Source organism: Mycobacterium sp. UNC410CL29Cvi84, from assembly GCF_000686745.1.
GTDB lineage: Bacteria > Actinomycetota > Actinomycetes > Mycobacteriales > Mycobacteriaceae > Mycobacterium > Mycobacterium mucogenicum_B.
This window is the reverse complement of sequence record NZ_JMLM01000010.1, coordinates 113,674-171,344: the sequence shown is the minus strand read 5'-3', so window position 1 is coordinate 171,344 and position 57,671 is coordinate 113,674. Positions and strand designations below refer to the sequence as shown.

The window sequence follows — 57,671 nt, the reverse complement described above, 5'->3', positions numbered from 1 at the left end:
GGGCGGCCCGGGGCCAGGTGATCTTCGTGAACTCCGGCGCCGGACGCAGCCCCTCCCCCGGCCTGGCGTCGTACACGGCCAGCAAGTTCGCGCTGCGGGGTTTCGCCGATGCCCTGCGCACCGACGAACCGGCGCTGCGGGTGACGACGGTGTACCCCGGCCGCATCGACACCGACATGCAGTGGAACCTCGTGGCCTACGAGGGCGGCGACTACGACCCGGCGCGGTTCTTGAAGCCCTCGACCGTCGCGCAGGTGATCGCGCAGATCGTGGCCACCCCGGACGACGCCCACCAGCACGAGGTGATCATTCGCCCCCGCTGAACGTGTCTTCTTTATCGGAGAGGATGGCCACATGGCCGTAGACCCACAAGTGCTCGCCGCGATCGACGGCGCGGTACGTGCCGACCCCGCCAACCGCGCGCTGCGTCTGCACCTCGTCGACCTGCTGCTCGATGACGGCCAACACGCCGCGGCGCTCGGCCACTGCGAAGTGCTGCTCCAGCAGTCTCCCGACGACGCCGATGCCGTTGGGCGAAAGGCCAAGGCGCTCAGTCAGTTCGGGCTGCCACCCGTCGACCCGCCCGCGACGCCGCCGGCGGCTCCACCAGCTCCACCGGCTCCACCGGCTCCGCCAGCTCCCCCGGCCAGTCCGTCGCACGAGCCGGTGTGGGCCACCACCGAGGACGACGACGACGTCATCTCCGCCAGCGACCTCATCGACATCGTGCGGCCCGAGCTGACACTCGCCGACGTGGCAGGGATGGAGGACGTCAAAGAGCGCCTCCGCATGGGTTTCCTCGAACCCATGCGCAACGAGGAACTGCGCCGATCATTCGGACACACGCTGCGGTCCAGCCTGCTCCTGTGGGGGCCTCCGGGCTGCGGCAAGACGTTCCTGGCCAAGTCGCTCGCCGGCGAACTGGGCCTGTACTTCATCCACGTCGGAATCGCCGACGTCCTGGACAAGTGGCTCGGCAACAGCGAGCGCAACATCAAGAACGTTTTCGACGAGGCCCGCCAGCTGCGGCCGACCGTGCTGTTCATCGACGAGCTGGACGCGCTGGGCCACAAGCGCGCACAGACGTCGAGCTACATCCGCAGCATCGTCAACCAGTTGCTCCTCGAGCTGGACGGGGCCGCCAGCGACAACGAAGGGCTCCTGGTACTCGGCGCGACCAACCAGGTCTGGGACATCGACCCGGCCCTGCTGCGCCCGGGACGCTTCGACCGCAAGGTGCTGGTGCTGCCACCCGACCAACCGGCCCGCCAGGCCATCCTCGCCCACCACCTGCGGCGCAGCCCGACCGGCCCACTCGACCTGGCCCGGATCGCCGCCCGCACCGACGGCTATTCCGGGGCCGATCTTGCCGGCTTGTGCCGCCGTGCAGTCGAATTCGCGCTGCACGAGTCGGTGCGGCGGGGTACCACCCAACCGGTGACCCAGAGTCACCTCGAAGCCGCGCTGCGGGATACCCCACCCAGCACCGGGGCGTGGTTCAGCCTGGCCCAGAACTACGTCGCATTCGCCGAGAACCGGGAAGAGTTCGGCGAACTCGAGCAATACCTCCACGGCCGAAAGCGGCGCCGATGACGTCGTCCAACGCTGAAGCCGCCGAGAAGGTGCGGATACTTCTCGAGCTCGACCGCAACAGCGAAGCAGAGCAAGCGGCCATCGAAGCACTGCGCCACGACCCCAACAATCCAACCCTGTTGGGAATGCTGGCCATTGCGATGGAGGCACAGGGCTTTTCCACCGATGCCCGGGGTTGGGCCGAACGGTCGCTGAGCATCGACCCGCGCCAGCCCTGGGTCCTGTCGGTCCATGCGCGCGCCATCCTCAGCGGCGCGGGAAACCCACAGGAGGCTGTTCAATCAGCTTATGCGGCAGCGCAATTGGACCCCAATGACGTCAACTACCGGTACACGCTGACCCGCGCCTATCTGAGGTCGAATCAACGGGCATACGCACAATCAACGGCGGAGTCCATCCGCGCCGTCGCACCCGCTTCGCCGCTGGGACCGCTGGCACAGGCACTCGTCGAGATCGACCGCGTGCGGTTCTACCGCCCGAATCCGGTGTGGGCAGTGCTGATCGTGCTGCTGTCCCGAGGCCTCGCGCTGTTCGTGATGGCCATCATCTGGCTGTTCCACTTCGTGCGACGGCGCGGACCGCTACGTCGCGCGGATGCTCATCTTCTCGAGGGGCTGCGCCTGGACCCCGGCAACCCGCACACCCACGCCGTCGCCGCCGAGGTCGCCCGGATGCGCTTCCGCTATGTGCAATCGGTCGACGCCACACTGGCGCTGGCCGCGATCGACTCCGGCATGGTCGACGCCAACGAACTCGCCCGCGGCATCGCGCGCCGGACATCGATGGTTACGGTTGCCGCGTTCGCGTTCTGGGCAGTGTGGCTGCCATTCCTCAACGCGGCAGGCCACAACATCGCCGCTGTCGTCGGAACAGTGCTGGCGATCGTCGGTGGCGCGGGGGTCATGTGGCTCGACCGTGAGCAGACGAAGCGGCTGCCACCCGGCGTGCTGCGCCTCGTCCGCCGACGCTGGATCCTGCCCGTGACGCTGCTCGCCATCGCGGCGTTGAGCGGCCTGGTGGGCTTCGCCTCGCTCGGCTTTCCCGGTATCGCGGTTCCCACCCTGGTGACCATGACGCTGGCCCTCATCGGCGCGGTCCTGGTGATTTGTGCACGATTTTCCGCGGTCAGCGCGAAAAATCGTGCACAAATCCCTGGTTAGGCGACGATGTTGACCAGCCGGCCGGGCACCACGATGACCTTCTTGGGCGTGGCACCGGCCAGGAAGGCCTGCACCTTCTCGTCGGCGAGGGCCGCGGCTTCCAGCGTGGCCTTGTCGGCATCGGCGGCGACGACGATCTTGCCGCGCACCTTGCCGTTGACCTGGACCGGGTACTCGACGGTGTCGTCGACCAGGTAGCGCTCGTCGGCGACCGGGAACGGGCCGTGCGCCAGCGACTTCTCGCTGCCCAGGCGGCGCCACAACTCCTCGGCCAGGTGCGGCGCGAGTGGCGCGACCATCAGCACCAGCGGTTCGACCGCAGCGCGAGCGGTGACGCCCTCCTTGGTCAGGTGGTTGGTGTACTCGATGAGCTTGGCGGCGGCGGTGTTGTTGCGCAGCGCGGCGTAGTCCTCGTTCACACCGGCGATGGTCTTGTGCAGCTGCTTGAGCGTCTCCTCGGAGACCACGTCGTCGGAAACCCTTGCCTCACCGGTGGTTTCGTCGACGACGACGCGCCACACGCGCTGCAGGAACCGGTGCGCGCCGACGACATCCTTGGTCGCCCAGGGCCGGGATGCCTCCAGCGGGCCCATCGACATCTCGTAGACGCGCAGGGTGTCCGCGCCGTACTCCTCGCAGATCTCGTCGGGCGAGACGGAGTTCTTCAGGCTCTTGCCGATCTTGCCGAACTCCTGGTTGACCTCGATCTCACCGTCCGGGCCCGTCCAGAAGAATTTGCCTTCGCGCTCAACGACTTCCGCCGCCGGCACGTAGGTGCCGCGGGAGTCGGTGTAGGCGAACGCCTGGATGTAGCCCTGGTTGACGAGGCGCCGGTACGGTTCGCGCGACGACACGTGGCCGAGGTCGAACAGCACCTTGTGCCAGAACCGCGAGTACAGCAGGTGCAGGACCGCGTGCTCGACGCCACCGACGTAGAGGTCGACGCCACCGGGATCGCCGGCGCCGTGGATCTCGGGCCGCGGGCCCATCCAGTAGGCCTCGTTCTCCTTGGCGCAGAACGTTTCCGAGTTGTGCGGGTCGGCGTAGCGCAGCTCGTACCAGGAGCTGCCGGCCCACTGCGGCATGACGTTGGTGTCGCGGGTGTAGGACTGCAGGCCGTCGCCCAGATCGAGCTCGACGTGCACCCATTCGGTGGCCTTGTTCAGCGGCGGCGACGGCTCACTGTCGGCATTGTCCGGGTCGAACAGCACCGGCGAGTAGTCGGGTACGTCCGGAAGTTCCACGGGCAGTGCCGAATCCGGCAGCGGGTGGGCACGGCCGTCGGCGTCGTAGACGATCGGGAACGGCTCGCCCCAGTACCGCTGGCGCGCGAAAAGCCAGTCCCGCAACTTGAATTCGACGCGAGCCTGTCCGCGGCCGTCCGCGATCAGCTTCTCGGTGACGGCGGCCTTGGCGTCGGCGACGTTCAGGCCGTCGAGGTAGTCGGAGTTGACCACTGCGCCGTCGCCCGTGTAGGCGGACTCCGAAAGATCGCCGCCGGCAATGACTTCCACGATGGGCAGACCGAACGCCGTCGCGAACTCCCAGTCGCGCTGGTCGTGGCCGGGCACCGCCATGATGGCGCCGGTGCCGTAGCCGGCCAGCACGTAGTCGGCGATGAAGATCGGAACCTGTTGTCCGTTCACCGGATTCGTGGCGTAGGCGCCGGTGAAGACACCGGTCTTGGTCTTGTTCTCCTGGCGCTCCAGGTCGGACTTCGCGGCGATGGCGGCGCGGTATGCGGCGACCGCCTCGGCCGGCGTGGCCTCTCCGTAGGTCCACCGGTCGTCGATGTCGGCGGGCCAGGAACCGGCCAGCAGCGAATCCACCAGATCATGCTCGGGGGCCAACACCAGATAGGTGGCACCGAACAGGGTGTCCGGGCGGGTGGTGAAGACCTCGATGTCGGCGTCCCCCACGGAGAACAGCACCTCCGCACCGACAGAGCGGCCGATCCAGTTGCGCTGCATGGCCTTGACCTTGTCGGGCCAGTCCAGCACGTCCAGGTCCTCGAGCAGGCGGTCGGAGTACGCGGTGATGCGCATCATCCACTGCCGCAACCGCTTCCGGAACACCGGGAAGTTGCCGCGCTCGCTGCGCCCGTCGGAGGTCACCTCTTCGTTGGCCAGCACGGTGCCCAGACCCGGGCACCAGTTGACCATCGAGTCGGAGCGGTACACCAGGCGATAGGAGTCGACGACCTCGGCACGTTCGGCGGCCGTCAGCGCCGACCAGTTCCGGCCGTCATCGAGAGTCCGTGCGCCCGAATCGAATTCGGCGATGAGCTCGGCGACCGGCCGGGCCTTCTGCTGCGCCACGTCGAACCAGGCGTTGTAGATCTGCAGGAAGATCCACTGCGTCCACTTGTAGAAGTCGGTGTCGGTGGTGGCGAAGCTGCGGCGCGAGTCGTGGCCCAGGCCCAACCGTCCCAGCTGCCGCCGGAAGTTGACGATGTTGGCCTCGGTCCGGGTGCGCGGGTGGGTTCCCGTCTGGACCGCGTACTGCTCGGCGGGCAGGCCGAAGGCGTCGAAGCCCAGGGCGTGCAGGACGTTGCGGCCCGTCATGCGGAAGTAGCGCGCGTACACGTCGGTGGCGATGTAGCCGAGCGGGTGCCCGACGTGCAGGCCGTCGCCCGAGGGGTACGGGAACATGTCCTGCACGAACATCTTGTCCGCCGGCACCGGCGCGCCGTCGGAGGGTGCGAGCGAGCCGACGGGATTCGGCACGTTGAAAGTGCCGCGGTCCGTCCACACCTGCTGCCAGTCGGCCTCGATGCGGCCGGCCAGTTCGGCCGTGTAACGGTGCTGCGGGCTGTCGGCGTCGACGGCCACGGCCGCCTCGGGACGCACGCCTGCCAGCGCATTCGGGGAATCGCTCACGTGCACAGGGTAGTCAACACCCCCGGCGCGACCTGCATCACGCCAGCCGATCGGCGTTGGTCTCGGTTCCGTTGCAGTGCGGTCAGAGCACGGTTGCAGGTGCGCGCCGGATCTGGTGGGCACCGCACATACCTACCTACAGTCGGCTCCAGTGCAACGCGTGAGACAGAAGTGAAGCGGAAGGACCGACGCCACATGTTCGAGAACGCCCGCCACTGGCGGCTTCTGGCAGGAGGTGTCGCCGCGGGCCTGGCGGGCGTCGTCGGCTTCGCAGGCAACACCGCATCCGCCGACCCCCTGCCGCCCCAGCCCGTCGTCCCGGCACCCGCGACGGTGACCCAGACGGTCACGGTGCAGGCCGCCCCGGCGCCGGTGGCTGCGGCCCAGCCGGCCGGACCCGCGTTCATCCCCGCAGGTCAGCCCGCCGCCGTACCCCAGCCGGCCACACTTCCCCAGCCCGCGGTGGCGCAGCCGGTCATCGCCCCGGCGCCGCCGCCCACACCCGCCATCGCCCCGGCCGCCTCGGGCACCATCGCCGAGTTCTTCCGCGCCCACAACGTCGCCATGCAGCGGCAGACAGCCGCCGGCTTCACCGCGCTGAACATCGTCCTGCCGGTGCCGCCGGGCTGGGCCGCGGTGCCCGACCCGAACGTGCCCGACGCCTTCGCCGTGATCGCCGACCGCGTCGGCGGCGACGGCCTCTACACCTCGAACGCCGCGCTGCAGGTCTACAAGCTCGTCGGCGACTTCGACCCGCGCGAAGCCATCAGCCACGGCTTCATCGACAGCCAGCAGCAGGTCGCGTGGCGGTCCACCGACGGTTCGATGGCTGATTTCTATGGCATGCCGTCGTCGATCATCGAAGGCACGTACCGCGAGAACAACCTGACGCTGAACACCTCGCGGCGGCACGTAATCGCGACGTCAGGTGCCGACCGCTACCTGGTGACGCTGTCGGTGACCACGAGTGCCCAGGTGACCGTCGCGTCCGGCAACGCCACCGACGCCATCGTCAACGGCTTCAAGATCAGCGCACCGGGTGCACCGGCTGCTGTGCCCGCGCCCGTCGCACCGGCTCCGGCCGCGCCGATGGTCCCGGCACCGGCCGCCGTCGCGCCGCACGCCGCCGGGGCCGTACCGCTCACCGCGTCGATCCCCGGCCTCGGCCGCTGACCGGTCACCGGTTTGGAGCGGCCGCCCGGCCGCCCCTATTCTGAGACGCATGCTGATCGCCGCGGTGCTGTGCCTGTGCGCGGCCGTGGTGACCGCGGGCGTCGGCGCCTGGTCGCTGAGCCGCCCCCCATCGACCGACACCGTGCCGCGCGTGCTGCGCTCGGTGGCACCGATCCAACTCGCGACGGCCGCGATGCTCGCCGCCGGTGGTGCCGTCGCGCTCGTCGCACCGCGCAGCACCGGGGTGATGGTGTTGATGGTCTGCGTCATCGGCGCCGTCGGCACCTTCGCCGCCGGCTGCTACCAGGGCGCCAAGGCCGGGGCCGCCATGATGGCCCGGGAGAACGCGCCCGCCGGTGACGGCTGCGCCGGCAGCTGCGCCAGCTGCACGCTGTCCTGCAGCTGATTTCGCCGGTTAGTTCCGGCTCACATCGATCGGGTGCGTCGCCAGCATCGCCATGGGCATCGGCTGACGGCGTAGCACCCGCGACCACAGATCCACCCGCGGTTCCACGAGGACGTCCGACGGCAGCGCCGACAGGACGATCCAGTCGTCGCGCTCGATCTCACCGTCGAGCTGACCCACCGACCATCCCGAGTAGCCGGCGTAAATCCGCACGCCCTCGACGGCGCCTTCGATGTCCTCGGGGTCGGCGTCCAGGTCGACCATCGCGATGCGGCCCTGCACATGTCGCAGCCCCGGCACCGACGACGCGTCGACGCCGACCTTCATGGTCGCCAGGCACAGCGCGGAATCGCGTTTCACCGGACCGCCGATGAACATCGACTTGGGTTTCTTCGCGAGCTTCGCCCACTGCGGCAGCACGTTGTAGACGGCCGTCTCGCTGGGCCGGTTCAGGACGACGCCGAGCGTGCCACCGGAGTTGTGCTCGACGATGTAGATGACGCTGCGCCGAAACGTCGGCTCCAGCAGGTCGGTGTTGGCGAGCAGCAGTGTCCCCGCCCGAATCCCATGCGAGGCGGGTGCGAAATCGCGGTAATCCTCCGGTTCCTCTGACTGCGCCACGCCCTCCATAATGGCACTTGAGAGCCGTCGCCGTGACCAACGCACACGGCCCGCCGGGATATTTGTACTGTGGAGCGGGTCGCTTCAACCACGCCCGGCACTCTCAAATCAGGACACGAATATCCCAGTGACCGCCCGCCGTCCCCATCACGTCGTCCTGCATGCGGTGCAGGCCCTGCCGGACTTCCGTCGGCTGCTGGAACTGCGTGCGGTCAGCCAGTTCGGCGACGGACTCTTCCAGGCCGGCCTGGTGGGCGGCCTGCTGTTCAGCCCGGAACGCCAGGCCACCCCGCTGGCCATCGCCGGTGCCTTCGCCGCGCTGTACCTGCCGTACTCGCTGCTGGGTCCGTTTGCCGGCGCGTTGCTCGACCGCTGGGACCGCCGGCAGGTGCTCATCGTCGCCAACCTCGGCCGGCTGCTGGTGATGATCTGCGTCGGCGCGCTGCTGGCCAACGCCGCGTCCGATCAGTGGATCCTGTTCGGCGCCTTGATCGTCAACGGCTTCACCCGGTTCGTCTCGTCGGGACTGTCGGCCGCACTGCCGCACGTCGTGCCCACCCAACACGTCGTGTCGATGAACTCGGTGGCCACCGCGTGCGGAGCCGTGTCGGCGTTCGTGGGCGCCAACGTGATGCTCCTGCCCCGCTGGCTGCTGGGCGCGGGCGACACCAGCTCGGCCGTGGTGATCTGGCTGGCGGCGCTGGCCGTCGCGGTGGCGCTGTGGCTGTCGGTGCGGTTCCACCGCCACCTCCTGGGCCCTGACGACAGCGCCCGCGCCGTCCACGGTTCGGTCGCCTACGCCGTCATCACCGGCTGGGTCTACGGACTCCGGTCGGTGGCGAACGTGCCGACCGTGACGGCCACCCTCACCGGTCTGGCGGCCCACCGGATGGTGTTCGGCATCAACACCCTGATGGTGCTGGTGATCGTCCGGCACGGCGGCGGCGAACACGTCGCCGGGTTCGCGGTGACCGTCGTGTTCGTCGCCGCCGCGGGCCTCGGTTCGTTCCTGGGCAACGTCGTCATGCCGGCCGCGGTACGCCGCTGGGGTCGCTACGCAACCGCCAACGGCGCGCTCGCCATCGCGGCGGTGGTTCAGCTCGCCGGCGTCGGCCTGCAGATACCGGTCCTGATCGCCTGCAGTCTGGTGCTGGGCACGGCCGGGCAGGTGGTCAAGTTGTGCGCCGACTCGGCGATGCAGCTCGACGTCGACGACGCCCTGCGTGGGCACGTGTTCGCCGTCCAGGACGCGCTGTTCTGGATGGCGTTCATCGTCGCGATCACGGTATCGGCGGCCGTAATCCCGGACGACGGCAAGTCGTCGGCACTGATGGCCGCCGGCTCCGTCGTCTACCTCGTGGGCATGGCCCTGCACGCGACGCTGGGCAAGCGCAGCAGAACCAGCGGTACCGTCTAGGGTGCTGCCATGGCCCCCAATGCTGCTGCCGGTGTCATCGCCGATCTGCGTGCCGAAAGTGACGACCTGGACCGTCTGGTCGCCGACCTGCCACCCGCCGAGTGGGCCACTGCGACCCCGGCCGAAGGCTGGACCATCGCTCACCAGATCGCGCATCTGTGGTGGACCGACCAGGTGTCGGTGCTGGCGGTGACCGACGAGGAAGCCTTCGCCGCGACGCTCACCGAGGCCTGGAAGAACCCGCTCGGCTTCGTCGACGTGGCGGCCGAAGAACTCGCGCAGACGCCGCCGGCAGAGATGCTGGCGCAGTGGCGCGCCACCCGGACCACGCTGCACGACGCATTGGAAGGTGTTGCCGACGGCCGCAAGCTGCCGTGGTTCGGCCCGCCGATGAGCGCCGCGTCCATGGCGAGCGCGCGGCTGATGGAGACCTGGGCGCACGGCGCTGACGTCGCCGACACGCTCGGGGTCCGGCGTGAGCCGACGGCCCGGCTCAAGTCGATCGCGCACATCGGCGTTCGGACAAGGGATTTCGCGTTCACGCTCCACGAGCTGACCCCGCCGGCCGACGTGTTTCACGTGGAACTTTCCGCCCCCGACGGCTCGGTGTGGACCTGGGGTCCGGACGACTCCGCACAGCGGGTCACCGGCTCGGCCGAGGACTTCTGCCTCCTGGTCACGCAGCGGCGGCCGCTGCGGGAACTCAACGTCAAGGCCGTCGGCGACGACGCGCAGAAGTGGCTGACCATCGCCCAGGCCTTCGCCGGGCCGCCCGGAGCCGGCCGCGACTGAGCTCGCGCCGGCTCACCGAAAGGGACCAAATGGTCGTCACGCGAGGCGACGCACAGCCATTTGGTCCTTCTCGGGGAGTGGACTAACCGCGCGCCACCACGCCCGCCGCGTCGGCCGTACCGTCTCCGTCGGCGTCTGACAGCTGCACATCCCATCGCCCGTCACCGTCGGTGTCCGCGTAGGCCACCGGCCCGGCCAGCACCCGGTCCGCGAGCCCGTTGCCATCGGCATCGATCAGCCGGTCGTCGGCCGCGCCGTCACCGTCGAAGTCGACGACCGCTCCCCCGCTCTGCTCGGTGCCGTCCAGACCGAACCACCGCAGCCCCGAGCCCACCGCCCAGGTACCCGACCCGTCGTCGGTGAACGACCGGCGCGCACCGTCGACATCGATCACGGCATGGTCGGCCCGGCCGTCCCCGTCGAAGTCGGCCAGCGCATCGTCGAACAATCCGTCGCCGTCCACATCGAGCCGCACGCCGTCCAGCGTGCCGTCGCCGTCGGCGTCCACCGCCGGCTCCCCCGGCCACCACGACGCCGACCCGTCCCCGTCACTCAGGCAATAGTCCATACCTGAATGGACGGCTGATCAGCCTCTGGCGTTCCACCATTTCTGCAATTCGGCGACGGCCTCGTCGTGGCTCAGCGGGCCGCGGTCCAGCCGCAGCTCCTTGAGGAACCGCCACGCCTCGCCGACCTGCGGGCCGGCCGGGATGCCGAGCAGCGTCATGATCTCGTTGCCGTCCAGGTCCGGCCGCACCCGGGCCAGATCCTCTTTCGCGGCCAGCTCCTCGATGCGTCGCTCGAGACCGTCGTAGTTGGCCTGCAACCGCGCCGCCCGACGACGGTTGCGGGTCGTGCAGTCCGCGCGCACCAGCTTGTGCAACCGGCTCAGCAGCGGCCCGGCGTCGGTGACGTACCGCCGCACCGCCGAGTCCGTCCACTGGCCGGTGCCCTTGTCGTCGGCGTAGCCGTGGAACCGCAGGTGCAGATACACCAGCTGCGAGACGTCGTCGACCATCTGCTTGGAGTACTTCAGCGCACGCATGCGCTTGCGCGTCATCTTGGCGCCGACCACCTCGTGGTGGTGGAAGCTGACGCCGCCGTCGGGCTCGTGGCGGCGGGTGTCGGGCTTGCCGATGTCGTGCAGCAGCGCGGCCCAGCGCAGCACCAGATCCGGGCCCTCGTCCTCGAGGTCGATCGCCTGCCGCAGCACCGTCAGCGAGTGGTGGTATACGTCCTTGTGCTGGTGGTGTTCGTCGATCGCCATCCGCATCGCACCGACCTCGGGCAGCACGACATCGCCCAGTCCGGTCTGCACCATCAAATCCACGCCGGCCATGGGATCGGCGCCGAGCATCAGCTTGTCGAGCTCGGCGGCCACGCGCTCGGCGGTGATCCGGCCCAGCTGCGGCGCCATCTCGAGCAGGGCCTCGAGCACGCGCGGCGCCACCGAGAACCCCAGCTGTGAGACGAAGCGGGCCGCCCGCAACATCCGCAGCGGATCGTCACCGAACGACACCTGCGGCGCCGACGGGGTGTCGAGCACCTTGTCGGCGAGTGCGGCGAGCCCACCGAGTGGATCGTGGAACTCACCGATGCCGCCGGGCAGGTCCGGGTTGATCCGGACTGCCATGGCGTTCACGGTGAAGTCCCGGCGCACCAGGTCGTCCTCGAGCCGGTCGCCGAACACCACCTCGGGGTTGCGGGACACCTGGTCGTAGCTGTCGGCGCGGAAGGTGGTGATCTCGATGCGCTGCCCATACTTGGCCGCCCCGATGGTCCCGAATTCGATCCCGGTGTCCCACAACGCTTCTGCCCAGCCGCGCAGCATCTTCTGCAACTCGGCCGGACGGGCGTCGGTGGTGAAGTCCAGGTCGTTCAGCTCACGGCCCAGCAGCGCGTCGCGCACACTGCCGCCCACCAGGTACAGGTCGTGACCCGCGGCGGCGAATACCCGCCCCAGGTCTACGAGCAAACCCGCATGCTTGTTCAGTGCGACCGCGGCAGCGGTCAGCAACGCGGCATCGGTACTTGCTTCGTTCGGCACGTCCGATGAGCCTAATGCGCCCACCCCGCGGTTTGGTACCGACCATCGCGGCACGGTCACAACTGGGCCACTGACCGGCGAGTGGGGACAGGGCGCCCAACCTGAGCAGCTACTATCGCTTGGGTGTCGGAAGGCGAGCGTGCCAAACCACGACGACGCCGCGGGCGACGTCGCGGTCGACGCTCGGCAGGTCCGCCCAGCGACAACACCCAGGCCACCGACACCGATTCGGCAGCCGCGCCCCGCAACGGCACCGCACAAGCAGTCCCGGCGGCGGCTCCCGCCACCCCGGCTGCCCGCAAGTCGAACAACGACCGGCTGCGCACCGTCCACGAAACATCGGCCGGCGGGCTGGTGATCGACGGCCTCGACGGCCCCAAGGACACCCAGAAGGCGGCCCTCATCGGCCGCATCGACCGTCGTGGCCGCATGCTGTGGTCACTGCCCAAGGGGCACATCGAACTCGGCGAGACGGCCGAACAGACCGCCATCCGTGAGGTCGCCGAGGAGACCGGGCTGCAGGGCAGCGTGCTGGCCGCGCTCGGCAGCATCGACTACTGGTTCGTGACCGAGGGTCGGCGCGTGCACAAGACAGTGCACCATTACCTGATGCGATTCCTGGGCGGTGAACTCTCCGACGACGACGTCGAGGTCACCGAAGTGGCGTGGGTGCCGCTTCGGGAGCTGCCGTCCCGCCTGGCCTACGCCGACGAGCGCAAGCTCGCCGAGGTGGCCGGCGAACTGATCGACAAACTGCACACCGATGGACCGGGCGCCCTGCCGCCGCTGCCGCGCACCGCGCCGCGCCGCCGCCCACAGACCCATTCCCGCACGCGGAACCATCGCACCGACGACTCCGCCCATACCCAACCCGGCCGCCGCGCGAACGGCTGCGGACCCGGGTCGTGAAGGTCAGGTTGGCGGCCTCGACAGTTCTCCTGCGCGTCCTGGCAGTCACCGCCCTGTTGCTGTTGCTCACCGCCCCGATCACGCCGCAATCGTCGGCAGGCGAACCGGGCGGGGCGACGTTCCTGCAGCTGCGCATCGACCACGTCACTCCCGACGTCGTCACCACCACCAGTGAGCCGGTGGTGACGGTCAGCGGCACCGTCACCAATGTCGGTGACCGCCCGGTGCACGACGTCATGGTGCGCCTCGAGCACGCGGCCGCGGTGACGTCGTCGTCCGGGCTGCGGACGACGCTGGCCGGGGAGCCGACGGACTTCTCCGCCGTCGGCGACTTCACCACGGTGTCGCAGGATCTGGCGCGGGGACAGAGTGTGCCGTTCCGACTGGCGTATCCGGTGCGGTCGGCCGAGCATCCCGCCCTGGGCATCGACCATCCCGGTGTGTACCCGCTGCTCGTCAACGTCAACGGCACCCCCGACTACGGGTCGGCCGCCCGGCTCGACGACGCCCGCTTCCTCCTGCCGGTGCTCGGTGTGCCGGCCACCCCGGCCGCTGCGGGCAGCGGCAGTGGCCAGCAGCCGATCGACGCCGTCGTACCACCCGACACGGCACGCCCTGTCGCGCTGACCCTGCTGTGGCCGCTCGCCGACCGTCCGCACCTGGCGGCCGGCATCCCCGGACGCACCGAACCGGCGCGCCTCGCCGACGACGACCTCGCCACGTCCCTGGCCAACGGCGGCCGCCTCGACACCCTGCTGGCCGCGGCGGACTTCGCCACCAACGACCAGGTGGATCCCGGCGGCCTCATGCGGGGAGCCATGTGCCTGGCCGTCGACCCCGACCTGCTGATCACCGTCAACGCGATGAGCGGCGGCTACGTCGTGACCGACGACCCGGAGGCTGGCCTCAACTCGCCCACCCACCCGGGCACCGGCCAGCAGGCCGCGACCGAGTGGCTCAACAGGCTGCGGCAGCTCGCCCAACGGGTGTGTGTCACCCCGACGGTGTACGCCCAGGCCGACCTGCGCGCGCTGCAGCGCGTGGGCGACGCCGCCCTGAACACCACCGCCACCACCGATGCCGGGCCCATCGTCAACCAGCTGCTCGGCATCCAGTCCCTGCGCGGCGCGACGGTCGTCGGTGACGGCCCGCTCACGGGCCCGGCGGTACGGCTGCTGTCGGCGCAGCCCGAACCGACCGTCGCGATCGCCGCGGCGCCCATCACCGCCGACGACGCCGCGAATCCCGCCGACACCGCGCCCGTCCGCTACAGCGACAAAGTGACCGTGGCGCCGTTCGACCCGTGCGTCGCCGCGGCCCTGGCCGGCGCGGGCCGCACCCCGATCTCACCCGGGTACCTGGACACCTCGCTGCGGGTACCGCTCAACCACGACTCGCAGGTGGCGCGGCGCCAGGACGCCATCGCCTCGGTGCTGTGGCGTGGCCTGCAGCCCGACGCGCAACCGCGAAACCAGATCCTGATGCCGCCGCTGGCGTGGGACGTGACGCCCGACGACGCCCAGGCGATCCTGACGTCGGTCGCCACGGCGATCCACTCCGGCCTGGCCGTCGCCCGCCCGATGCCCGCGGTGATCGCCGACGCGCAGGCACTGCCGCCGACGCAGTCGGCCACCCCGCCGGACAACGGCACCGGCAACCCCAAGGCCCGCTACGGAGACGGCATCACCAGCCAGATCTCGACCACCATGGAACGGATCTGGGGCCTGACCGCCGCGCTCACCGTCAACACCCAGACGGGGCTGACGGGCGACCAGTACACGGCGCCGCTGCGGGAGGACATGCTGCGGGCGCTGACGCAGTCGGTACCGCCGACCGTCCGCGAAGCCCTGGCCCAGGAGCGCGTCAGCACCACGCAGCGCACGATGGACGACCTGTTCCACGGCGTCACCGTCGTCAACCCCGGCGGCTCGTACACGCTGGCCACCGAACGCAGTCCCCTCCCCCTGGCCCTGCGCAACGACCTGCCGGTGCCGATCCGGGTACGGCTGGTCATCGACGCGCCACCGGGCATGACCGTCACCGACATGGGTGAGATCGAACTGCCGCCGGGCTACCTGCCGCTGCGGGTACCGATCGAGGTGCATTTCACCCAGCGCGTCGCGGTCGATGTCTCCCTGCGCACGGTCAACGGTCTGACGCTCGGCGAGCCGGTCCGGCTGTCGGTGCATTCCAACGCCTACGGCAAGGTGCTGTTCTTCATCACGCTGTCCGCCGGCGCGGTGCTGTTCCTGCTGGCCGGCCGGCGGCTGTGGCACCGGTTCCGCGGGCAGCCCGACCGCGCCGATCTGGACCGCCCGCACCACAGCCGGCCCATCCGGCCCGATCCACTCGACACCGCCATCGCCCACGCCCCGGAGGACTCATGAGCGCGCCGCGCAGTCCCCGGCCTCAGGCACCCCGGGCACCCCAGGCACCGCCCCGGCGGGCCGAGCTGTCCGACGCCGCCGTCGTCTCCCGGTCCTGGGGCATGGCCTTCGCCACGCTGGTCAGCCGTATCACCGGGTTCCTGCGGATCGTGCTGCTCGCCGCGATTCTCGGTGCGGCCCTGTCGAGTTCGTTCACCGTCGCCAACCAGCTGCCGAACATGGTGGCGGCCCTGGTGCTGGAGGCGACGTTCACCGCGATCTTCGTGCCGGTGCTGGCGCGGGCCGAACGGGACGACGCCGACGGTGGTGCCGCGTTCGTGCGGCGGCTGGTCACGTTGGCCACCGCGCTACTGCTGCTGACGACGGTGCTGTCGGTCGCGGCGGCACCGCTGCTGGTGCGGCTGATGCTGGGCAGTGACCCGCAGGTCAACGAGCCACTCACCACCGCCTTCGCGTATCTGCTGCTGCCCCAGATCATCTTCTACGGGTTGACCGCGGTCTACATGGCAATCCTGAACAACCGCAACGTGTTCGGGCCGCCCGCGTGGGCGCCGGTGCTCAACAACGTGGTCGCGATCATCACGCTCGGCGTGTATGTGCTTGTCCCGGGCGAACTCTCGATCGATCCCGTCGAGATGGGCAACGCCAAGCTGCTGGTGCTCGGCATCGGCACCACACTCGGCGTCGTGGCCCAGGCCGGGATCCTGCTGTACTCCCTGCGCCAACACCGCGTCGACCTGCGGCCGCTGTGGGGCATCGACGACCGGCTCAAGAAGTTCGGCACCATGGCCGTCGCCATGATGCTGTACGTCCTGATCAGCCAGATCGGACTGATCGTCGGCAACGAGATCGCCAGCCACGCAGCCGCTTCCGGCCCGGCGATCTACAACTACGCCTGGCTGCTGCTGCAGTTGCCGTTCGGCATGATCGGCGTGACGGTGCTGACCGTCGTGATGCCCCGCCTGTCCCGCAACGCCGCCGCGAACGACAACCCCGCGGTGCTCGCCGACTTCTCGCTGGCCACCCGGCTGACCATGGTGACGCTCATCCCGATCGTCGCCTTCATGACCGTCGGCGGTCCCGCCATCGGCAGCGCCCTGTTCGCGTACGGCAACTTCGGGGCCACCGACGCCGGCTATCTCGGCATGGCCATCACGCTGTCGGCGTTCACCCTGATCCCATATTCCATGCTGCTGCTGGAACTCCGGGTGTTCTACGCCCGCGAACAGCCCTGGATCCCGATCGTCCTGATCGTCGTGATCACCGTGGTGAAAATCGCCGGCTCGCTCATCGCGCCCCACCTGACCGACGATCGGGAACTCGTGGCCGGCTATCTCGGCATGGCCAACGGCCTGGGCTTCCTGGCCGGTGCGACCGTCGGCTACGTGTTGCTGCGGTCGGCGCTACGGCCGCCGCGCGGCCGGATGATCGAGCTGCCGGTGATCCGGACCATCCTGGTGACCGTCTGCGCCTCACTGGGATCGGGGCTGCTCGCCTATCTCGCCGACAAACTGCTGGGGTTCGACCGGCTGACCGAGCACGGCGGCGCCGCCGGATCGTTGCTGCGCCTGGTTCTGCTCGGCGTGATCATGCTCCCGGTGATCGTGACGGTGCTGGTGGCCGCCAAGGTGCCCGACGCGCTGGCCGCAGTGGCTTTCGTGAAGCGCCGGCTGGGCCGCGGCGGCCCCGCACCGACCCCCGCAGTCCAGGTCAGGTCGGCTGTACCGGACTCCGGACGAACCTCGGTCCCGTACCCTGGACACGGCATTTCATCACCGGTACCACCGCGGCCCGGCGCGTCCGCCACTGGCGGGGCATACCGGGGAAGTGGTACCACGGGCGGGCTTCGGAAAGGATTTGCGGTGACCGACGCACCCGCGGACCAGGGATCCGCCCCCATCTCGGATACGTCGGGCGGCAGCGACGATGTCGCCTTGCGGGCCGGCGCGGTCGTCGCCGACGGCCGCTACCGTCTGCTCGTCTTCCACGGCGGTCCCCCGGATCTGCAGTTCTGGCACGCCCTCGACATCGCGCTCGACCGCCAGGTCGCGCTCACGTTCATCGACCATGACGGCGAGCTGCCGCAGTCGATGGTCCAGGAAATCCTCACCCGGACAAGCAAACTGAGCCACATCGAGGGACCCGGCCTGGCCCGGATCCTGGATGTCACCCGGCTCGGCCACGGCGGCCTGGTGGTCAGCGAATGGATCCGCGGCGGTTCGCTCGCCGAGGTCGCCGCGACGGAACCGTCCCCGATGGGCGGCGCCCGTGCCATCCAGTCCCTGGCGTCGACGGCCGAATCCGCGCACCGGGCCGGCGTCGCGTTGTCGATCGATCACCCCGGCCGAATCCGGGTCAGCATCGAGGGCGACGTAGTGCTCGCCTTCCCCGGCACGCTGCCGTCGGCCACCCCTGAGGACGACATCCGCGGCGTCGGCGCGACGCTGTACGCGCTGCTGGTCAACCGGTGGCCGCTGCCCGAGTCCGGCGCGCTCAGCGGCATGCTGCCCGCGACGCAGAACAGCGCGGGCCAGCCCGTCGAACCCCGCGCGGTCGACGGGACCATCCCCTTCCAGATCTCCGCCGCAGCCGCCCGCGCCGTGCAGGAAGGTGGCGGAATCCGTTCGGCCCCAACGCTGTTGAACCTGCTGCAGCAGGCCACCACGGTCGCGGACACCACGGAACTGCTCGAGCCCGTCGACAGCTCGCAGGGCCCGGACTCCGAGGACGCGGCGGAACTCGAAGCGGCCGCCAAGCGGCGCAAGGCATTGCTCATCGGGGTGGGTGTCGGTGGTGCCATCCTGCTTGTGGCGCTGCTGGTGCTGGCGTCGGTGCTCAAGGGCATCTTCGGCGACGTCGGCGGCGGCCTGGACAAGCAGCAGCTCGGCCTCAACAGCCAGCGCCCGACCACGAGCGGTGCGCCGACGCCCGGCAGTGTGGTGAAACCCGTTGGTGTGACCGTGTTTTCGCCCGGCGGTGGCGCGGACTCCCCGGAGACCGCGGGCAAGGCCATCACCGGCGCCTCGGGTGATGCCTGGTCGACCGATGTCTACACCGACCCCACACCGTTCCCCGGGTTCAAGAGCGGCGTCGGCCTCATGCTGAACCTGCCCCAGGCGACCACGGTCGCGTCGGTGAGCCTGAACCTGACCAGTACCGGTACCGCGATCCAGATTCGGTCGGCGCAATCCGCCAACCCGTCCTCGCTGGATGCCACGACGGTGCTGACGCAGCCGGCGACCATGAAGACGGGCTCGAACACCATCACGATCAGCAACGCGCAGCCGACGCAGCATCTGCTGATCTGGATCTCCACGCTGGGGACCGTCGACGGCAAGAGCAAGACCGACATCTCCAACGTCGTCGTGAAGGCCGCCGCGTAAGTTATCCACAGGCCTGGACAGGCTATCTGTGCAGATCAGGACAATGACGGCCAATTCGCGTCGGGTGCGTTCCCGGACCCGATTTATGGTTCGGAAGTGGGGAGTTTCGGGGGGCCACAGTCGGACGCGTCAGACGCAGAATTGCTCGCGGCACACATCGCCGGTGAGCGGTACGCGTTCGAGGAGCTGTTCCATCGACACCGCCACCAGCTGTACCGGCTCGCCCGCCTGACGAGCCACGACCCGCAGGATGCTCTGGACGCCCTGCAGGACGCGCTGTTCAAAGCCCACCGGCACGCCCCGCGGTTCCGCCACGACAGTTCGGTGCGCAGCTGGCTGTGCCGCATCGTGGTCAACTCGTGCCTGGACCGGTTGCGTCACAACAAGTTTCGACGTGCCGAAGAGCTCAGCGACGCCACCTGCCAGACCGCGGACCCCGCACACCGGATCGAGACCACCATCGTCATCGAGCGGGCGCTGCTGCGACTGCCGGTCGAACAGCGGGCGGCGGTGGTCGCCGTCGACATGCAGGGCTATTCGGTCGCCGAGACCGCGGCGATGCTGGGTATCGCCGAGGGCACTGTGAAGAGCCGCTGCGCGCGGGCGCGCGCGAAACTCGCCCAGTCGCTCGCCCATCTCGTCGACTGACGGGGACCGGTCACGTGACGTTTTCGCGCCGTGCACCCGGGACGGCGTACCGCGGGTCTGTGCGGCGACCGGATTAGGCTTCGGCAGGTGGACGACGACCAGGCCGACGAGTCCGTCTCCCTCGAGCTACTGGCCGACCTACAGGCCGGGCTGCTCGACGACGCCACAGCGGCCGAACTGCGCCGGCGCATCCGCGACGATCCGGCGCTCGCACGTCGGTACGCCGCGCTCGAACAGGTCCGCCGCGACGTCCACGACCTGGCGGAGGACACCACCGCGAGCGACCTTCCCGCCGAAGCCACCGCCCGCATCGGGTCCGCCCTGCGCGCTGCCGGCCCCGGGCCGCGCCACACCGTCGTCCCCGGCCGCTCGGCCGGCCACGGCGCACGTACGGTGCGGCCCGCCGTCGTCGCGGGTGCCGTCGCCGGGCTCGTCGCGGTCGGCATCGGCGCTGTCGTGGTGTTCACCGGGTCCGACGAACCAGCCCGGACCTCCGCCGGCCCCAAGGCCGCGTCACTGACCGTCCAGCGCCAGGCCGGGATGCCCTGGCCGGACCGGCAGATTCTGAGTCTGCGGAACCGGCCGCCCGAGCTGGGGGCCCTCGCCGCACCGGATCGCCTGCGGTCCTGTCTGGCGGGGCTCGGTTACTCCCCCACCACGTCGGTGCTCGGCGCCGCCACCCTGACCATGCGCGACCGCGCCCAGGTGCTCCTGCTGCTCCCCAAGGCCGACGACGGCGCTGTGATGGCCCTGGTGGTGTCTCCCGGCTGCAATTCGAGCGACGCCGGCCTGGCCGCCGACGCCGTCATCTCCGATGCTCCGGACCCGCCGACGCAATCGCGCCGCTGACCGCCCCGGAGCCCGCCCAACGGCCGGGAACACCGGCACTTACCCTGGTGTTATAGGCGTACCGACTCTGGCAGCAGGCCGACCAGGTATGAGCCTGACCAGAGCCAGATGAAAGGCGGCCATGACCACCCAAGACACCGTGCACGACGTGATCATCATCGGCTCCGGGCCGGCCGGCTACACCGCTGCGGTGTACACGGCTCGCGCCCAGCTCAAGCCGCTGGTTTTCGAGGGTGTCCAGTTCGGTGGTGCGTTGATGACCACCACTGAGGTGGAGAACTACCCGGGCTTCAAGGAAGGCATCACCGGCCCCGAGCTCATGGAGGAGATGCGCGAGCAGGCGCTGCGGTTCGGCGCCGACCTGCGCATGGAGGACGTCGAGGCGGTATCCCTCGACGGACCCGTCAAGACCGTCACGGTCGACGGCGAGACCTACCAGGCCCGCGCCGTCATCCTCGCGATGGGTGCCGCTGCCCGCCACCTCGGTGTGCCGGGCGAGCAGGAGCTGATCGGCCAGGGCGTGAGCACCTGCGCCACCTGTGACGGTTTCTTCTTCCGCGACCAGGACATCGCGGTCATCGGCGGCGGCGACTCCGCCATGGAGGAGGCGACGTTCCTGACGCGCTTCGCCCGCTCGGTGACGCTGATCCACCGCCGGGACGAGTTCCGCGCCTCGCGGATCATGCTGGAGCGCGCCCAGGCCAACGAGAAGATCACGTTCGTCACCAACACCGAAGTTGTTGCGGTGGAAGGTGATTCGAAGGTCAGCGGGCTGCTGCTGCGCAGCACCGTCACCGGCGAGGAGAGCAAGCTCCCGGTCACCGGCGTGTTCGTCGCCATCGGCCATGACCCGCGGTCTGGGCTGGTGCGCGGTCTCGTCGATCTCGACGACGAGGGCTACGTGCAGGTGCAGGGCCGCACCACCAACACGTCGCTCGACGGCGTGTTCGCCGCCGGCGATCTGGTCGACCACACCTACCGGCAGGCCATCACCGCGGCCGGCAGCGGCTGTGCGGCGGCCATCGACGCCGAGCGCTGGCTCGCCGAGCACCACGGCTGATCGTCCTTCCCCCACAGAGTTCACCCGAGAGGAGCAGTACATGAGCGAGGGCAGCGCAACGCTGACCGTCACCGACGGTTCGTTCGACAGCGACGTCATCAAGAGCGGCACCCCGGTGCTGGTCGACTTCTGGGCGACCTGGTGCGGACCGTGCAAGATGATCGCCCCGGTGCTCGAGGAACTGGCCGGCGAGAAGGCCGGCGAGCTGACGATCGCCAAGCTCGACGTCGACGCCAACCCCGAGACCGCCCGCAGCTTCAACGTCGTCTCGATCCCGACGCTGATCCTGTTCAAGGACGGCGAGCCGGTGAAGCGCATCGTCGGCGCCAAGGGCAAGGCCGCCCTGCTGCGCGAAATCGCAGACGAACTCTGATCGCATCAGTGGCTGCGACCCGCCGGATTCGGCGGGTCGCACCGCTGCTGCCTGTGAAGTTGCGGAATCCTGAGGAGCGTCTGCGACAATGGGTCCAGGCGTCCCGCCAGTGCGCAGCTGTCCGCCCGCCTGGCGTCCGTGATTGAAAGGCCAGGAATGTCGATACTGCGTCGCGGTGACCGGGGAGGTTCGGTCACCGAGATTCGGGCCGCACTGGCCGCCCTGGGACTGCTGGACAGTCCCGACGCGGATCTCACCACCGGCAAGCACGTCGCGCTCGACCTCTTCGACGAGGATCTCGACCAGGCCGTGCGTGCCTTCCAGCAGCAGCGTGGACTGCTCGTCGACGGCATGGTCGGCGAGGCGACGTACCGCGCGCTGAAAGAGGCCTCGTACCGACTGGGAGCGCGCACGCTGTCGCACCAGTTCGGCGCCCCGATGTATGGCGACGACGTCGCCACCCTGCAGGCCCGGCTGCAGGATCTCGGTTTCTACACCGGTCTCGTCGATGGTCATTTCGGCTTGCAGACCCACAACGGCCTGATGTCGTACCAGCGTGAGTACGGCATGTTCCCCGACGGCATCTGCGGTCCGGAAACGTTGCGCTCCCTGTACTTCCTGGGTTCGCGGGTCACCGGCGGTTCGCCGCACGCCATCCGCGAAGAGGAACTCGTCCGGCGCAGCGGCCCCCGCCTGACCGGAAAGCGGATCATCATCGATCCGGGCCGCGGCGGCGACGATCGCGGGCTCATCATGACCAGCCGATCCGGCCCGGTCAGTGAAGCCGACGTCCTGTGGGATCTCGCCAGCCGGTTGGAAGGCCGCATGACGGCCATCGGCATGGACACGTTCCTGTCGCGCCCCGTCAGCGGTAGCCCGGCCGATGCCGAGCGGGCCGCGACGGCCAACGCGGTCGGCGCCGATCTGATGATCAGCCTGCGGTGCGCCAGTCTGCCCAGCCCCGCGGCCAACGGCGTCGCCTCGTTCTACTTCGGCAACTCGCACGGTTCGGTGTCCACCATCGGCCGCAACCTCGCCGACTTCATTCAGCGGGAAGTCGTGGCGCGCAGCGGTTTACGCGACTGCCGGACCCACGGCCGCACCTGGGACCTGCTGCGGCTCACCCGGATGCCCACGGTGCAGGTCGACATCGGCTACGTGAGCAGCCCGCACGACCGTGAACTGCTGACCTCTCCCGGTCACCGCGACTCGATCGCCGAAGGCATCCTCGCGGCGGTGAAGCGGCTGTACCTGTTGGGCAAGAACGACCGTCCCACAGGCACTTTCACGTTCGCCGAGCTGCTGGCCCACGAGATGTCGGTCGAGCAAGCCGGCCAGGCCGGCGCCTAGCCCTTCTCCCCTCAGCGTTTTCGTCATGCACGCCACCGTATTTCGGTGCGCGGGCTGGTTGAATCAGTCGGTATGAGTGGCGACGCCGCAATTCTCGTGACGGGCATGTCCGGGGTCGGTAAGTCGACGGCACTGTGCGGCCTTGCTGAACGGGGTTATGTCACCGTCGATACCGACGACGGTGACTGGATCGAAGTCGTCGACGGCGAGCCACTCTGGCGCGAACCTCTGATCGACGCGCTGCTGAACCAACGGCGCGATGCGCCCTTGTTCGTTCAGGGCACCGTGGCCAATCAGTGGCGCTTCTACGACCGGTTCGACGCGGTTGTACTCCTCACCGCCCCAACCGAAGTCGTGTTGGACAGGTTGCGGCGGCGCACGAACAACCCCTTCGGCAAGAGCGCCGATGAGCGCGCCCGGATCCTGGCCGACATCGCAGAGGTCGAACCGCTACTGCGGCAGTCGGCCACGCACGAGATCGACACGACCCGACCGCTGCCGGAAGTCATCGCAGTTCTGGTCGGCATCGCCGAGACGGCGGTCTAGCGGGCTCCGCTCACTCGTGCCGGCCCGAACTCCGTCTCCCCCAGCGTCGTCCCGCATGGGCCGCCACTGACGCCTCATGGCCCGCGTGGTGGACCAGGAAGCGCCGGTCGCCCAGACGTCCCCGGAACGCCGGCCGCGGCCCAATTTCGACCGCAAGGGCGACTGCGGCACGAGCGTCACGTGACGCTTGTTCCGGTTGGTCCTGGGGTCATCGTGATTCGGGCCCCAGTGGCGGGTGTTCCGACTTGGAGCTCCGTTCATGTCGCTCGTTTCTCCGGCGCTCACAACCACCGTCGGGCCAACACGGCCACCGGTGACGCGCACCCGATACCGATCAGCGCAAGCATCGTCAGCGATGCCGCCGCGTCTGAGGCCACGAGCTGCGATCCCGCCCAGGCGCCGGAGAAGATCCCGACTTGAAATGCGAGCACGTACAGATAGGACGCGAAAGCGGCGTTGGGGCAACGCTTGATGAGGATCGTCTGCATCGCCGGCGCCCAACACGCAAAGGCGGCTCCCCACAACAGAACCGCCGCGACGAACAACCCACGCGAGCCGGTCAGGCTCAGCGTCGCGAATGCAATCAGCAGACCCGTCAGGGCCGCGACCACGACCGCGTAGCGGTGTCGATCGAGCAACCGTCCGGCGATGACGACCGCAGTCAGCGCGGCGCCGCCATAGCCCAGGAGCAGAACCGGGAGGCCGGTGGCCGAGATCCCGATGTCGCCGGCCAACACCGTGATGAACGAATACGGCGCATAGGCGGCGGTCACCACTAGCAGCGTCAGGACACAGACCGCTGCGACAGTGTGCGGCTCACCGGATCGGCCGGCGGTCGGCGCCCCCACGGTACGACCGCTATGGCGGGGAACCAGCACCGCAATGGCCACCGCCAAGGTCAAGGCAAGCGCCGCCAGCACCAGAGACGCGGCTCTCCACCCGATGAGTAGGGAAAGCTGCGTAGTGAGCGGGGATCCCGCAGCCAACCCCAGCGCTGCCCCGACGAACACCAGCGCGGTCGCCTGCCCCGCACGGCCGGCCGGTGCGAGGGCACTGGCAAGCACCGGAGCCAGGGACCACACCGAACCATGCAATATCGCGCCGACGACCCGGGCGAAGACTGCCCACCCGGGCGTCGGAGCGACGGCCAGCAGCAGTTGCGACAACGACAGCGAAGCCAAGGCGGCCGTGAGCATGACGCGATGCTCGACGCGACGGGTGGCCAAAGCCACCGGGATGATTGCCACGCCAGCAGCCACCGCGTACACGCCCACCAATAGCCCCGCAGCGGGCACTGTCGTGTGCAGTCCGTCGGCGATCTGCGGGACGACGCCGACCGGAAACATCTCTGCGGCGAGGTAGACGAAGGCGGCGGCAGACAGCACGGCCACCCGCCAGTGCCACCTGTCTGTCACAGCTTGTGCGCCAGCAGAAACTTCCGGATATCGGAGATCCATGTCCGCCCCTCGTCCGGTGTGAAGATGTGACCGGCGTCTGGATATTCCATCAGGACCGAGCCAGGAATGCCCGCTGCGAGAGCGCGAGTCGAGGACGGCTGCACGATGCGGTCCATGCCCGCCGCCACGACCAACGTCGGGATCGCGACCTCCGCGAGGCGGTCGCGGAGGTCGACCTCGGCGGCCAGCGCAGCCTGCTGCGGACTGCCGACCGGAATGCTCGCGCGGACGTTGGCCACAATCTCGTCGAGATTGCCGGCCTCGTTGAACGCCGACGGCGACGACACTGCTGTCAGGAACCGCGCCAGGATGTCGCGGTCGTGCGCGGCCAGATAGCGCCAGACATCGACAACCAACCGCAACTGCGGATCGGCGTGCGCGAAGCCCACCGTCAGAACCAAGGCGCTGACGGTCTCGGGATGACGCAGTGCCGCGGTGATGGCTACCGCCGAGCCCAGCGAAAGCCCGAGGATGGGGAACCGGTCGAAGCCGGCCGCGCGCCCGGCGTCAACGATCGCGTCAGCCAGATCGTCAATGCGGTAGGAATCCGCCGTCAAGGGACTGCCTCCCGAACCCGGATAGTCCACGCCGATCAGCGTTCGCTCGCCAACCATCTCGTCGATGAGTTGGCCGAAATTCAGCGCGACTCCTCCCCCTGCTCCGTGCGCGAGAAGCAGAGCCGGACCGGAGCCGACGCGCGTGACCGTCAGCGTGGAAAGCAGGGAATCGTTGGGCATGCGGCGAAGTTAAACCCTGACATCAGCGTCAAGGTCAACCCAAGAGGAGCTCGCGTGCGGATCGGTGAAGTAGCGGCGGCAACCGGCAGTTCGGTCAGGTCGCTGCGCTACTACGAGGCTCAGGGTCTGATCGCACCGCAGCGCCGGTCCAACGGCTACCGCGACTACCACGCCGACACCGTGGAAGATGTGCGCCGGATCCGGATGTTGATCGACACCGGTTTCGGCGTACGCACCATTCGCCAATTGCTGCCCTGCATCGACGGCAGCGCGGTCGACATGTGCCCGGCCATCGCCGCCGCCATCAGACAGACACTGGCCGAGATGGACACCCGCATCGGGGACCTCAACATCCGCCGCGCACGCATCGTCCAACTGCTGGACGGTCAGTAGGCCGCGGCCGAGCCGACTCGCTCGCGTGTGTTAGCGTCGGGGTGCTGCATTCGGCTTCCCCTCCTCCCCTGCCCGCGCTGCGCGCAGCTTCGATCTCAAGCCGGGCTGCGCCAGTCAACGGTGCTCTCGGCAACACCGCTTCGCCGCGCACGCCAACGGCGCCCGATCCCGCACCGCGCAATTGCAGCGCCGAAGTCACTCGCATCGAGGACGTGCGGGCTGCCTTCGCGGACCACGACAAGACGCTTGCCTCGTGTCTCGGATCAATCGCAGCCATGTGTCGGTTAGGGAACGGCGTAGTTGTCGGGCAGTCCGGCCCGGCGTGCGGCAATACAGCGGCGGCGTGGGTGGCCGGTGTGCGGCCGACATACCTGACTCCCACCCGCCGACCATCGCGACAGCTACATAGACCGCCGGCCGGGGTCTGCCCCGCGGCACCGCCTCCGGACAGGCGAGGGCCGGCTGGGCGTCAGGACGCCGCGCACCTCCGGCGCCTCAGTCGGGCGCACGATGATGCTCGCCGGCCGGACACGGGAGCCGCGCGATGCGGCTCGATGGTCGGGCCGACGCTCTCCTCCGTGAGCATCCGTCTTGCGCCGGTGTGAGTCCAGCACGCAACCCGCGACCGAGGCGCATCCGAGTGCGATGACGAAGCTCCCCCGTGTCACCGCACGATTCCGGTGTGGAGTGCCGAGGGCGCGGCCGCTGCCAGTGTCGCGGGCCCAGCTGACTCCCGACGGCTTGGCCGATGTTTCACGTGGAACCGCCGCGTCAGCTCCGCGGCGGAGTGAACCGTTCGACGGCGTCTGCGATCGCCGCCGCCATGGCCGGGCTGCCCGTGTGGCCCGAGTCTTCGATGATCCGGAGCTCGGCGTCGGGCCATGCCTGAGCGAGTTCCCACGCCGTCCGGACGGGCGCGGAGAGGTCGAGGCGGCCGTGGATCAGCACGCCGGGAATGCCGTCCAATCGATGCGCATCCCGCAGCAGTTGGCCGTCCTCCAGCCACGCAGTGTGCGCGAAGTAGTGCGTGCAGATCCGAACGAAGGCCAGCCGGCCGGCGTCGATCTTCGCCGAGTACTGCCCCGGCTTCCCCAACGCCTCGTGCGCGATCGCGGCGTCTTCCCAGGCACACCAGTCCCGCGCCGCCCGCTCTCGCACGGCGGCGTCCGGCTGCTCCATCAGCCGGCGGTAGGCCTCGACGAGATTCCCGTCCCGGTCCCCCTCCGGTACGCCGTCGCGGAAGCGCTGCCACTCCGCGGGGCGGACGAGCCGCAGCCCGTGGTACAGCCAGTCGACCTCCTGCGGCCGCGTCATCGTCACGCCGATCAGCACGATGCCGAGCACCCGATCCGGATGCCGTTGGGCGTACGCGAGGATCAACGTGGACGCCCAGGAGCCGCCGTACAGCAGCCAGCGATCGATCCCGAGATGATGGCGCAGCGCCTCCATATCGGCGAGCAGATGCTCAGTCTTATTGCACGACATGTCGGTCGACGGGTCCGCGGCGCTCGGCACACTGTCACCGCATCCACGTTGATCGAACGCCACGATGCGGAAGCGCTCCGGGTTGAACTGCTTGTGGGCGTTGCGGGACCTGCCGGCGCCCGGGCCGCCGTGGACGATCAGAACCGGCTCGCCGACGGGATTGCCGCGGGTCTCCCAGTACATCCGGTTGCCGTCGCCGACATCGAGCAGTCCGCAGTCGTCGGGCTTCGACGGAGCGTCAGCCACGTGTGTTCACCGTGGAGGCCCACTCCCCTATCGACCGGTGAGCGGCGTCCACAGCGCGGGGCTGGCAACCGCCCCGACGGGCTGCTGCAAAGCACTGCTCTCCAGCAGTCGCTCCAGCGCCGCTTCGACATCAGCTTTCCAGCCGAGCCCCTGCTCAAGTTCCAGCCGCAGCCGCGGGAAGTAGGGATGCGGCGCGACGATCTCGAAGCCGTTGTCCTGAAGGAAGTCGGCCTCGATCACGCACTGATCGACCGCGCACTCGCCGAATGCCTCGACCGTCGCCGCCAACTCCTCCGGGCAGGCCTGCGTGCCACTCAGCTGGGCCACTTCGCTGGTGCGGCCAAACGCCTCCAGCGCGCGCACACCACGACGAACCAGATCGGCAACGACGGCGGCGATCAAGTGACGCGACAGCCCGTCACCGTCGTCAGGACAGTCGACACCGATCGACGTGAGCAGAACCGCGTCGGGGCTGACCGGTCCGGTCGGAAAGCGCCCCGCCCGGGGCACGGCACGCGGCGGTGCATAGAACGCGTAGCCCAGACAGGGCGCGTCGTCGTTGGGGTCCTCGGCGCGGTCCGGGTCGCAGGCGACCGCCAGCTGTCCGCACGATCCCCACTCGAGCATGACCATCGACAGCCACGCTTCCTTCTCGAACTCGGGGTCGCTGAGGTGGTCGCTGTCGCCGAGTGCCGACGGATCGACTTCCCAGAAGACACAGCGCCGCGCATGCTTCGGCAGTCGCTCGAACGATTCGAGGCGCAGCGGCGTGATTCGTGAACTCACCAGACTCCCGTCGTCCACCCGATCGGATCAGGCTGCTCTTCCAGGATAAGAGACGCCGGCGCCGTCGACTCGATTTGTTCAGTCGGGATCGAGGGCGACCGAACGCTCAACTGTTCCACGTGAAACATCGCGGTTCCCCTCCCCGTCCCGCACGCCCCACAAACGTCACCGTCACAGTGACGTAACGGGGCCTTGTCCCTGGTCGGGTTGTCGCAAACCCAAAATCGGGTCGGTTAGCCCTGTTCCGTCTTCATCAGTTCGACGATGCGCTGAAGGTCGTCAACCGAGCCGAACTCGACGACGATCTTGCCCTTGCGCTTGCCGAGGCTCACGGTGACCTTCGTGTCGAACGCGGTCGAGAGCTGCTCGGCCACATCTTGCAAGCCGGGCATCTGGATCGGCTTGCGCTTGGGTGCCGGCGCCGGCTTGTCACCGTCGCGGTTGGCCAGAGTGACCGCTTCCTCGGTGGCACGGACGGACAGTCCCTCCGCCACGATGCGGGCGGCGAGCTCCTCCTGCTTCTCCGGTCCGCCTTCGAGCGCCAGCAGAGCACGCGCGTGGCCGGCCGACAGCACGCCGGCGGCCACGCGACGCTGCACCGCGATGGGCAGCTTCAGGAGACGGATCATGTTCGTGATCACCGGACGCGACCGACCGATGCGGGTCGCCAGTTCCTCGTGGGTGACGTCGAACTCTTCCAGCAGCTGCTGGTAGGCCGACGCCTCTTCGAGCGGGTTCAGCTGGACCCGGTGGATGTTCTCGAGCAGGGCATCGCGCAGCATGTTGTCGTCGGCGGTCTCGCGGACGATCGCCGGAATGGCCGTCAGGCCGGCTTCCTGCGAGGCGCGCCACCGACGCTCACCCATGATCAGCTGGTAGCGGTGCGGCCCGGACGGCTGGCTCAGCTCCCGCACCACGATGGGCTGCATGAGCCCGAACTCGCGGATGGAGTGCACCAGTTCCGCGAGCGCGTCGGCATCGAAGACGCTGCGCGGCTGGCGCGGGTTCGGCTGAATCGCCGACGGCTCGATCTCGCGGTACACCGCGCCGATCGCCTCGGCTTCGGCCCTGGCCGCCGCGGCCGAATCAGCAGCCACTGCTCCATTGACCGGACCAGTCGGACCGCCACCGATCAACACGTCGGCAGCCGCAGACCCCATCCGCAGCGACGTGTCCTGCTGCCCGTCCTCGGGGGCACCGGTCGGGATGAGTGCCGCCAGCCCCCGTCCGAGTCCGCTGCGCTTCTTCGGCTGCGACATCGTTACTTCCTCACTCCCGACTCGCCACGTTGGGCGAGTTCACGGCTGGCGTCCAGATAGCTCATTGCTCCACGTGATCCCGGGTCGTAATCCAGGATCGTCATGCCGTACCCCGGTGCCTCGGAAACCTTGACGCTGCGTGGGATGACGGTCCGCAAAACCTTATCGCCAAAGTGGTCCCGGACGTCCATCGCGACCTGGTCGGCGAGTTTGGTGCGGCCGTCGTACATCGTGAGGACGACGGTCGTGACGTCCAGCTGGGGATTGAGGTGCGCCTTGACCATCTCGATGTTGCGCAAGAGCTGGCCCACACCCTCCAGCGCGTAGTACTCGCACTGAATCGGGATCAGCACTTCCGGCGCCGCCACGAGCGCGTTGATGGTCAGCAGACCCAACGACGGCGGGCAGTCGATGAAGACGTAGTCGAAGTTGTGGTCTTTGAGCGTCGCGAGCGCGTTCCGCAGCCGGGTTTCACGTGCCACCATGCTGACCAATTCGATCTCGGCGCCGGCCAGGTCGATGGTCGCCGGGACGCAGTAGAGGCGCTCGTTGTGCGGGCTGCGCTGCAGCGCGCTCTCGAGGGTGATCTCCCCGATCAACACCTCGTACGACGAGGCGGTGCCCGGCCGGTGTTCGATGCCGAGCGCGGTGCTGGCGTTGCCCTGAGGGTCCAGATCGATGATCAGAACATTGAGCCCCTGCAGGGCCAGGGCCGCCGCCATGTTGACCGCAGTGGTGGTCTTGCCGACGCCGCCCTTCTGGTTGGCGATGGTGAACACCCGCTGGTGCGTCGGGCGTGGCAGCTGCTGTCCCTTGGCGCCGTGAAGGATCTGAACCGCGCGTTCGGCTTCCGCCCCGATCGGCGTATCCATCGTCACGCTTGGCCACGTTTCACGTGAAACATCAGTGTTCCCGTCGCTTCGCTCGCCTCTGGCATCGCTCACTGCCTTTCCTGATGTCGCGGCCGGGTCGGCCACTTCCGAAACTTCGGCCGGCTTGTCGTTCCCCCGGGCCGACGATGTCATCGTCGATTCTTGGCCGGTCGACCGGTAGCCGCGCGCTTGGCTCCGCGCTTCGCCACGACCACGGTTGCGGGCGGAGTCAAATAGTTCACGCCACATTTCACCACCCTTACGTCCACAGCACCGAGTGAGTTGAGTGCCCGACGGTGTTCGACGATCTCGTCGGCCGCCCGCTCCCCCTTGAGAGCCAGCATTCGGCCGTCGACCTTGAGGAGGGGCAGGCTCCACTTGGCCAGCTTGTCGAGGGCAGCCACCGCGCGGGAGGTGACGACATCCAGCTCCCCGGCTTCGGCCCGGACCGTACGCTCCTCGGCGCGACCCCGAATCACCGTCACGTCGATCCCGAGTTCGGTGACGACTTCGCGAAGGAAGTCCGCCCGGCGCAGCAGCGGCTCGATCAGGACCACGTGAACATCGGGCCGCGCCAACGCCAACGGGATGCCCGGAAGGCCGGCCCCACTGCCGATATCGCCGATTCGTTCACCGCTGGAGACCAACTCGCCTATAGCGGCGCAATTCATCACGTGACGGTCCCACAACCGGCCCACTTCCGACGGGCCGATGAGTCCGCGCTCGATTCCATCGCCGGCGAGGATCTCCGCATAGCGGTGCGCCAGCTCGGCCCGATCACCAAAAACGTCGACGGCGGCGGCCGGTGGGGATGGGGCTTCACCATGTTTCACGTGAAACAGCCTCCACTTTCCCCGCCAGCTCGCCGCCGACGAACAACATCGATGTAATTAGAGTGCTCAATCGAGCAGAACAACCACCCGGCGCGACGGCTCGACGCCCTCGCTCTCGCTGTGGACGCCGTCCACGGCTGCCACGGCGTCGTGCACGATCTTGCGCTCGAACGGCGTCATCGGCGACAGCTCTTCACGCTCACCCGACGCCAGCACCCGCTCGGCGACCTTCTTGCCCAGCGCGGCCAGTTCATCACGCCGCTGCCGACGCCACCGGGCGATGTCCAGCATCAGCCGGCTGCGTTCGCCGGTCTTCTGGTGCACAGCCAACCGGGTCAGCTCCTGGAGCGCGTCCAGCACCTCGCCCTTGCGCCCCACCAGCTTGCTCAGATCGTTGCCGCCGTCGATGCTGACGACCGCGCGGTCGCCTTCGACATCCAGGTCGATGTCGCCATCGAAGTCCAGCAGATCGAGGAGCTCCTCGAGGTAGTCACCGGCGATCTCGCCCTCGGCGACCAGGCGCTCCTCGAGATCGTCGTTCTTGCTTGCAGGAGCGGCCTCGGCCGTCGTCGGGGCCGGGGCCTCCGCCTGCGTTTCTGTGTCTGTCATATCCCTGCCTTCTCCCTCTTGCACCGGCCGTCGCTCAGGGTCTTTACCCTCTGACCGGTCAACGCTTCTTCTTGTTGGGCTTGGCGCCCGGGGCCGGCTTCGAGCCGGCGGAATCGGATTCAGTGCCGTCGAGCTCCGTACCGGTCTGTTCGACGTCGGTACCGGCGCTGGCCGGGGCGGCCGGCGGATTGCCCTTCTTGTTCCGGTTCGGTTTCACACCGGGTGCCGGAGCATTGGCCGACCGGCGTGCGATCGCCTGCTCCTTCTCCTCCGCCTCACGCTTCTCGATCCGGTTGAACACCACGTGCTGCTGACCGTAGGTCCAGATGTTGTTGGCCACCCAGTACATGAGGATGGCGATCGGCAGGAACGGGCCGGACACCACGACGCCCAACGGGAACACGTACAGCGCCAGCTTGTTCATCAGCTGGGTCTGCGGGTTCTGCTGGGCTTCCAGACTCTGCCGGGCCACCGAGGCACGGCTGTTCATGTGGGTCGCGATACCCGAGATGATCATCAGCGGAATGCCGACGAGGATGACCGACATGCGGTCGAAGTGCGCGAACGCCTTGAGGCTCTCACCGGTCTGAATCATGGTGGCGCCCAACGGCGCACCGAACAGATCCGTGTTCAGGAAGTGCGCGACGTCGGTGGCGCTGAAGAAGTAGTTGCCGGTCGTCCGGTTCTCCTCGAGGGACAGCGCCTGCGCACCGATCCCCATGCCGGCGCCCTCAGTCCGGTTGAACGAGCGCAGCACGTGGAACAGACCCAGGAACACCGGAATCTGCGCCAGCATCGGCAGACAGCCAAGGAGCGGGTTGAAACCGTGCTCGCTCTGCAGCTTCTGCATCTCGAGTGCGAGCCGCTGGCGATCCTTGCCGTACTTCTTCTGCAGTTCCTTGATCTGGGGCTGCAGTTCCTGCATCTGCCGGGTGGTCTCGATCTGGCGGACGAACGGCCGGTACAGGATGGCACGCAGGGTGAACACCAGGAACATCACCGACAGGCCCCAGGCGAAGAAATTCTCCGCACCCAGGATCGCGCCGAAAAGCTTGTACCAGAGCCACATGATCCCCGATACCGGGTAATAGATGTAGTCCAGACTGAACCAGTTAAAAGACAAGCGAATCGCTCCTTGACTGCGCGGCGGTTGCCGCGGACCGTCTTTCGGGGATGGGGTCCCATCCCCCGTGATGCCACGGGCCACACTTGGCCAGCCGAACTGTCGTCAGCCAACAACCGCGGAACAATCCGTGTTCGGTGAGTGCCTCGACGGCGTACTGGCTACAGGTGGGGCTGAACCGGCAGCTGGGCAGACGCATCGGCGACACCATGTTGCGGTACAGCTCGATGAGAAAGATCAGCCCGCGGGCCAGCCGCTGACTCATGGCCGGGATCCGGACTTCGCATGAGCGCGCTGCACTGCGACTCGCAATTCGTCCTGCAGCGTGGCGGTGGCGGCCTCGCGACTGCCGGGCAGGGCCCGGATCACCAGCAGCTCACCGGACTGCAACTCGGGCAGCAGATCCCGGCTGGCATGACGAAGCTGACGGGACACGCGGTGTCGCTGGACGGCGTTGCCGACCGATTTACCTACGACGAGACCGACTTTCGGCGCATCCGCGGTGTTTGAATCGGCATCGCCAAAATCTCGTGGTGCCAGTGAATGCACCACGAGATCCCGTTGCGCCGAACGCACACCGCGGCTCACGGTGACTCGAAAGTCTGTCGAGCGCGTCATCCGGTTACGAGCCGGAAGCACGGTGCTTCGATCCTGCGTCAGGTCACGCAGTGAGAGAGCGACGGCCCTTGCCGCGACGTGCCGACACGATGGCGCGGCCGGCACGGGTCCGCATGCGCAGACGGAAGCCGTGCACACGAGCCCGACGGCGGTTGTTCGGCTGGAAAGTCCGCTTGCCCTTGGCCACGGCTGTATCTCCTCAACTATGTGACGCCCGCACTCGCCACCGACATGAACGAGTCATGCCGGTGGGCACGGTCGTCGCTGGTAAGCGCACGCATCTTGCTTGCTAGCCGGCGCGGTACCGATCGAAGTTCGTGGCAGAACTTCCCCGGTCGCAGCCGTATCACCACGTGTGGGCGACTGTTCGAGGGTACTGATCTGAATTCTCCGGGTCAAACCTCGCTGTCGCACGTCAGGAACCGTTACCGCTTCGTAGCGAGAAGTGAGGTGGATCCCACATGAGTTCGTCACAGTTGTCCCACTCGCAACGTGGCAAGCCGACACGCCCAAGAACCTCGAACCAATGTTGCCGAACGGTTGGCGGACGAACAGAAAACTTGTTAGCTTCTGCCAATGCCGTTGCACGACGGCGCCAGACAACAAGCCAGAGAGGTCCCGACGCTACGAGCCCACAGACGTTCCTGTGACGAGCCTCAGCGCGCGGGCTTCCTGCATGCAAAACACGAGCACGACGGCACTCTCCTACTTTGTCCACAGTCTGTGGATAACTATGTGGACAGATTGTCGTCGTTTTATTGAGCCGCCGGTCAGGCGGTTCCGAGGGGGTAGTAGTCGTTGACCGCTAACCCCAGTGCATCGTTCACCGACATCTGGAAAAGCGTGGTCGCCGAACTCAACGGTGACCTCGGCGGCACCACGACGCTGACCGCCCAGCAGCGGGCCTGGTTGCGCATGGTTCAGCCGCTGGTGCTGACCGAAGGCTTCGCGTTGCTGTCGGTCCCCACCCAGTTCGTGCAGAACGAGATCGAACGGCACCTGCGTGAACCGATCATCGCCGCGCTGAGCCGACACCTCGGACAGCGCGTCGACCTGGGTGTTCGCATCGCGGTCCCGGAGACCGACGACCGGCCGGTGGCCGCCGAAACCCCCGACGCCGAGACGCCGGAACCTGAACCCGTCACCGCCGCCGACGACCTGGACGACGACGCCGAAGAACTGTCCAGTGCCGAAGAGACCTGGCCCCGGTACTTCAACCGGCCGCCCGCGGACGAATCGGCCGATCTGAGCCTCAACCGGCGCTACACCTTCGACACCTTTGTCATCGGCGCCTCGAACCGGTTCGCGCACGCCGCGACACTGGCCATCGCCGAAGCGCCGGCCCGGGCCTACAACCCGCTGTTCATCTGGGGTGAATCAGGTCTGGGCAAGACGCACCTGCTGCACGCGGCCGGTAACTACGCGCAGAAGCTGTTCCCCGGCATGCGGGTCAAGTACGTCTCGACCGAGCAGTTCACCAACGACTTCATCAACTCGTTGCGTGACGACCGGACCGCATCGTTCAAGCGCAGCTTCCGCGACATCGACGTCCTGCTGGTCGACGACATCCAGTTCATCGAAGGCAAGGAAAGCACTCAGGAAGAGTTCTTCCACACCTTCAATACGCTGCACAACGCCAACAAGCAGATCGTCATCTCGTCGGACCGGCCGCCGAAACAGCTTGCGACGCTGGAAGACCGGCTGCGGACCCGGTTCGAATGGGGTCTGATCACCGATGTTCAGCCGCCCGAGCTGGAGACCCGCATCGCGATCCTGCGCAAGAAGGCGCAGATGGACCGCCTGGATGTGCCGGACGACGTGCTCGAGCTCATCGCCAGCCGCATCGATCGCAACATCCGCGAGCTCGAGGGTGCGTTGATCCGTGTGACGGCGTTCGCGTCGCTGAACAAGACGATGATCGACAAGTCTCTGGCCGAGATCGTGCTGCGAGATCTCATCGCCGACGCCGGCACCACCCAGATCAGTATCGCCACGATCATGGCGGCCACGGCCGAGTACTTCGAGACCACCGTGGAGGAGCTCCGCGGCCCCGGTAAGACCCGCGCCGTCGCCCTCTCCCGGCAGATCGCCATGTACCTGTGCCGGGAGCTCACGGACCTGTCCTTGCCGCGGATCGGGCAGGCCTTCGGCCGCGACCACACCACGGTGATGTACGCCGAGCGCAAGATCAAGAAGGAAATGGCCTCGCGGCGTGAGGTTTTCGATCACGTCAAGGAACTCACCACCCGGATCCGGCAGCGTTCCAAGCACTGAATCTGTCCTTGTGACATCGGCCCGCAGGCACTCACGCCTGCGGGCCGATGTTGTTTTGTCGGGCCATGAGTGGGGTACTCGAGCCACGGATCCCCCGGATCCAGCGCGTTTTGTGCCCCGACGACCCGAATCTCAAAAAGATTTTTTGGCATCACGAGCACCTCCAGTCACACAACGGGGTGTGCACAGCACTGTGTACTACATGGGATAAACCCTGGGATTTAGCTCAGAACAATCCACATGGCCGGATCGCTCCACAAATACACGGATTGGATTAACGGCGCGTGCACAGTCTGCGCACAGCCCCGGATCCCGCCGGTGAGGCCCGGACCAGCAAGTCCGTGGATCCATCCACAGCGTGCACAGCCCCTATTACTAATACCTTTAGATCTCTCTAGATCTTCTTCTAAAAGCAGTCCGTTGGGGAAACTCCCGGTGGACAACCGGATCCCGACGGCCTTCCGGGGGTCGTCACGAGCTCTCCCGGCTGATCGTTTAGCTTTCAACTTCACGCGGAACGCTCTACGGTGTTCTTCGATAGCCGGAACCAACGCCGATGCGTGTTGTTCACGCCTCACGGCGGGATCCGGCAGGCAAGCGTGGTGGGGTAACAGCGAAGGGACGCTATGGACGTGGCGACAACAGCCGGTCTGACCGATTTGAAGTTCCGTCTCGTTCGGGAAGACTTCGCCGACGCCGTGGCCTGGGTGGCGCGGATCCTGCCGTCCCGGCCGCTGAACCCGGTCCTGGCCGGTGTGCTGCTGACCGGCTCCGATGACGGTCTGACCATCTCCGGATACGACTACGAGGTGTCGGCCGAAGTTCGCGTCGCGGCGGAAATCTCTTCTCCCGGAAGCGTTTTGGTGTCGGGCAAGCTGCTCTCGGACATCACCCGCGCGCTGCCGGCCAAGCCGGTGGAACTCAGCGTCGAAGGCACCCGCGTGGCGCTGAGCTGCGGTAGCGCCCGTTTCTCCCTGCCGACCATGGCGGTCGAGGATTACCCGGCGCTGCCGGCACTCCCGGATGAGACTGGCATCGTGCCCGCCAACGTCTTCGCCGAGGCGATCGGTCAGGTGGCCGTCGCCGCCGGCCGCGACGACACCCTGCCGATGCTCACCGGTGTGCGTGTCGAGATCTCGGGCGAGAAGGTCGTGCTGGCTGCCACCGATCGATTCCGGCTCGCGGTCCGTGAACTCACCTGGAACTCGGCGGTGCCGGATCTCGAAGCGGCCGTGCTGGTTCCGGCGAAGACGCTGGCCGAGTCCGCCAAGTCGGGATCCGACGGCACCGAGGTGCACCTGTCGCTGGGTGCCGGTCAGGCCGTCGGTAAGGACGGCATGCTGGGTATTCGCAGCAATGGCAAGCGCACCACCACGCGCCTGCTCGACGCCGAGTTCCCGAAATTCCGTCAGCTGCTGCCGGCTGAGCACACCGCGGTCGCCACCATCGGTGTCGCCGAGCTGGCCGAGGCCATCAAGCGTGTCGCACTGGTCGCCGATCGTGGCGCCCAGGTCCGCATGGAGTTCGCCGACGACATCCTGCGCCTGTCGGCCGGTGCCGACGACGTCGGTCGCGCCGAAGAAGACCTGCCGGTCGAGTTCTACGGTGAGCCACTGACGATCGCCTTCAACCCGACCTACCTGACCGACGGGCTGGGTTCTTTACATGCCGATCGTGTGACGTTCGGGTTCACGACGCCCAGCAAGCCTGCAGTGTTGCGGCCCGCCGGGGAGAATCAGTACTCGGGATCCGGTCCGTTCCCCGCCGGGGACACCGACTACGTGTACTTGCTGATGCCGGTGCGCCTGCCGGGCTGACCGGAACACGACAGCGGAGGAAGCACTGATGCAGCTGGGGTTGATCGGCCTCGGAAAAATGGGCTTCAACATGCGCGAGCGTCTGCGCGGTGGCGGCCACGAAGTCATCGGGTACGACCCGCGGCCGGAAGTCAGCGACGTGCCGTCGCTCGCTGCGCTCGCCGAGCAGCTCACGGCGCCGCGCGTGGTGTGGGTCATGGTGCCCTCGGGCGAGATCACCCGCGAGACCATCGAGGATCTCGCCGAGGTGCTCAGCTCCGGTGACCTGGTGATCGACGGCGGCAACTCGCGCTACACCGAGGATGCCGTGCACGCAAAGTTGTTGGCGGACAAGGGAATAGGCTTCATCGATGCCGGGGTTTCCGGTGGCGTCTGGGGCCTGACCGAAGGCTATGGCCTGATGGTCGGCGGCAGTGACGACGACGTCGCGCGCGTCATGCCGATCTTCGAGACGCTGCGGCCCGAGGGAGATCTCGCCGACGGCTTCGTCCACGCCGGCCCGGTCGGCGCCGGCCACTTCGCCAAGATGGTGCACAACGGCGTGGAGTACGCGCTGATGACGGCCTACGGCGAGGGTTACGAGATGCTGGCCGCGTCGGACCTGATCAAGGACCCGCAGGCGGTGTACCAGGCCTGGACCAACGGCACCGTCGTGCGGTCCTGGCTGCAGCAGCTGCTGGCCAAGGCGCTCAAGGAAGACCCCCAGCTGGCCGACATCAGCGGCTACACTGAGGATTCCGGTGAAGGCCGCTGGACGGTCGAGGAGGCCATCCGGCTGCGGGTGCCGGTGCCGAGCATCGCAGCGTCGCTGTTCGCCCGGTTCCTGTCCCGCCAGGATGACTCGCCGACCATGAAAGCCGTTGCGGCACTTCGTAATCAATTCGGTGGCCACGCCGTCCAGAGGGTCAGTAAGTCCGGCTAGGTGTTCGTTCGACAGCTCAGTCTGACCGACTTCCGGTCGTGGCCGCGGCTCGACCTGGAATTGACACCGGGTCGGACCGTGTTCGTCGGCCAGAACGGTTTCGGCAAGACCAATATCGTTGAGGCCCTGTGGTATACCGCCACGCTCGGGTCCCACCGGGTGGCCTCGGACGCCCCCCTCATCCGGTCCGGGTGTGACCGCGCCGTCGTCTCCACCATCGTGGTCAACGACGGCCGGGAGCTGGCGGTGGATCTCGACATCACCGCCGGCCGGGCCAACAAGGCGCGGCTGAACCGCTCCCCAGTCCGGTCCGCGCGCGAAATTCTCGGCGCCCTGCGGGCGGTGTTGTTCGCGCCGGAAGATCTGTCGTTGGTCCGCGGCGATCCGGGGGAACGCCGGCGGTACCTCGACGAACTCGCCAGCACCCGGCGACCGCGGCTCGGTGGGGTACGGGCGGATTACGAGAAAGTGGTGCGCCAGCGCACCGCGCTGCTGAAATCCGCGGGCGCCAGCCGTTTTCGCGGTGCGGATGCCGGCGCGCTCGAGACCCTCGATGTCTGGGACGGTCACCTGGCCGCCCACGGCGCCGAGCTGATCGCCGCCCGCGTGAACCTGATCAACGAATTGCACCCGGAGATCACCAAGGCGTACCACCTGCTGGCACCGGCGTCGCGGCCCGCATCGGTCCGCTACCGCAGTTCGGTCGAGGCCGTCGAAGAACAGGCCGGCACCGGGTCGGTCGATGTTGCGGCCTACCAGAGCGCCCTGCTCGATGAACTCGCCCGCCGCCGGTCCGCCGAACTCGAGCGCGGCGTCTGCCTGGTCGGTCCCCACCGCGACGACCTCGAACTGCGCCTCGGCGACCAGCTCGCGAAAGGTTTTGCCAGCCACGGGGAATCGTGGTCGATGGCGTTGGCGCTGCGCCTGGGCGCATACGAACTGCTGCGGACCGACGGCACCGACCCGGTGTTGCTCCTCGACGACGTGTTCGCCGAACTCGATTCGGCACGCCGGCGGGCGCTCGCCGACGTGGCACAATCGGCGGAGCAGGTTTTGGTCACCGCGGCGGTGCCCGACGACATTCCCCAGGACTGGGACGGCACCCGAGTCAATGTGGTGATGCGTGACGACGACGGCGGGCGGATTTCGGTGGTGGACGCATGAGCGACGCTTGCGGAGCGAATCAACGACCGAGCAGCGAGGAGCCTCAGAATCCCGACGTGCCCGAAAGTGCTTTCCCGCCACCGCATCTGGCCCATCTCAAGGGTATGGATCTGGTGCGCCGCACGCTGGAGGAAGCCCGCGGCGCGGCCCGCAGTCAAGGAAAAGATGTCGGTCGCGGCCGTAATGCGCCGGTCTCGAAGGCCCGCCGCGGCGGTGGTCGCCGCACGTGGTCCGGTCCCGGGCCCGATCGCCGGGACCCGCAGTTGCTGGGTTCGGCGACCATGGACCTGGCCCGCAGCCGGGGCTGGTCGGGCCGAATGGCCGAAGGATCGGTGTTCGGCCAGTGGTCGACGGTCGTCGGCGACCAGATCGCCGAGCACGCCTCCCCCACGTCGCTGCGCGACGGCGTGCTGACGGTGACGGCCGAATCGACGGCCTGGGCGACGCAGCTGCGGATGGTGCAGTCGCAGATCTTGGCCAAGATCGCCGCGTCCGTCGGCGACGGTGTCGTCACGTCGCTGAAGATCCTGGGCCCGTCGGGTCCGACGTGGCAGAAGGGCCCGCGGAATTTCGGCGCCCGCGGACCGCGCGACACCTTCGGCTGAGGCCAAAACCGGGCGTCGCTCAGCGCGCCGATGAGTCTCAGATGACGCCCCTGGAGCGTCCGGACGCGACATCACCCGAGAAATTCCCCGCACGGCGCGAACAGACGTGTCAAAACGCTGTCAGAAAGTCAGTGCCGTCCGTACCTACCGGTAGACTGTCGACAGATCTGAGAGCGGTGTCCTCACCGCCCCCTCGAACCCCAAGGAGACGCGTCCGACGTGGCTGCCCAAAAGAAGGATGCGCCGGCTGAGTACGGTGCCGATTCGATCAAGGTCCTCGAAGGTCTGGAAGCGGTCCGCAAGCGTCCCGGTATGTACATCGGCTCCACCGGCGAGCGCGGTCTGCACCACCTGATCTGGGAAGTTGTGGACAACGCGGTCGACGAGGCGATGGCCGGTTTCGCGACCAAGGTCGACGTCCGCATCCTCGAGGACGGCGGCGTCCAGGTCACCGACGACGGCCGCGGTATCCCCGTCGCGATGCACGCCACCGGTATCCCGACCGTTGACGTCGTCATGACGGTGCTGCACGCCGGAGGCAAGTTCGAAGAGGGCGCCTACCAGGTGTCCGGTGGTCTGCACGGCGTCGGCGTCTCGGTGGTGAACGCCCTGTCGACGCGGCTCGAGGCCGACATCCACAAGGACGGCTTCGAATGGCACCAGACCTATGACAAGTCCGTCCCCGGCACACTGCGCAAGGGCGAGCCGTCCAAGAAGACCGGTACGACCATCCGCTTCTGGGCCGACCCGGACATCTTCGAGACCACGGTCTACGACTTCGAGACCATCGCCCGCCGCCTGCAGGAGATGGCGTTCCTGAACAAGGGCCTGACCATCGAGCTGACCGACGAGCGCGTCGCCGCTGCCGCGGTGGTCGACGAGGTCGTCAGCGATCACGCCGAGGCGCCCAAGTCCGCCGAGGAGCAGGCCGCCGAAGCCGCCGCCCCGCAGAAGGTCAAGCATCGGACCTTCCACTACCCCGACGGCCTGGTCGACTTCGTCAAGCACATCAACCGGACCAAGAGCGCCATCCAGCAGAGCATCATCGACTTCGGTGGCAAGGGTGACGGCCACGAGGTCGAGATCGCCATGCAGTGGAACGCCGGTTACTCCGAGTCGGTGCACACCTTCGCCAACACCATCAACACGCATGAGGGTGGTACGCACGAAGAAGGTTTCCGCGCCGCGCTGACGACTGTGGTCAACAAGTACGCGCGCGACAAGAAGCTGCTGAAGGAGAAGGAAGCCAACCTCACGGGTGACGACATCCGTGAAGGTCTGGCGGCGGTGGTCTCGGTGAAGGTCCGTCAGCCCCAGTTCGAGGGCCAGACCAAGACCAAGCTGGGCAACACCGAGGTCAAGTCGTTCGTGCAGAAAATCTGTAACGAGCAGCTGACCCACTGGTTCGAGGCCAACCCAGCCGAGGCCAAAACGGTTGTCAACAAGGCGGTTTCGTCGGCGCAGGCCCGTGTCGCCGCGCGTAAGGCGCGGGAGCTGGTGCGCCGCAAGAGCGCGACCGACATCGGCGGCCTGCCCGGCAAGCTGGCCGACTGCCGCTCCACCGACCCGACGAAGTCGGAACTGTATGTGGTGGAGGGCGATTCGGCCGGTGGCTCGGCCAAGAGTGGCCGCGACTCGATGTTCCAGGCGATCCTGCCGCTGCGCGGCAAGATCATCAACGTCGAGAAGGCGCGCATCGACCGCGTGCTGAAGAACAACGAGGTCCAGGCCATCATCACGGCCCTGGGCACGGGTATCCACGACGAGTTCGACATCTCCAAGCTGCGGTATCACAAGATCGTGCTGATGGCCGACGCCGACGTCGACGGCCAGCACATCTCGACACTGCTGCTGACCCTGCTGTTCCGCTTCATGAAGCCGCTGGTGGAAAACGGCCATATCTTCCTGGCTCAGCCGCCGCTGTACAAGCTGAAATGGCAACGCAGCGAACCGGAATTCGCGTACTCGGACCGCGAGCGCGACGGCCTGCTCGAGGCCGGCAAGAAGGCCGGCAAGCGCATCAACACCGACGACGGCATCCAGCGCTACAAAGGTCTGGGTGAGATGGACGCCAAGGAGCTGTGGGAAACCACCATGGATCCGTCCATCCGGGTGCTGCGCCAGGTCACCCTCGACGATGCCGCGGCCGCCGACGAACTGTTCTCGATCCTGATGGGCGAGGACGTCGAGGCGCGCCGCAGCTTCATCACCCGGAACGCGAAAGATGTTCGCTTCCTTGATGTTTAGCAATCAGCCCGCGCGAAGCGCTGCGAATCCGGCCCAGCTCGGCCGCTGAAAATCGATGTTTAACGTGAAACAATCCGCAGAAGGAATTCGATGACCGACACCCTGCCTCCCGAAGGCGATCGGATCGAACCGGTCGACATCCAGCAGGAGATGCAGCGCAGCTACATCGATTACGCCATGAGCGTCATCGTGGGCCGCGCCCTCCCCGAGGTCCGTGACGGCCTCAAGCCCGTGCACCGCCGCGTGCTCTACGCCATGTACGACTCCGGGTTCCGGCCGGACCGCTCGCACGCCAAGTCGGCGCGTTCGGTCGCCGAGACCATGGGTAACTACCACCCGCACGGTGACGCCTCGATCTACGACACCCTGGTCCGCATGGCCCAGCCGTGGTCGCTGCGCTACCCGCTGGTCGACGGACAGGGCAACTTCGGCTCGCCGGGTAACGACCCCGCGGCCGCCATGCGTTACACCGAGGCCCGGCTCACCCCGCTGGCCATGGAGATGCTGCGTGAAATCGACGAGGAGACAGTCGATTTCATCCCCAACTACGACGGTCGCGTGCAAGAGCCGACCGTCCTGCCCAGCCGGTTCCCCAACCTGCTGGCCAACGGCTCCGGCGGTATCGCCGTCGGTATGGCCACCAACATCCCGCCGCACAACCTCCGCGAACTCGCCGAGGCCGTGTACTGGTGCCTGGAGAACCACGAAGCCGACGAGGAGACGACCCTCGAAGCCGTGATGGAGCGGGTCAAGGGCCCGGACTTCCCCACCCACGGCCTGATCGTCGGATCCCAGGGCATCTCCGACACCTACAAAACCGGTCGCGGTTCGATCCGCATGCGCGGCGTCGTCGAGATCGAGGAAGACGCCAAGGGCCGCAACTCGCTCGTCATCACCGAGCTGCCGTACCAGGTCAACCACGACAACTTCATCACCTCGATCGCCGAGCAGGTGCGCGACGGCAAGATCGGCGGCATCTCGAACATCGAGGACCAGTCCAGTGACCGCGTGGGTCTGCGGATCGTCGTCGACCTCAAGCGCGACGCCGTCGCCAAGGTGGTGCTGAACAACCTCTACAAGCACACCCAGCTGCAGACCAGCTTCGGTGCCAACATGCTGTCGATCGTCGACGGTGTGCCGCGCACCCTGCGGCTGGACCAGATGATCCGCTACTACGTCGCCCATCAGCTCGACGTCATCGTCCGGCGCACGCGGTACCGGCTCCGCAAGGCCAACGAACGTGCCCACATCTTGCGCGGTCTGGTGAAAGCCCTTGACGCCCTTGATGAGGTCATCGCGCTGATCCGCGCGTCGGCCAACGCCGACGCCGCCCGGACCGGCTTGATGGAGCTGCTCGAAGTCGACGAGATCCAGGCTCAGGCCATCCTCGACATGCAGCTGCGTCGTCTGGCCGCCCTGGAACGTCAGCGCATCGTCGACGACCTCGCCAAGATCGAGGCCGAGATCGCCGACCTCGAGGACATTCTCGCCAAGCCCGAGCGGCAGCGCGCCATCGTCCGCGACGAGCTCAAGGAGATCGCCGACAAGTACGGCGACGACCGTCGTACCCGGATCATCGCGGCCGACGGTGACGTCACCGACGAGGACCTGATTCAGCGCGAGGACGTCGTCGTCACCATCACCGAGACGGGCTACGCCAAGCGCACCAAGACCGACCTCTACCGCAGTCAGAAGCGCGGCGGTAAGGGCGTGCAGGGCGCCGGGCTGAAGCAGGACGACATCGTCAACCACTTCTTCGTGTGCTCGACGCACGACTGGATCCTGTTCTTCACCACGCAGGGCCGGGTGTACCGGGCCAAGGCGTATGACCTGCCCGAGGCCTCCCGGACCGCGCGCGGCCAGCATGTGGCGAACCTGCTGGCCTTCCAGCCGGAGGAGCGCATCGCCCAGGTCATCCAGATCAAGAGCTACGAGGACGCGCCCTATCTGGTGCTCGCCACCCGTAACGGTCTGGTGAAGAAGTCCAAGCTGGCCGACTTCGATTCGAACCGCTCGGGCGGCATCGTCGCGATCAACCTGCGCGACGGCGACGAACTCGTCGGTGCCGTGCTGTGCTCCGCCGAAGAGGACCTGCTGCTGGTGTCCGCCAACGGCCAGTCCATCCGGTTCTCCGCGACCGACGAGGCGCTGCGGCCGATGGGTCGCGCCACCTCGGGTGTGCAGGGCATGCGCTTCAACGAGGACGACCGTTTGCTGTCGCTCAACGTCGTCGTGCCGGACACCTACCTGTTGGTCGCGACCGCGGGTGGTTACGCCAAGCGGACGGCCATCGACGAGTACACGGCACAGGGCCGCGGCGGCAAGGGCATCCTCACGATCCAGTACGACCCGAAGCGTGGCAGTCTGGTCGGTGCGTTGATCGTCGATGACGACACCGAGTTGTACGCCATCACTTCCGGCGGTGGTGTCATCCGGACCGCGGCACGTCAGGTGCGCAAGGCCGGACGGCAGACCAAGGGTGTGCGGTTGATGAACCTGGGTGAGGGCGACACACTGATTGCCGTCGCGCGCAACGCCGAAGAGGCCGAAGGTGGCGACGAGACCGACACCGAGGTCGACGCCGTGACCGAGACCGAGACCGACGAGACGTAGTGCTGCGACTGTCCCCAGCAGCCCTGATTGAAGGAGCCGCCAGGTGAGTTCCCCGAACGAGCCGGGATACACCCGTACCGGTGACGGACCCGCGAGCAATAACGGGCCGGCCACCGGATCGGGTGGCGGCGCCCACGCGGCCGAGCCGGGCGGCGACACCCCGCCCTGGCAGCGGACCCGCAGCGGGGCTCAGGCGGACGCTCCGGCTGCCGGCGGCCAGAGCCTTGACGAGCGGCTCAACCGGTTCGTCAGCGGCAGTGGATCGGCATCGGCGCTGGGTGGCGGTTCGCCTTCCGAGGCGGAGACGACCATTACGCCGGCCATCACTCCCGACGTCCCCCCGGTGCCGCCGGTCCCGTCGTCGTCGCCGGCGGTGACCCCGCAGGGCAACGTGCCGCCGAAGCCGGTCCGCACGGCCGAGACGGTTCGGACGGAAACCCGGCCCGAGGCCGCCTACGCCAGCGAGATCCCGGACCTGTCCCGTCAGCCGCAGCGCCGGGCGGGCGAGCCGCGGGAGCCCCGCAGCACCGTCGCCACGGTGTCGCCGGCCCCGGCGCGTTCGACGGCGCCGCGCAGCCGCGCGGGGGCCCGGCAGGACGGCCCGGTGCGGGCCAGCATGCAGGTGCGCCGCGTTGACCCGTGGAGTGTGCTGAAGGTCTCGCTGGTGCTGTCGGTGGCGTTGTTCTTCGTCTGGATGATCGCCGTCGCGTTCCTCTACCTCGTCCTCGGTGGCATGGGTGTGTGGAGCAAGCTCAACAGCAACGTCGGCGATCTGCTCACCAGCGGTGGCGGCAGCGGCGGCGAATTGGTTTCTGCCAGTACGATTTTCGGCGGCGCAACCCTCATCGGGTTGGTCAACATCGTGCTGCTGACGGCCATGGCCACGGCGGCGGCGTTCGTCTACAACCTGACCACGGATCTGGTCGGCGGCGTCGAGGTGACGCTCGCAGACCGCGACTGACGTCGCGTTTTGGGCGCAGAGGTACCCATACGGTAATCTCATCGCTCGGCCGCAAGGCCACTTTCGGGCCTATAGCTCAGGCGGTTAGAGCGCTTCGCTGATAACGAAGAGGTCGGAGGTTCGAGTCCTCCTAGGCCCACGGAAGTCGGTATCACCGACTCCCCCACCGGAAGGGTGCACCGTGAGATTGGTTCTGCTGGTGCTGGGTGCCTTGCTTGGAGTGGCTGCGGTAACCGTATGGCGGACCCAGCATGGCGCAGAGGTCTGGCATTCACTTCAATCGGACACCATCGAGGGGCCTTAGCTCAGTTGGTAGAGCGCTGCCTTTGCAAGGCAGATGTCAGGAGTTCGAATCTCCTAGGCTCCACAAAAATCCACAGCAGTTCGCAAAGCGGTTCCGAGTCATCGGGGCCGCTTTTCGCGTCTGACGGGAGCGGAGTTCCAACGGCGCTCCAAAGTCACCGTCCTACGCTGGCGCCCATGACGACAGAGATCAGCTACGCGAAGTGGATGTTGCCGCTGTCGGTGCCGTTCGGCCTCGGACCCAAGCACAGCGAGATCGAGGTGCGCGACGGCGCGCTGCACGTGGCCATGGGCTGGGGCTTCTCCGCCGACATCCCGCTGGCATCGATCACGGAAGCCGGTCGCTGGGAGGGCCGCATCACGTCGTGGGGCGTGCACGGCTTCCGCGGCCGCTGGCTGGTCAACGGATCGTCGGACGGCGTCGTCGCAATCACGATCGATCCGCCCGTCAAGGCCAAGGTGTGCGGCGTGCCGGTGACACTGCGCCAGCTCGGGGTCAGCGTGACGGATCCCGATGCGCTGATCGCGGCTGTGAATCGTTGAGCCGACGAATATGAGCTTGTGTGCCAAATCCAGTCCGGATCTGGCACACAAGCTCAGTCTCGGCGCAGAAAACTAGGGCTGCGGCGTCACATCCACGCTCGGGGGCAGCGGGGACGGCTCCGGCTGCATCGAGCGCCGCACGATCGAGAACGTGATGCCTCCGAGCGCCAGGACCGCGACGGTCGCGCCGGCAATCAGCAGGGGCCGGCGACGCTTGGACCCGGCCTCCACGACAAGGGCGAGATCGCCGGCGGCGTCGTCGCTGCGGTGGCACCGGCGCCCCACCCAGCGGGCGGTCCCGACCGTCGACCCGACGCCCAGCCCGAGCACCCCGCGCAGGATCAGCAGCGGCCCGACGATGGTGTACTTCAGCCCGCGACCCAGGCGGGCACCGGAGCTGGGGCGGCTGACCTCGGGGTCGTTCTCGGTGACAGTGCTCATCAACCAACCTCTCTGCCGGACACGATTTCTGCAGACCTCCCGAGCGGAGGCCGGGCTCTACGCCAGGGCTTCCACGTTATTCGGTGGGGGCGACTTCGGGGTCTTAAATGTGAGTGGCAGACTGACTTTCCGTGACGAGCCCCATTCAGACTGCGACCGCGACGCTGCACACCAACCGCGGCGACATCAAGATTGCTTTGTTCGGTAACCACGCGCCCAAGACCGTCGCCAACTTCGTTGGACTGGCCCAGGGCACCAAGGATTACTCCACCGAGAACGCCTCGGGCGGCACCTCCGGCCCGTTCTACGACGGCGTCATCTTCCACCGCGTCATCGACGGCTTCATGATCCAGGGCGGCGACCCGACCGGCACCGGTCGCGGCGGCCCTGGCTACCAGTTCGCCGACGAGTTCCACCCGGAGCTGCAGTTCGACAAGCCGTACCTGCTGGCCATGGCCAACGCCGGGCCGGGCACCAACGGCTCGCAGTTCTTCATCACCGTCGGCCCGACGCCGCACCTGAACCGTCGCCACACCATCTTCGGTGAGGTCGTCGACGAGGCGTCGCAGAAGGTTGTGGACGCCATCGCGACCACCGCCACCGACCGCGGTGACCGCCCGACCGAGCCGGTTGTCGTCGACTCGATCACCGTTTCCTGAATTCCAGCCTGACGCGCGGCGCGGCAGTCCCCTACCCGGGGCTGTCGCGCCGTTTGCGTTGGAGAGCTAGGGAATCAGCCCGGCGTCGGTCAGGGCGTCGAGGACGTTGATGGGGTCGGTGCCGACGTCCCACCGTGTGAAGACCAGGAGCCGGTCGTCGACGGTGTCGAGCTCCAGCAGCCGCACTTTGCGCGTCAGTCGGCGGAACTCGGTGATACGCACACTCTTGAGGTCGGCCTGTGTATAAGTCTGGGTACTGAACCACCCGCGCACTACGATCCCGGCCGGCGTGATCGCGAGCTTCGGCCGCGCGCGCCAGGACATCACGGCGAACACCAGCAGGCCGATGGCGGCGATGCCGCCGAGGAGGCGTCCGGGCAGGTCAGTGACCGAAGTCAGGGCCACAGCGGCGAGTACGACGCCGAATGCTCCACAGGCCGCGATACCGGCTGTCGGCGGGCTCCATTGAGTTTGTTCCACGAGATGTCCACACCCTTGGGGGCAAGTTATCCACAGGCACTATCCCCAATGGGGATGAATCACATCGATGTGATTGGGTGTCCGTCAGGTTGCCAGTTGGGTTACGTAACGAGACTCGGATGTAACGAACCGGGTCTGTTGACGCAGCTCAGCGCCACCGCATGGTCAGCAGCAGGCCGGTGATCATGAAGGCGAAGGCGATGGCGTAGTTCCACTGGGCGAGATCGGCCATCCACTGCAGCAGGTGTGGCGTACCGGCCGGGTTCAGCGCGGCGAGCTGGAACACCGCCAACCAGATCAGACCGATCAGCATGAGCGAGCAGAAGAACACCACGAACCACACGCTCGACGGCCCGGCCTTGACCTTCACCGGCGTCCGACTCACCGGGTTGATGGTGAAGTCGTTCTTCTTGCGAACCTTGGACTTGGGCATTGGTACCTTCGCGGACAGTCGGTGCCGCACTCCCGCGCCGGTGGAGAAAAACCGGCAATTCGGTGCGACGATGGAGCGGTATGCACTCAGAGCCTAACGCAGAAGACGTGTCGCCTCGCAGGCCCTGGTGGACGGCCGGGACCTCGGAACCTGCCCAGCCGGCCCGCCACTCGGCCTGGCGATTCGGTGTGCCGGTGGTCTGTGTGCTCGCCGGCCTCCTGCTCGCCACCACGCACAGCGTCTCCGGGGGCAGCGAGATCCGGCGCAGCGACGCGCCCCGCCTCGTCGACATGGTGAAGGAAGCACAACGCACCGTCGCCACCCGTGCCGCCGAACGCGACAACCTGCAGCGTCAGCTCGAGAATCACCACGGCGGTACGCCCGGCGCCGATGCCGCGCTCGGCGCCATCACCAGTCGCGCCAACGAACTGGGTCTGGAGCTCGGCCTCGACCCCATGCGGGGACCGGGCCTGGTGATCACCCTCAACGACGCGCAGCGCAACGCGCAGGGCCAGTACCCGCACGACGCCACCCCGGACGACCTCGTCGTACACCAGCAGGACGTCCAGGCGGTGCTCAACGCGCTGTGGCTGGGGGGCGCCGAGGCCGTCCAGATGCAGGACCAGCGGATTCTGGCCACCTCGGCCCCGCGCTGCGTCGGGAACACCCTGCTGCTCAACGGCCGTACCTACAGCCCGCCGTACGTCATCACCGTGATCGGCAACGTCGAGGGCATGCGCGCCGCCCTCGCCGCCGCACCGCTGGTGACGCTCTACAAGCAGTACGTGGTCCGGTTCGGACTCGGTTACACCGAGGACCCGCGGGCATCGGTGGACGTCGTCGGTCACCGGATGCCGCTGAAACTCCGGTACGCCCAACCGGCCGGACCGGTCACATATTGAGTGATCGGGTCGGCGGGTGACCCAGTAGCCTGGCGGCATGCAGGTTCTCGTCCTCGACAACTACGACAGCTTCGTGTTCAACCTGGTCCAGTACCTGGGCCAGCTCGGGGTGCACGCGCAGGTCTGGCGTAGCGACGACGAGCGCGTCTCCACTCCCGACGGCGTCGCCGCGGTGGCGAAGGAGTTCGACGGGATCCTGGTGAGCCCCGGCCCCGGCACCCCGGAGCGGGCGGGCGCGTCCATTCCGCTGGTCCGGGCGTGCGCGGAGTCCGGTACTCCCCTACTCGGGGTGTGTCTGGGACATCAGGCGATCGGCGTGGCTTTCGGCGGCACGGTCGACCGCGCGCCGGAGCTGCTGCACGGCAAGACCAGCCAGGTGCACCACGCGAACAGCGGTGTGCTGCAAGGACTTCCGGACCCGTTCACGGCGACCCGCTACCACTCGCTGACCATCCTGCCGGAGACGCTGCCGGATGAGCTCGAGGCCATCGGGCAGACCGACAGCGGCGTGATCATGGCTGTGCGGCACCGCGAGCTTCCGATCCACGGAGTGCAGTTCCACCCGGAGAGCATCCTGACGCAGGGCGGCCACCGGATGCTGGCCAACTGGCTCGCCTTCTGTGGCGAGGCTCCCGACGAGGCACTGGTCAGTCGGCTCGAGCAGGAAGTCGCCGACGCGGTCTCGGCCGCGACTCGCACCGCCTGACCGAGCGGCATTACGAGGCGAAGCTCAGCGTGATCGACGCGTTGAAGTTGACGCCACTGCCGGCCGCCGGCATCTGGCTCACCACCGCATTGCTGCGCTGACCGCTGTTCTGCACGTCGGCGCCCTTGATCAGCACGCCGGTCCAGCCCAGGGCGCGCAGATTCGGTTCGGCGTCGGTCCAGAACTGACCGGTCAGGTTCGGCATGACGAACTGGTTGCCCTGCGACACCTTCAGAGTGATGGGCGCGTCCTTGGCCGTCGGCGTGCCCGCCGCCGGGTCGGTGCCGATGATCTCGCCGGCCGGTTTCGGGCTGTCGATCGGGGCCGTCAGGATCGTCGTGAAGCCGACGGTGTTGAGGTTCTTGGTCGCGATGTCGACGGTCTGCCCGTTGACATCGGGGATCGGGACCAGGCCCGGTCCGGAGCCGACGATGATCGTGATGACGTTGGTGATCGCCGAGGTCTGGTGCGCCGGCGGGTTGGTCGCGATGACCCGGTCCTTCTGCTCCGGCAGCGACTGCGACACCGTCTGCTGGATGTTGCGGAAGCCGGCCGACTGCAGCTTGGCCATGGCGTCGGCGGGCGACAGCTTCGACACGTCCGGGACCTCGCGCTGTTCCGGTCCGGTGGAGATGTTGATGGTGATCTCGTCACCGGCGGCGACGGAGGTGTTGGCCGCCGGTTCGGTGCCGATGACGTGGTCCGGCGCCACCGTCGAGTCCGGCCGCTGTTGCGTACGGGTCTTGAAGCCGCGGTTCTGCAGGTTGGCGACGGCGTCGGCCTGCGCCAGCCCACGGACGTCCGGAATCTGCTGGTCGTGCGGCTTGCCGCCGATCAGGTTGATGGCGACGGTGACGACGACGGTCAGCACCGCCAGGATGGCCGCGGCGATGAGCCAGCGTCCGATCGGCGTCGAGGCGCGGTCCGTCGAGCGGTACGGCTGCGGGTTGACGCTGATCTGCTCGGGCATCATGCTGCGCGGTCCACCGAACCCGCCGGCGCCCATCATCGCGGTGCGCTCGGCGTCGGTGAGCACCTTGGGCGCGTCGGGAGCCTCGCCGGCGTGCACACGGATCAGGTCGTTCCGCATGTCCGCGGCGCTCTGGTAGCGATTGTCCGGGTTCTTCGCCAGGGCCTTGAGGATGACGGCGTCGAGTCCGGGCGTGATGCCGGAGTGCCGCTGCGACGGCGGCACCGGGTCCTCACGGACGTGCTGGTAGGCGACCGCGACCGGGGAATCGCCCACGAAGGGCGGCTCACCGGTGACCAGTTCGTACAGCACGCAGCCCAGCGAGTACACGTCCGAGCGGGCGTCGACGTTCTGCCCACTGGCCTGCTCGGGTGACAGGTACTGCGCGGTGCCGATGACCGCGGCGGTCTGCGTCATCCGGTTGCTGCTGTCGGCGATGGCGCGGGCGATGCCGAAGTCCATGACCTTGACCGCATTGGACTTGCTGATCATGATGTTCGCCGGCTTGATGTCACGGTGCACGATGCCGTGCTGGTGACTGAAGTTCAGGGCCTGACAGGCGTCGGCGATGATCTCGATCGCGCGCTGCTGCGGCAGCGGCCCCTCGGTGTGCACGATGTCGCGCAGCGTCACGCCGTCGACGTACTCCATGACGATGTACGGCAGCGGCCCGTTGGGCGTCTCGGCCTCGCCGGTGTCGTAGACGGCGACGATCGCCGGGTGGTTCAGCGCCGCGGCATTCTGCGCCTCCCGGCGGAACCGCAGGTAGAAGCTGGGGTCCCGAGCCAGGTCGGCGCGCAGCACCTTGACCGCCACATCGCGGTGCAGGCGCAGGTCGCGCCCGAGGTGAACCTCGGACATGCCACCGAAGCCGAGGATGTCCCCCAGCTCGTAGCGGTCGGAGAGGTGCTGGGGCGTGGTCATGAGATGGCCGGTCCTGACAGATCAGGGAGCGAATACGACTGACCTGTTGGTGCGCCCGGCGTCTTCGTGGTCTCGGTGATGGTGTTGGTGACAGTGGACTGCTGCTGGTTCTTCTGGTCCTGCCGGTCCTGCGCGTTGAGCACGATCAGGATCGCGATGACGATCGCCAGCGCACCGAGGACACCGGCCGCCCACAGCAGTGCGCGCTGGCCGGGTGAGAACGTCCGCCGGGCCGGCGGGGCCGGCCGGTGGCTACCGCTGGCCGGTCGGGGCCGCGGGGTTGCGGGTGCCGGTCGGGCCGGCTCGATGGCCGCCCGCGCCTGCGTGCTCGACGGGATCGCCGCCGGAGCCGCGCGTCCGATGGTCGGGGCCTGGTTGGGTCGCGGGGGACGGCGTCCGGCCCGAACCGCGGCGACAGCGTCGGCGAACGGGCCGCCGCTGCGGTAGCGGTGGATGGCGTCCTTGGCGAGCGCGATCTCGATGAGCTCGCGGACGTTGGGGGGCAGGTCGGCCGGCAGTGGTGGCGGCGCTTCCTTGATGTGCTTCATCGCGACGGTCAGGGCGCCGTCACCGGTGAACGGGCGTCGTCCGGACACGGACTCGTAGCCGACGACACCGAGCGAGTAGACGTCGCTGGCCGCGGTGGCGTCGTGGCCCAGGGCCTGCTCGGGCGCGATGTACTGCGCCGTGCCCATGACCATGCCGGTCTGGGTGACGGGTGCGGCGTCGACGGCCTTGGCGATACCGAAGTCGGTGAGCTTCACCTGGCCGGTCGGGGTGATCATGATGTTGCCGGGCTTGACGTCGCGGTGCACCAGGCCGGCGCTGTGCGCGACCTGCAGGGCCCGGCCCGTCTGCTCCAGCATGTCCAGCGAGTGCCGCAGTGACAGCCGGCCGGTGCGCTTGATCACCGAGTTCAGCGGCTCACCGTTGACGAGCTCCATCACCAGGTAGGCGGTACGGCCCGAATCGTCCAGCTCGGTCTCGCCGTAGTCGTAGACGCTGGCGATGCCGGGGTGGTTCAGCATCGCGACCGTGCGCGCCTCGGCGCGGAACCGCTCGACGAATTCGGGGTCGGTCGAATATTCGGCCTTGAGTACCTTGATGGCGACCTGTCGGCCGAGCCTGCTGTCGACGCCCTCCCAGACCTGACCCATGCCGCCAGTGGCGATGAGTCGCTGAAGTCGATAGCGGCCGGAAAGTGTGACTCCGACCCGCGCGCTCATGATCCCTCCCGTAGCGCCGCGGCGATGGTGGCCCGCCCGATGGGTGCGGCCAGCGCACCGCCGGTTGCGGACAAACGGTCTCCACCATTCTCCACTAGGACGGCGACGGCGACCTTCGGGGATTTCGCCGGGGCAAAAGCGATGTACCACGCATGTGGTGGGGTGTGACGTGGATCGGTGCCGTGTTCGGCGGTGCCCGTCTTGGATGCGATCTGCACGCCGGCTATGGCTCCCTTCTGCTGCGTCACCTGCTCGGCGCCGACCATCAGATCCGTAAGTGTAGCCGCGACCTGGGATGAGATGGCCCGCCGCTGTTGGTGCGGTGAGGTAGCCGCGATGTTGGAAAGGTCCGGTCCCTTGAGGTCGTCGACCAGGTACGGGGCCATGCTGACGCCGCCGTTGGCGATGGTCGCGGCGATCATCGCGTTCTGCAGCGGGGTCAGGGCGACGTCCTTCTGGCCGATGCTGGAGATGCCCAGGGCCGGGGCGTCGGAAATCGGGCCGACGGTCGACTCCGCGACCTGCAGCGGGATCGACGGCGGCGGGGTGTCCAGGCCGAATTGCCGGGCCATGGTCCGCATCGCGTCGGCGCCGTTGTGCAGGCCGAGTTCGACGAAGGCGGTGTTGCAGGACTTGGCGAACGCCTCACGCAGGGACACCGTCGCGCCCCCGCCGCAAGCCGCGCCACCGTAGTTCTCGAGTGTTGCGGTGCTGTCCGGCAACGTGATTCGCGCCGCCGACGTCAGCTGGGTGTCCGGGGTGGCACCGGCCTGCAGCGCGGCGGCGGTGGTCAGCACCTTGAACGTCGACCCCGGCGGGTAGGTCTCGGAGATCGCCCGGTTCTGCAGCGGGGACTCGGGGTTGTCGCGCAACTCCTGCCAGGCGGCGGACTGCCGGTCGCCTTCGTGCGAGGCGAGCAGATTTGGGTCGTAAGACGGGGACGACACCATGGCGAGAATCTTGCCGGTGGACGGATCCAGCGCCACCACCGAGCCCTTGCAAGGGTTGCCGCCGCAGCCCTGCTGCATCGCGTCCCACGCGGCTTGCTGCACCCGCGGCACGATCGTGGTGTCGACGTTGCCGCCGCGGGGGTCGCGGCCGGTGAAGAAGTCGGCGATGCGGTTGCCGAACAGACGCTCGTCGGAGCCGTTGAGGATGCTGTCCTCGGCGCGCTCGAGGCCGGCGCTGGAGTACTGCAGCGAGTAGAAGCCGGTGACCGGCGCGTAGACCAGCGGGTTCGGGTAGATGCGCAGGTAGCGGAACCGGCCGTTGGTCGGCATCGAGTAGGCCAGCAGCTGGCCGCCCGCGGTGATCTGGCCGCGCTGGCGCGAGTACTCGTCGAGCAGCACCCGCTGGTTCCGCGGGTCGGCGCGCAGGCCGTCGGCGGCGAACACCTGGGTGGTGGTGGCGTTGAGCAGCAACAGCACGACCAGTGCCATCACCAGTCCGGAGACGCGACGGAGCGAGGTGTTCATTGCTTCTCGATCACCTCGGTGTTGGCCGCCGCGATCGGCGCTTGGTTCGGGCCCCGGGTGGACAGCGGGCGGCGCGCGACGTGCGAGACCCGCAGCAGCAGGGCCAGCAGTACGTAATTGGACAGTAGGGACGACCCGCCGTAGGACATCCACGGCGTCGTCAGGCCGGTCTGTGGGATGAGCTTGGTGACGCCGCCGACGACGATGAACAGCTGCAGCGCCAGCGCGGCGGACAGGCCCGCGGCGAGCAGCTTGCCGAAGCTGTCGCGCACGGCGATGGCGGTCCGCAGCCCCCGGATGATGACGATCGTGTAGAGCATCAGCACTGCGGCCAGGCCGACGAGCCCAAGCTCCTCACCCACCGCGGCGATGATGAAGTCGGTCGAGGCGTCGGGCACCGTGCCGGGCTGCCCGTTACCCAGGCCGGTGCCGAAGATGCCGCCGGTGGCGAAGCTGAACAGCGACTGCACCATCTGGTATCCGGCGCCGTCGGGGTCGGCGAACGGGTCCAGCCAGTTCTGCACGCGCACCCGCACGTGGTCGAAAAGCTGGTATGCCACAAGGCTTCCCACGCTGAACAGGCTCAGCCCGATGATCACCCAGCTGAGTTTCTCGGTGGCGACGTACAGCAGCACCAGGAACGTCGCGTAGAGCAGCAGCGAGGCGCCGAGGTCCTTCTCGAACACCATGACGCCGATCGAGCCGATCCAGGCCACCAGCAGCGGCGCCAGGTCACGCGGCCGCGGCAGGTCCATCCCGAAGACATGCTTGCCGGCGCTCGTGAACAGGCTGCGCTTGGTGACCAGCACGCTGGCGAAGAAGATCAGCAGCAGGATCTTGGAGAACTCGGCGGGCTGAATCGAGAAGCCCGGCAACCGGATCCAGATCTTGGCGCCGTACTGCTCGGCCACCGAGTCCGGCAACACGGCCGGAATGGCCAGCAGCACCAGACCGGCCAGGCCGCACAGGTAGCCGTAGCGGGCCAGCATCCGATGGTCGTGCACGAACATCAGCACCGCGGTGAACACCAGGATGCCCAGCAGCGTCCACAGCATCTGCTGGTTGGCGTTGCCGCCCGGCAGGATCCCGGCGGGCCGGGTGTGCGCCGAGAGGTCCAGCCGGTAGATCAGCACCAGGCCCAGGCCGTTCAGCAGCGCGACGACGGGCAGCAGCAGCGGATCGGCATACGGCGCGTACCGGCGCACCGCCAGATGGGCGCCACCGAACAGCACGACGAAGCCGACGGTGAACTGCACCAGATCCATCTGCAGGCCGCGCTCCTGATTGGCCTCGACGATGAGCAGAGCCACCGTCGTGATCACGGCGGCGAAGCCCAGCAGCACCAACTCGGAATTACGCCGATTGGGCAGTGGAGGGGCGACCGCGACCGGAGACTGCGGCTGGGTGTCTTCCCGTCGCGGCGCCCGTCCCGGCGTGTCTTCCCGCCCCTGCTCTTGCCCCGGCGTGGTCATGCCGAGGCTCCCACTCGCTCTCGGGCCGTCATGACGCGTTCCGGCAGTTTGTGCCCGGCTCCTGAGGTGGCGGAGGGAGTGCCGTGGCCGTCGGGGACGGAGCCGCGGGCGAGGTCGGGGCAGGCGCTGGGCTGGAGGGGTTGGGAGCCGGCGCCGGGCTTGGTGCCGGTGCGGGGGTCGGCGCCGGGGTGGGGGCGGCCGTCGTCGGCGCCGGGGCCTCGGGACCGGGGGCCGGGCCGCGCGGCGGCTGCGGCACCACCGACAGCGACGGTGCCGGTGCGGGGGTCGGAGCGGGAGCCGGCGGGGTGACGACGGGCGGCGCGCACAGTGGCAGCAGCGAGGCGCGGCTGAGTTCCTTGAGCTGACGGATCGCGTCGTCGACGGTGCCGGTCGGCAGGCCAGCGGTGACCTGGGCGCGGCCGGACTCGCGCAGATCGGCGACCTTCATGGGCTGGCAGCCCGCGCGGGTGTCGTCCACGCCGATGATCGTCATGTCGGAGTGGCTGTCCAGACACGCCAGCAG

General features: G+C 68.0%; 53 protein-coding genes and 2 tRNA genes (2 of these 55 only partly in view). 31 read left to right on the top strand and 24 right to left on the bottom strand.

The genetic code is table 11. From position 1 onward, the window contains the following. The 3 genes in view from BR47_RS0115680 to BR47_RS0115670 are tightly spaced (at most 31 nt apart) and all read left to right on the top strand, a layout consistent with a single transcriptional unit that may run on beyond the window. Positions 1-323, top strand: partial view of an SDR family oxidoreductase gene (locus BR47_RS0115680; protein WP_029120089.1) — the 3' end only. The gene continues 343 nt to the left of window position 1, outside the view; only the last 323 of its 666 coding nucleotides appear in the window; its start codon lies beyond the left edge, outside the window; it ends in the stop codon at positions 321-323. Between the two features lie 31 nt (positions 324-354). Beyond that, positions 355-1,593, top strand: a complete 1,239-nt coding sequence (locus tag BR47_RS0115675) for an ATP-binding protein (protein WP_029120088.1) — start codon at positions 355-357, stop codon at positions 1,591-1,593. Beyond that, entirely contained in the window at positions 1,590-2,753 is a 1,164-nt protein-coding gene (locus BR47_RS0115670) for a tetratricopeptide repeat protein (protein WP_029120087.1), read from the top strand. Before BR47_RS0115675 ends, BR47_RS0115670 begins: the two co-directional genes overlap by 4 nt. On the opposite strand, the gene leuS is transcribed toward BR47_RS0115670, so the two are convergent. Further along, positions 2,750-5,632: a leucine--tRNA ligase gene (gene leuS, locus BR47_RS0115665; RefSeq protein ID WP_177127389.1), complete on the bottom strand. Its 2,883-nt coding sequence runs from the start codon at positions 5,630-5,632 to the stop codon at positions 2,750-2,752. The genes BR47_RS0115670 and leuS overlap by 4 nt on opposite strands. Positions 5,633-5,827: 195 nt before the next feature. On the opposite strand from leuS, the gene BR47_RS0115660 reads away from it, so the two are divergent. Beyond that, complete coding sequence (locus BR47_RS0115660; protein ID WP_029120085.1) at positions 5,828-6,805, top strand: LpqN/LpqT family lipoprotein; 978 nt, start codon at positions 5,828-5,830, stop codon at positions 6,803-6,805. 49 nt (positions 6,806-6,854) lie between these two features. Beyond that, positions 6,855-7,211, top strand: a complete 357-nt coding sequence (locus BR47_RS0115655) for a hypothetical protein (protein WP_020099867.1) — start codon at positions 6,855-6,857, stop codon at positions 7,209-7,211. 9 nt (positions 7,212-7,220) lie between these two features. Here the strand turns inward: BR47_RS0115655 and BR47_RS0115650 are convergent, their stop codons facing one another. After that, positions 7,221-7,841: a YqgE/AlgH family protein gene (locus BR47_RS0115650; protein WP_459543691.1), complete on the bottom strand. Its 621-nt coding sequence runs from the start codon at positions 7,839-7,841 to the stop codon at positions 7,221-7,223. Between the two features lie 118 nt (positions 7,842-7,959). On the opposite strand from BR47_RS0115650, the gene BR47_RS0115645 reads away from it, so the two are divergent. Together BR47_RS0115645 and BR47_RS0115640 are read left to right on the top strand one after the other, a co-directional pair. Next, positions 7,960-9,249, top strand: coding sequence for an MFS transporter (locus BR47_RS0115645; RefSeq protein WP_036427407.1), 1,290 nt, complete (start codon positions 7,960-7,962; stop codon positions 9,247-9,249). 9 nt (positions 9,250-9,258) lie between these two features. After that, positions 9,259-10,041 carry a TIGR03084 family metal-binding protein gene (locus BR47_RS0115640; protein WP_029120082.1) on the top strand — a complete coding sequence of 261 codons (783 nt, stop codon included), beginning with the start codon at positions 9,259-9,261 and terminating at the stop codon, positions 10,039-10,041. An 82-nt stretch (positions 10,042-10,123) separates the two neighbouring features. Here the strand turns inward: BR47_RS0115640 and BR47_RS0115635 are convergent, their stop codons facing one another. Both BR47_RS0115635 and BR47_RS0115630 read right to left on the bottom strand, forming a co-directional pair. After that, entirely contained in the window at positions 10,124-10,609 is a 486-nt protein-coding gene (locus BR47_RS0115635; protein ID WP_020099871.1) for a hypothetical protein, read from the bottom strand. 18 nt (positions 10,610-10,627) lie between these two features. After that, complete coding sequence (locus tag BR47_RS0115630; RefSeq protein ID WP_020099872.1) at positions 10,628-12,088, bottom strand: CCA tRNA nucleotidyltransferase; 1,461 nt, start codon at positions 12,086-12,088, stop codon at positions 10,628-10,630. Between the two features lie 123 nt (positions 12,089-12,211). Here BR47_RS0115630 and BR47_RS0115625 point away from each other — a divergent pair, with 123 nt between their 5' ends. From BR47_RS0115625 to BR47_RS0115585, 9 genes are all read left to right on the top strand, one after another. Beyond that, a complete protein-coding gene (locus BR47_RS0115625) occupies positions 12,212-12,997 on the top strand; it encodes an NUDIX hydrolase (protein WP_020099873.1) in 786 nt (261 codons plus the stop codon). Next, positions 12,994-15,384, top strand: coding sequence for a hypothetical protein (locus BR47_RS0115620; protein ID WP_090562781.1), 2,391 nt, complete (start codon positions 12,994-12,996; stop codon positions 15,382-15,384). Before BR47_RS0115625 ends, BR47_RS0115620 begins: the two co-directional genes overlap by 4 nt. Further along, entirely contained in the window at positions 15,381-18,767 is a 3,387-nt protein-coding gene (gene murJ, locus BR47_RS0115615; RefSeq protein WP_036427404.1) for a murein biosynthesis integral membrane protein MurJ, read from the top strand. The genes BR47_RS0115620 and murJ overlap by 4 nt, the downstream gene beginning before the upstream one ends. A gap of 96 nt (positions 18,768-18,863) precedes the next feature. Next, on the top strand, positions 18,864-19,415 hold the full coding sequence (gene sigM, locus BR47_RS0115610) for an RNA polymerase sigma factor SigM (RefSeq protein WP_029104844.1): 552 nt from the start codon (positions 18,864-18,866) through the stop codon (positions 19,413-19,415). Between the two features lie 87 nt (positions 19,416-19,502). After that, complete coding sequence (locus tag BR47_RS30645; protein ID WP_020099877.1) at positions 19,503-20,264, top strand: RsmA family anti-sigma factor; 762 nt, start codon at positions 19,503-19,505, stop codon at positions 20,262-20,264. Between the two features lie 121 nt (positions 20,265-20,385). Then, positions 20,386-21,324, top strand: a complete 939-nt coding sequence (gene trxB / locus BR47_RS0115600; protein ID WP_029120079.1) for a thioredoxin-disulfide reductase — start codon at positions 20,386-20,388, stop codon at positions 21,322-21,324. Between the two features lie 40 nt (positions 21,325-21,364). After that, positions 21,365-21,697 (top strand): thioredoxin, encoded by a 333-nt coding sequence (trxA, locus tag BR47_RS0115595; RefSeq protein WP_020099879.1) that lies wholly within the window; start codon positions 21,365-21,367, stop codon positions 21,695-21,697. Positions 21,698-21,853: 156 nt separating this feature from the next. Next, positions 21,854-23,047, top strand: coding sequence for an N-acetylmuramoyl-L-alanine amidase (locus BR47_RS0115590; protein WP_029120078.1), 1,194 nt, complete (start codon positions 21,854-21,856; stop codon positions 23,045-23,047). A 72-nt stretch (positions 23,048-23,119) separates the two neighbouring features. Next, positions 23,120-23,593 carry an ATP-binding protein gene (locus BR47_RS0115585; RefSeq protein ID WP_020099881.1) on the top strand — a complete coding sequence of 158 codons (474 nt, stop codon included), beginning with the start codon at positions 23,120-23,122 and terminating at the stop codon, positions 23,591-23,593. A gap of 281 nt (positions 23,594-23,874) precedes the next feature. Here the strand turns inward: BR47_RS0115585 and BR47_RS0115575 are convergent, their stop codons facing one another. Together BR47_RS0115575 and BR47_RS0115570 are read right to left on the bottom strand one after the other, a co-directional pair. Continuing rightward, positions 23,875-24,984, bottom strand: coding sequence for an MFS transporter (locus BR47_RS0115575; RefSeq protein ID WP_029120077.1), 1,110 nt, complete (start codon positions 24,982-24,984; stop codon positions 23,875-23,877). Between the two features lie 20 nt (positions 24,985-25,004). After that, positions 25,005-25,787 carry an alpha/beta fold hydrolase gene (locus tag BR47_RS0115570; RefSeq protein ID WP_029120076.1) on the bottom strand — a complete coding sequence of 261 codons (783 nt, stop codon included), beginning with the start codon at positions 25,785-25,787 and terminating at the stop codon, positions 25,005-25,007. 54 nt (positions 25,788-25,841) lie between these two features. Here BR47_RS0115570 and BR47_RS0115565 point away from each other — a divergent pair, with 54 nt between their 5' ends. Continuing rightward, positions 25,842-26,180, top strand: coding sequence for a MerR family transcriptional regulator (locus BR47_RS0115565; protein WP_029120075.1), 339 nt, complete (start codon positions 25,842-25,844; stop codon positions 26,178-26,180). Between the two features lie 771 nt (positions 26,181-26,951). On the opposite strand, the gene pip is transcribed toward BR47_RS0115565, so the two are convergent. The 10 genes from pip to rpmH form a co-directional block, all read right to left on the bottom strand. Beyond that, entirely contained in the window at positions 26,952-27,911 is a 960-nt protein-coding gene (gene pip / locus BR47_RS0115560; RefSeq protein ID WP_029120074.1) for a prolyl aminopeptidase, read from the bottom strand. A gap of 27 nt (positions 27,912-27,938) precedes the next feature. Further along, positions 27,939-28,697 carry a hypothetical protein gene (locus BR47_RS0115555; protein ID WP_036420294.1) on the bottom strand — a complete coding sequence of 253 codons (759 nt, stop codon included), beginning with the start codon at positions 28,695-28,697 and terminating at the stop codon, positions 27,939-27,941. Positions 28,698-28,930: 233 nt separating this feature from the next. Further along, on the bottom strand, positions 28,931-29,956 hold the full coding sequence (locus BR47_RS0115550; RefSeq protein ID WP_029120073.1) for a ParB/RepB/Spo0J family partition protein: 1,026 nt from the start codon (positions 29,954-29,956) through the stop codon (positions 28,931-28,933). A 2-nt stretch (positions 29,957-29,958) separates the two neighbouring features. Further along, entirely contained in the window at positions 29,959-30,828 is an 870-nt protein-coding gene (locus tag BR47_RS30640; protein ID WP_090562786.1) for a ParA family protein, read from the bottom strand. A gap of 149 nt (positions 30,829-30,977) precedes the next feature. Next, the gene (gene rsmG / locus BR47_RS0115540) at positions 30,978-31,661 is read right to left on the bottom strand and encodes a 16S rRNA (guanine(527)-N(7))-methyltransferase RsmG (RefSeq protein ID WP_029120072.1); all 684 of its coding nucleotides are present in this window, start codon (positions 31,659-31,661) and stop codon (positions 30,978-30,980) included. Positions 31,662-31,727: 66 nt separating this feature from the next. Next, on the bottom strand, positions 31,728-32,270 hold the full coding sequence (locus BR47_RS0115535; protein ID WP_020099890.1) for a Jag family protein: 543 nt from the start codon (positions 32,268-32,270) through the stop codon (positions 31,728-31,730). Positions 32,271-32,328: 58 nt separating this feature from the next. After that, positions 32,329-33,339, bottom strand: a complete 1,011-nt coding sequence (gene yidC, locus BR47_RS30635; RefSeq protein ID WP_051634818.1) for a membrane protein insertase YidC — start codon at positions 33,337-33,339, stop codon at positions 32,329-32,331. A gap of 43 nt (positions 33,340-33,382) precedes the next feature. Continuing rightward, positions 33,383-33,658 (bottom strand): membrane protein insertion efficiency factor YidD, encoded by a 276-nt coding sequence (gene yidD / locus BR47_RS32655; protein ID WP_020099892.1) that lies wholly within the window; start codon positions 33,656-33,658, stop codon positions 33,383-33,385. After that, the gene (gene rnpA, locus BR47_RS32650; RefSeq protein ID WP_081633317.1) at positions 33,655-34,032 is read right to left on the bottom strand and encodes a ribonuclease P protein component; all 378 of its coding nucleotides are present in this window, start codon (positions 34,030-34,032) and stop codon (positions 33,655-33,657) included. The genes yidD and rnpA overlap by 4 nt, the downstream gene beginning before the upstream one ends. A 22-nt stretch (positions 34,033-34,054) precedes the next feature. Continuing rightward, a complete protein-coding gene (gene rpmH / locus BR47_RS32645) occupies positions 34,055-34,198 on the bottom strand; it encodes a 50S ribosomal protein L34 (RefSeq protein ID WP_073695092.1) in 144 nt (47 codons plus the stop codon). A 611-nt stretch (positions 34,199-34,809) separates the two neighbouring features. Between rpmH and dnaA the strand changes: the two genes are divergently transcribed. The 11 genes from dnaA to BR47_RS0115465 all read left to right on the top strand — a co-directional run bounded on the left by dnaA (position 34,810) and on the right by BR47_RS0115465 (position 47,460). Continuing rightward, a complete protein-coding gene (gene dnaA / locus BR47_RS0115515) occupies positions 34,810-36,285 on the top strand; it encodes a chromosomal replication initiator protein DnaA (RefSeq protein WP_029120070.1) in 1,476 nt (491 codons plus the stop codon). A gap of 626 nt (positions 36,286-36,911) precedes the next feature. Beyond that, a complete protein-coding gene (gene dnaN / locus BR47_RS0115510; protein WP_020099895.1) occupies positions 36,912-38,102 on the top strand; it encodes a DNA polymerase III subunit beta in 1,191 nt (396 codons plus the stop codon). Between the two features lie 28 nt (positions 38,103-38,130). Beyond that, a complete protein-coding gene (gene gnd, locus BR47_RS0115505; protein ID WP_020099896.1) occupies positions 38,131-39,024 on the top strand; it encodes a phosphogluconate dehydrogenase (NAD(+)-dependent, decarboxylating) in 894 nt (297 codons plus the stop codon). Beyond that, positions 39,025-40,188, top strand: a complete 1,164-nt coding sequence (recF, locus tag BR47_RS0115500) for a DNA replication/repair protein RecF (RefSeq protein WP_029120069.1) — start codon at positions 39,025-39,027, stop codon at positions 40,186-40,188. After that, a complete protein-coding gene (locus tag BR47_RS0115495) occupies positions 40,185-40,793 on the top strand; it encodes a DUF721 family protein (protein WP_051128397.1) in 609 nt (202 codons plus the stop codon). The genes recF and BR47_RS0115495 overlap by 4 nt, the downstream gene beginning before the upstream one ends. 219 nt (positions 40,794-41,012) lie before the next feature. Continuing rightward, on the top strand, positions 41,013-43,040 hold the full coding sequence (gene gyrB / locus BR47_RS0115490; RefSeq protein WP_020099899.1) for a DNA topoisomerase (ATP-hydrolyzing) subunit B: 2,028 nt from the start codon (positions 41,013-41,015) through the stop codon (positions 43,038-43,040). Between the two features lie 90 nt (positions 43,041-43,130). Continuing rightward, positions 43,131-45,653 carry a DNA gyrase subunit A gene (gene gyrA, locus BR47_RS0115485; RefSeq protein ID WP_029120068.1) on the top strand — a complete coding sequence of 841 codons (2,523 nt, stop codon included), beginning with the start codon at positions 43,131-43,133 and terminating at the stop codon, positions 45,651-45,653. Positions 45,654-45,696: 43 nt separating this feature from the next. Beyond that, the gene (locus tag BR47_RS0115480) at positions 45,697-46,614 is read left to right on the top strand and encodes a DUF3566 domain-containing protein (RefSeq protein WP_029120067.1); all 918 of its coding nucleotides are present in this window, start codon (positions 45,697-45,699) and stop codon (positions 46,612-46,614) included. Positions 46,615-46,679: 65 nt separating this feature from the next. Further along, positions 46,680-46,753 (top strand) — tRNA-Ile (locus BR47_RS0115475). A gap of 155 nt (positions 46,754-46,908) precedes the next feature. Further along, positions 46,909-46,981, top strand: a tRNA-Ala gene (locus tag BR47_RS0115470). A gap of 113 nt (positions 46,982-47,094) precedes the next feature. Next, positions 47,095-47,460 (top strand): hypothetical protein, encoded by a 366-nt coding sequence (locus tag BR47_RS0115465; protein ID WP_020099902.1) that lies wholly within the window; start codon positions 47,095-47,097, stop codon positions 47,458-47,460. Between the two features lie 72 nt (positions 47,461-47,532). Here the strand turns inward: BR47_RS0115465 and cwsA are convergent, their stop codons facing one another. Continuing rightward, positions 47,533-47,901 (bottom strand): cell wall synthesis protein CwsA, encoded by a 369-nt coding sequence (cwsA, locus tag BR47_RS0115460; RefSeq protein WP_029120066.1) that lies wholly within the window; start codon positions 47,899-47,901, stop codon positions 47,533-47,535. A gap of 131 nt (positions 47,902-48,032) precedes the next feature. Between cwsA and BR47_RS0115455 the strand changes: the two genes are divergently transcribed. After that, positions 48,033-48,560 (top strand): peptidylprolyl isomerase, encoded by a 528-nt coding sequence (locus tag BR47_RS0115455; protein ID WP_020099904.1) that lies wholly within the window; start codon positions 48,033-48,035, stop codon positions 48,558-48,560. A gap of 66 nt (positions 48,561-48,626) precedes the next feature. On the opposite strand, the gene BR47_RS0115450 is transcribed toward BR47_RS0115455, so the two are convergent. Then, positions 48,627-49,040 (bottom strand): PH domain-containing protein, encoded by a 414-nt coding sequence (locus BR47_RS0115450; protein ID WP_029120065.1) that lies wholly within the window; start codon positions 49,038-49,040, stop codon positions 48,627-48,629. A gap of 148 nt (positions 49,041-49,188) precedes the next feature. Continuing rightward, positions 49,189-49,473 carry a cell division protein CrgA gene (gene crgA, locus BR47_RS0115445; protein WP_020099906.1) on the bottom strand — a complete coding sequence of 95 codons (285 nt, stop codon included), beginning with the start codon at positions 49,471-49,473 and terminating at the stop codon, positions 49,189-49,191. A 107-nt stretch (positions 49,474-49,580) separates the two neighbouring features. Here crgA and BR47_RS0115440 point away from each other — a divergent pair, with 107 nt between their 5' ends. Both BR47_RS0115440 and BR47_RS0115435 read left to right on the top strand, forming a co-directional pair. After that, positions 49,581-50,375 carry a DUF881 domain-containing protein gene (locus BR47_RS0115440; protein ID WP_225433609.1) on the top strand — a complete coding sequence of 265 codons (795 nt, stop codon included), beginning with the start codon at positions 49,581-49,583 and terminating at the stop codon, positions 50,373-50,375. 37 nt (positions 50,376-50,412) lie between these two features. Next, positions 50,413-51,081 carry an aminodeoxychorismate/anthranilate synthase component II gene (locus tag BR47_RS0115435; RefSeq protein ID WP_020099908.1) on the top strand — a complete coding sequence of 223 codons (669 nt, stop codon included), beginning with the start codon at positions 50,413-50,415 and terminating at the stop codon, positions 51,079-51,081. 10 nt (positions 51,082-51,091) lie between these two features. On the opposite strand, the gene pknB is transcribed toward BR47_RS0115435, so the two are convergent. The 5 genes in view from pknB to BR47_RS0115410 are tightly spaced (at most 28 nt apart) and all read right to left on the bottom strand, a layout consistent with a single transcriptional unit that may run on beyond the window. Beyond that, positions 51,092-52,975, bottom strand: a complete 1,884-nt coding sequence (pknB, locus tag BR47_RS0115430; protein ID WP_029120064.1) for a Stk1 family PASTA domain-containing Ser/Thr kinase — start codon at positions 52,973-52,975, stop codon at positions 51,092-51,094. Continuing rightward, positions 52,972-54,201 carry a protein kinase domain-containing protein gene (locus tag BR47_RS30630; protein ID WP_051634817.1) on the bottom strand — a complete coding sequence of 410 codons (1,230 nt, stop codon included), beginning with the start codon at positions 54,199-54,201 and terminating at the stop codon, positions 52,972-52,974. Before BR47_RS30630 ends, pknB begins: the two co-directional genes overlap by 4 nt. Continuing rightward, on the bottom strand, positions 54,198-55,676 hold the full coding sequence (gene pbpA / locus BR47_RS0115420; RefSeq protein WP_029120063.1) for a D,D-transpeptidase PbpA: 1,479 nt from the start codon (positions 55,674-55,676) through the stop codon (positions 54,198-54,200). Before pbpA ends, BR47_RS30630 begins: the two co-directional genes overlap by 4 nt. Next, positions 55,673-57,148: an FtsW/RodA/SpoVE family cell cycle protein gene (locus tag BR47_RS0115415; protein ID WP_141772240.1), complete on the bottom strand. Its 1,476-nt coding sequence runs from the start codon at positions 57,146-57,148 to the stop codon at positions 55,673-55,675. The genes pbpA and BR47_RS0115415 overlap by 4 nt, the downstream gene beginning before the upstream one ends. Positions 57,149-57,176: 28 nt before the next feature. Continuing rightward, a protein-coding gene (locus tag BR47_RS0115410; RefSeq protein WP_029120061.1) for a PP2C family protein-serine/threonine phosphatase crosses the window boundary here: on the bottom strand, positions 57,177-57,671 show its 3' end. The gene runs 1,062 nt beyond the window's last position; 495 of the gene's 1,557 nt are visible here — the last part of the coding sequence; its start codon lies off the right edge, out of view; the stop codon is at positions 57,177-57,179.

Excerpts from the sequence above, each read along its gene's own strand:
- BR47_RS0115415 (WP_141772240.1), bottom strand. The coding sequence starts at position 57,148 with ATGACCACGCCGGGGCAAGAGCAGGGGCGGGAAGACACGCCGGGACGG.
- BR47_RS0115435 (WP_020099908.1), top strand. The coding sequence starts at position 50,413 with ATGCAGGTTCTCGTCCTCGACAACTACGACAGCTTCGTGTTCAACCTG.
- BR47_RS0115675 (WP_029120088.1), top strand. The coding sequence starts at position 355 with ATGGCCGTAGACCCACAAGTGCTCGCCGCGATCGACGGCGCGGTACGT.
- BR47_RS0115495 (WP_051128397.1), top strand. The coding sequence starts at position 40,185 with ATGAGCGACGCTTGCGGAGCGAATCAACGACCGAGCAGCGAGGAGCCT.
- BR47_RS0115465 (WP_020099902.1), top strand. The coding sequence starts at position 47,095 with ATGACGACAGAGATCAGCTACGCGAAGTGGATGTTGCCGCTGTCGGTG.
- BR47_RS0115640 (WP_029120082.1), top strand. The coding sequence starts at position 9,259 with ATGGCCCCCAATGCTGCTGCCGGTGTCATCGCCGATCTGCGTGCCGAA.
- yidC (WP_051634818.1), bottom strand. The coding sequence starts at position 33,339 with ATGTGGCTCTGGTACAAGCTTTTCGGCGCGATCCTGGGTGCGGAGAAT.
- gyrA (WP_029120068.1), top strand. The coding sequence starts at position 43,131 with ATGACCGACACCCTGCCTCCCGAAGGCGATCGGATCGAACCGGTCGAC.
- murJ (WP_036427404.1), top strand. The coding sequence starts at position 15,381 with ATGAGCGCGCCGCGCAGTCCCCGGCCTCAGGCACCCCGGGCACCCCAG.
- pbpA (WP_029120063.1), bottom strand. The coding sequence starts at position 55,676 with ATGAACACCTCGCTCCGTCGCGTCTCCGGACTGGTGATGGCACTGGTC.
- cwsA (WP_029120066.1), bottom strand. The coding sequence starts at position 47,901 with ATGAGCACTGTCACCGAGAACGACCCCGAGGTCAGCCGCCCCAGCTCC.
- BR47_RS0115535 (WP_020099890.1), bottom strand. The coding sequence starts at position 32,270 with ATGACAGACACAGAAACGCAGGCGGAGGCCCCGGCCCCGACGACGGCC.
- dnaN (WP_020099895.1), top strand. The coding sequence starts at position 36,912 with ATGGACGTGGCGACAACAGCCGGTCTGACCGATTTGAAGTTCCGTCTC.
- BR47_RS0115585 (WP_020099881.1), top strand. The coding sequence starts at position 23,120 with ATGAGTGGCGACGCCGCAATTCTCGTGACGGGCATGTCCGGGGTCGGT.
- gnd (WP_020099896.1), top strand. The coding sequence starts at position 38,131 with ATGCAGCTGGGGTTGATCGGCCTCGGAAAAATGGGCTTCAACATGCGC.
- BR47_RS0115635 (WP_020099871.1), bottom strand. The coding sequence starts at position 10,609 with ATGGACTATTGCCTGAGTGACGGGGACGGGTCGGCGTCGTGGTGGCCG.
- BR47_RS0115655 (WP_020099867.1), top strand. The coding sequence starts at position 6,855 with ATGCTGATCGCCGCGGTGCTGTGCCTGTGCGCGGCCGTGGTGACCGCG.
- pknB (WP_029120064.1), bottom strand. The coding sequence starts at position 52,975 with ATGACCACGCCCCAGCACCTCTCCGACCGCTACGAGCTGGGGGACATC.
- BR47_RS0115650 (WP_459543691.1), bottom strand. The coding sequence starts at position 7,841 with ATGGAGGGCGTGGCGCAGTCAGAGGAACCGGAGGATTACCGCGATTTC.
- BR47_RS0115660 (WP_029120085.1), top strand. The coding sequence starts at position 5,828 with ATGTTCGAGAACGCCCGCCACTGGCGGCTTCTGGCAGGAGGTGTCGCC.
- trxB (WP_029120079.1), top strand. The coding sequence starts at position 20,386 with ATGACCACCCAAGACACCGTGCACGACGTGATCATCATCGGCTCCGGG.
- BR47_RS30640 (WP_090562786.1), bottom strand. The coding sequence starts at position 30,828 with ATGGATACGCCGATCGGGGCGGAAGCCGAACGCGCGGTTCAGATCCTT.
- trxA (WP_020099879.1), top strand. The coding sequence starts at position 21,365 with ATGAGCGAGGGCAGCGCAACGCTGACCGTCACCGACGGTTCGTTCGAC.
- BR47_RS0115590 (WP_029120078.1), top strand. The coding sequence starts at position 21,854 with ATGTCGATACTGCGTCGCGGTGACCGGGGAGGTTCGGTCACCGAGATT.
- BR47_RS30630 (WP_051634817.1), bottom strand. The coding sequence starts at position 54,201 with ATGAGCGCGCGGGTCGGAGTCACACTTTCCGGCCGCTATCGACTTCAG.
- crgA (WP_020099906.1), bottom strand. The coding sequence starts at position 49,473 with ATGCCCAAGTCCAAGGTTCGCAAGAAGAACGACTTCACCATCAACCCG.
- BR47_RS0115670 (WP_029120087.1), top strand. The coding sequence starts at position 1,590 with ATGACGTCGTCCAACGCTGAAGCCGCCGAGAAGGTGCGGATACTTCTC.
- BR47_RS0115550 (WP_029120073.1), bottom strand. The coding sequence starts at position 29,956 with ATGTCGCAGCCGAAGAAGCGCAGCGGACTCGGACGGGGGCTGGCGGCA.
- BR47_RS0115570 (WP_029120076.1), bottom strand. The coding sequence starts at position 25,787 with ATGCCCAACGATTCCCTGCTTTCCACGCTGACGGTCACGCGCGTCGGC.
- yidD (WP_020099892.1), bottom strand. The coding sequence starts at position 33,658 with ATGAGTCAGCGGCTGGCCCGCGGGCTGATCTTTCTCATCGAGCTGTAC.